The 55,521-nt window shown below is 70.4% G+C and carries 59 protein-coding genes and 1 tRNA gene (2 of these 60 only partly in view); 29 read left to right on the forward strand and 31 right to left on the reverse strand.

Going from position 1 to position 55,521, the window contains the following annotated elements; translation table 11 throughout:
• The 20 genes from K8612_RS32510 to K8612_RS32605 all read right to left on the reverse strand — a co-directional run.
• A protein-coding gene (locus K8612_RS32510) for a chemotaxis protein CheW (RefSeq protein ID WP_223743834.1) crosses the window boundary here: on the reverse strand, positions 1–146 show its 5' end (the start). The gene continues 382 nt to the left of window position 1, outside the view; 146 of the gene's 528 nt are visible here — the first part of the coding sequence; the start codon lies at positions 144–146; its stop codon lies beyond the left edge, outside the window.
• Positions 143–706, reverse strand: coding sequence for a chemotaxis protein CheW (locus K8612_RS32515; protein WP_223765087.1), 564 nt, complete (start codon positions 704–706; stop codon positions 143–145). The genes K8612_RS32510 and K8612_RS32515 overlap by 4 nt, the downstream gene beginning before the upstream one ends.
• A 34-nt stretch (positions 707–740) precedes the next feature.
• The gene (locus K8612_RS32520; protein ID WP_223765088.1) at positions 741–2,972 is read right to left on the reverse strand and encodes a chemotaxis protein CheA; all 2,232 of its coding nucleotides are present in this window, start codon (positions 2,970–2,972) and stop codon (positions 741–743) included.
• Positions 2,969–3,343, reverse strand: coding sequence for a response regulator (locus tag K8612_RS32525; protein WP_120618951.1), 375 nt, complete (start codon positions 3,341–3,343; stop codon positions 2,969–2,971). The genes K8612_RS32520 and K8612_RS32525 overlap by 4 nt, the downstream gene beginning before the upstream one ends.
• A 54-nt stretch (positions 3,344–3,397) precedes the next feature.
• Positions 3,398–3,889, reverse strand: coding sequence for a M17 family peptidase N-terminal domain-containing protein (locus tag K8612_RS32530; protein ID WP_223743832.1), 492 nt, complete (start codon positions 3,887–3,889; stop codon positions 3,398–3,400).
• A complete protein-coding gene (gene nusB, locus K8612_RS32535) occupies positions 3,886–4,311 on the reverse strand; it encodes a transcription antitermination factor NusB (protein ID WP_223743831.1) in 426 nt (141 codons plus the stop codon). Before nusB ends, K8612_RS32530 begins: the two co-directional genes overlap by 4 nt.
• A gap of 5 nt (positions 4,312–4,316) precedes the next feature.
• Entirely contained in the window at positions 4,317–4,817 is a 501-nt protein-coding gene (ribE, locus tag K8612_RS32540) for a 6,7-dimethyl-8-ribityllumazine synthase (RefSeq protein ID WP_223765089.1), read from the reverse strand.
• Between the two features lie 27 nt (positions 4,818–4,844).
• Positions 4,845–5,510, reverse strand: a complete 666-nt coding sequence (locus K8612_RS32545) for a riboflavin synthase (RefSeq protein WP_223765090.1) — start codon at positions 5,508–5,510, stop codon at positions 4,845–4,847.
• A gap of 40 nt (positions 5,511–5,550) precedes the next feature.
• Complete coding sequence (ribD, locus tag K8612_RS32550; protein ID WP_223743828.1) at positions 5,551–6,714, reverse strand: bifunctional diaminohydroxyphosphoribosylaminopyrimidine deaminase/5-amino-6-(5-phosphoribosylamino)uracil reductase RibD; 1,164 nt, start codon at positions 6,712–6,714, stop codon at positions 5,551–5,553.
• A gap of 10 nt (positions 6,715–6,724) precedes the next feature.
• Positions 6,725–7,228: a transcriptional regulator NrdR gene (gene nrdR / locus K8612_RS32555; protein WP_014395456.1), complete on the reverse strand. Its 504-nt coding sequence runs from the start codon at positions 7,226–7,228 to the stop codon at positions 6,725–6,727.
• 9 nt (positions 7,229–7,237) lie between these two features.
• Positions 7,238–8,494, reverse strand: a complete 1,257-nt coding sequence (glyA, locus tag K8612_RS32560; protein WP_223743827.1) for a serine hydroxymethyltransferase — start codon at positions 8,492–8,494, stop codon at positions 7,238–7,240.
• Between the two features lie 60 nt (positions 8,495–8,554).
• The gene (rpiB, locus tag K8612_RS32565; protein ID WP_223743826.1) at positions 8,555–9,001 is read right to left on the reverse strand and encodes a ribose 5-phosphate isomerase B; all 447 of its coding nucleotides are present in this window, start codon (positions 8,999–9,001) and stop codon (positions 8,555–8,557) included.
• A 103-nt stretch (positions 9,002–9,104) separates the two neighbouring features.
• Positions 9,105–10,361 carry a beta-ketoacyl-ACP synthase II gene (gene fabF, locus K8612_RS32570; protein ID WP_223765091.1) on the reverse strand — a complete coding sequence of 419 codons (1,257 nt, stop codon included), beginning with the start codon at positions 10,359–10,361 and terminating at the stop codon, positions 9,105–9,107.
• An 85-nt stretch (positions 10,362–10,446) separates the two neighbouring features.
• Positions 10,447–10,695 carry an acyl carrier protein gene (acpP, locus tag K8612_RS32575; RefSeq protein WP_014395452.1) on the reverse strand — a complete coding sequence of 83 codons (249 nt, stop codon included), beginning with the start codon at positions 10,693–10,695 and terminating at the stop codon, positions 10,447–10,449.
• Between the two features lie 106 nt (positions 10,696–10,801).
• Positions 10,802–11,551: a 3-oxoacyl-[acyl-carrier-protein] reductase gene (fabG, locus tag K8612_RS32580; protein ID WP_223743824.1), complete on the reverse strand. Its 750-nt coding sequence runs from the start codon at positions 11,549–11,551 to the stop codon at positions 10,802–10,804.
• A complete protein-coding gene (gene fabD, locus K8612_RS32585) occupies positions 11,548–12,486 on the reverse strand; it encodes an ACP S-malonyltransferase (RefSeq protein WP_223743823.1) in 939 nt (312 codons plus the stop codon). The genes fabG and fabD overlap by 4 nt, the downstream gene beginning before the upstream one ends.
• Positions 12,487–12,514: 28 nt before the next feature.
• On the reverse strand, positions 12,515–13,516 hold the full coding sequence (locus K8612_RS32590) for a beta-ketoacyl-ACP synthase III (protein WP_223743822.1): 1,002 nt from the start codon (positions 13,514–13,516) through the stop codon (positions 12,515–12,517).
• A gap of 44 nt (positions 13,517–13,560) precedes the next feature.
• Positions 13,561–14,622: a phosphate acyltransferase PlsX gene (plsX, locus tag K8612_RS32595; protein WP_223743821.1), complete on the reverse strand. Its 1,062-nt coding sequence runs from the start codon at positions 14,620–14,622 to the stop codon at positions 13,561–13,563.
• A gap of 20 nt (positions 14,623–14,642) precedes the next feature.
• On the reverse strand, positions 14,643–14,831 hold the full coding sequence (gene rpmF / locus K8612_RS32600) for a 50S ribosomal protein L32 (RefSeq protein ID WP_014395447.1): 189 nt from the start codon (positions 14,829–14,831) through the stop codon (positions 14,643–14,645).
• Positions 14,832–14,889: 58 nt separating this feature from the next.
• On the reverse strand, positions 14,890–15,486 hold the full coding sequence (locus K8612_RS32605) for a DUF177 domain-containing protein (protein WP_223765092.1): 597 nt from the start codon (positions 15,484–15,486) through the stop codon (positions 14,890–14,892).
• Between the two features lie 128 nt (positions 15,487–15,614).
• On the opposite strand from K8612_RS32605, the gene K8612_RS32610 reads away from it, so the two are divergent.
• From K8612_RS32610 to K8612_RS32655, 10 genes are all read left to right on the forward strand, one after another.
• Positions 15,615–16,544 carry a hypothetical protein gene (locus K8612_RS32610; protein WP_223765093.1) on the forward strand — a complete coding sequence of 310 codons (930 nt, stop codon included), beginning with the start codon at positions 15,615–15,617 and terminating at the stop codon, positions 16,542–16,544.
• Positions 16,541–17,029, forward strand: coding sequence for a hypothetical protein (locus tag K8612_RS32615; protein ID WP_223743818.1), 489 nt, complete (start codon positions 16,541–16,543; stop codon positions 17,027–17,029). The genes K8612_RS32610 and K8612_RS32615 overlap by 4 nt, the downstream gene beginning before the upstream one ends.
• A gap of 132 nt (positions 17,030–17,161) precedes the next feature.
• On the forward strand, positions 17,162–17,842 hold the full coding sequence (locus tag K8612_RS32620) for a winged helix-turn-helix domain-containing protein (protein ID WP_223743817.1): 681 nt from the start codon (positions 17,162–17,164) through the stop codon (positions 17,840–17,842).
• 7 nt (positions 17,843–17,849) lie between these two features.
• Positions 17,850–19,211, forward strand: a complete 1,362-nt coding sequence (locus K8612_RS32625) for a cell wall metabolism sensor histidine kinase WalK (protein ID WP_223743816.1) — start codon at positions 17,850–17,852, stop codon at positions 19,209–19,211.
• Between the two features lie 13 nt (positions 19,212–19,224).
• Positions 19,225–20,175: a metallophosphoesterase gene (locus tag K8612_RS32630; RefSeq protein ID WP_223743815.1), complete on the forward strand. Its 951-nt coding sequence runs from the start codon at positions 19,225–19,227 to the stop codon at positions 20,173–20,175.
• Positions 20,176–20,361: 186 nt separating this feature from the next.
• Positions 20,362–21,936, forward strand: a complete 1,575-nt coding sequence (locus K8612_RS32635; protein ID WP_223765094.1) for a S1C family serine protease — start codon at positions 20,362–20,364, stop codon at positions 21,934–21,936.
• A 170-nt stretch (positions 21,937–22,106) separates the two neighbouring features.
• The gene (locus K8612_RS32640; RefSeq protein WP_223765095.1) at positions 22,107–23,873 is read left to right on the forward strand and encodes a chloride channel protein; all 1,767 of its coding nucleotides are present in this window, start codon (positions 22,107–22,109) and stop codon (positions 23,871–23,873) included.
• Complete coding sequence (locus K8612_RS32645; protein ID WP_223765096.1) at positions 23,874–24,131, forward strand: hypothetical protein; 258 nt, start codon at positions 23,874–23,876, stop codon at positions 24,129–24,131.
• A 96-nt stretch (positions 24,132–24,227) separates the two neighbouring features.
• Positions 24,228–25,091, forward strand: a complete 864-nt coding sequence (locus K8612_RS32650; protein ID WP_223743811.1) for a sulfite exporter TauE/SafE family protein — start codon at positions 24,228–24,230, stop codon at positions 25,089–25,091.
• The gene (locus K8612_RS32655) at positions 25,088–25,537 is read left to right on the forward strand and encodes a DUF1634 domain-containing protein (protein ID WP_223765097.1); all 450 of its coding nucleotides are present in this window, start codon (positions 25,088–25,090) and stop codon (positions 25,535–25,537) included. The genes K8612_RS32650 and K8612_RS32655 overlap by 4 nt, the downstream gene beginning before the upstream one ends.
• A 24-nt stretch (positions 25,538–25,561) precedes the next feature.
• Here the strand turns inward: K8612_RS32655 and K8612_RS32660 are convergent, their stop codons facing one another.
• From K8612_RS32660 to K8612_RS32700, 9 genes are all read right to left on the reverse strand, one after another.
• A complete protein-coding gene (locus tag K8612_RS32660) occupies positions 25,562–26,821 on the reverse strand; it encodes an MFS transporter (RefSeq protein ID WP_223743809.1) in 1,260 nt (419 codons plus the stop codon).
• A 32-nt stretch (positions 26,822–26,853) separates the two neighbouring features.
• Positions 26,854–27,069, reverse strand: a complete 216-nt coding sequence (locus K8612_RS32665; RefSeq protein ID WP_223765098.1) for a hypothetical protein — start codon at positions 27,067–27,069, stop codon at positions 26,854–26,856.
• An 18-nt stretch (positions 27,070–27,087) separates the two neighbouring features.
• Entirely contained in the window at positions 27,088–28,038 is a 951-nt protein-coding gene (locus K8612_RS32670; protein ID WP_223765099.1) for a diiron oxygenase, read from the reverse strand.
• A gap of 25 nt (positions 28,039–28,063) precedes the next feature.
• Positions 28,064–29,353: a diaminobutyrate--2-oxoglutarate transaminase gene (gene ectB, locus K8612_RS32675; RefSeq protein WP_223765100.1), complete on the reverse strand. Its 1,290-nt coding sequence runs from the start codon at positions 29,351–29,353 to the stop codon at positions 28,064–28,066.
• A 44-nt stretch (positions 29,354–29,397) separates the two neighbouring features.
• Complete coding sequence (locus K8612_RS32680; RefSeq protein ID WP_223765101.1) at positions 29,398–30,408, reverse strand: 3-methyl-2-oxobutanoate hydroxymethyltransferase; 1,011 nt, start codon at positions 30,406–30,408, stop codon at positions 29,398–29,400.
• Positions 30,409–30,421: 13 nt separating this feature from the next.
• Positions 30,422–31,588 (reverse strand): pyridoxal phosphate-dependent aminotransferase, encoded by a 1,167-nt coding sequence (locus K8612_RS32685; protein WP_223765102.1) that lies wholly within the window; start codon positions 31,586–31,588, stop codon positions 30,422–30,424.
• Between the two features lie 47 nt (positions 31,589–31,635).
• The gene (locus tag K8612_RS32690; RefSeq protein ID WP_223765103.1) at positions 31,636–32,799 is read right to left on the reverse strand and encodes a fatty acid desaturase; all 1,164 of its coding nucleotides are present in this window, start codon (positions 32,797–32,799) and stop codon (positions 31,636–31,638) included.
• 185 nt (positions 32,800–32,984) lie between these two features.
• Positions 32,985–33,659, reverse strand: a complete 675-nt coding sequence (gene maiA, locus K8612_RS32695) for a maleylacetoacetate isomerase (protein WP_223765104.1) — start codon at positions 33,657–33,659, stop codon at positions 32,985–32,987.
• Entirely contained in the window at positions 33,656–34,903 is a 1,248-nt protein-coding gene (locus K8612_RS32700; RefSeq protein WP_223765105.1) for an acetyl-CoA carboxylase biotin carboxylase subunit family protein, read from the reverse strand. Before K8612_RS32700 ends, maiA begins: the two co-directional genes overlap by 4 nt.
• 252 nt (positions 34,904–35,155) lie before the next feature.
• Here K8612_RS32700 and K8612_RS32705 point away from each other — a divergent pair, with 252 nt between their 5' ends.
• The 17 genes from K8612_RS32705 (at position 35,156) to K8612_RS32785 (ending at position 52,654) form a co-directional block, all read left to right on the forward strand.
• The gene (locus K8612_RS32705) at positions 35,156–35,635 is read left to right on the forward strand and encodes a histidine phosphatase family protein (protein ID WP_223743800.1); all 480 of its coding nucleotides are present in this window, start codon (positions 35,156–35,158) and stop codon (positions 35,633–35,635) included.
• A 142-nt stretch (positions 35,636–35,777) separates the two neighbouring features.
• The gene (locus K8612_RS32710; RefSeq protein WP_223765106.1) at positions 35,778–36,248 is read left to right on the forward strand and encodes a hypothetical protein; all 471 of its coding nucleotides are present in this window, start codon (positions 35,778–35,780) and stop codon (positions 36,246–36,248) included.
• 340 nt (positions 36,249–36,588) lie between these two features.
• Positions 36,589–37,278, forward strand: coding sequence for a response regulator (locus tag K8612_RS32715; RefSeq protein ID WP_223743880.1), 690 nt, complete (start codon positions 36,589–36,591; stop codon positions 37,276–37,278).
• A gap of 109 nt (positions 37,279–37,387) precedes the next feature.
• Complete coding sequence (locus tag K8612_RS32720) at positions 37,388–38,212, forward strand: phosphate ABC transporter substrate-binding protein (protein WP_223743798.1); 825 nt, start codon at positions 37,388–37,390, stop codon at positions 38,210–38,212.
• Between the two features lie 58 nt (positions 38,213–38,270).
• Complete coding sequence (pstC, locus tag K8612_RS32725; RefSeq protein ID WP_223743797.1) at positions 38,271–39,266, forward strand: phosphate ABC transporter permease subunit PstC; 996 nt, start codon at positions 38,271–38,273, stop codon at positions 39,264–39,266.
• Positions 39,263–40,174 carry a phosphate ABC transporter permease PstA gene (gene pstA, locus K8612_RS32730; protein WP_223765107.1) on the forward strand — a complete coding sequence of 304 codons (912 nt, stop codon included), beginning with the start codon at positions 39,263–39,265 and terminating at the stop codon, positions 40,172–40,174. Before pstC ends, pstA begins: the two co-directional genes overlap by 4 nt.
• Positions 40,175–40,220: 46 nt before the next feature.
• Positions 40,221–40,964, forward strand: a complete 744-nt coding sequence (gene pstB, locus K8612_RS32735) for a phosphate ABC transporter ATP-binding protein PstB (protein ID WP_223743879.1) — start codon at positions 40,221–40,223, stop codon at positions 40,962–40,964.
• A 26-nt stretch (positions 40,965–40,990) separates the two neighbouring features.
• Positions 40,991–41,674 (forward strand): phosphate signaling complex protein PhoU, encoded by a 684-nt coding sequence (gene phoU / locus K8612_RS32740; protein ID WP_223743795.1) that lies wholly within the window; start codon positions 40,991–40,993, stop codon positions 41,672–41,674.
• An 87-nt stretch (positions 41,675–41,761) separates the two neighbouring features.
• Positions 41,762–42,949 carry a ceramide glucosyltransferase gene (locus K8612_RS32745; protein WP_223743794.1) on the forward strand — a complete coding sequence of 396 codons (1,188 nt, stop codon included), beginning with the start codon at positions 41,762–41,764 and terminating at the stop codon, positions 42,947–42,949.
• A 79-nt stretch (positions 42,950–43,028) separates the two neighbouring features.
• Positions 43,029–43,862, forward strand: a complete 834-nt coding sequence (locus K8612_RS32750; protein WP_223765116.1) for a metallophosphoesterase — start codon at positions 43,029–43,031, stop codon at positions 43,860–43,862.
• Positions 43,863–43,912: 50 nt separating this feature from the next.
• Complete coding sequence (locus K8612_RS32755) at positions 43,913–44,341, forward strand: response regulator (RefSeq protein WP_373692153.1); 429 nt, start codon at positions 43,913–43,915, stop codon at positions 44,339–44,341.
• Positions 44,342–44,425: 84 nt separating this feature from the next.
• Positions 44,426–45,709: a hemolysin family protein gene (locus K8612_RS32760; RefSeq protein ID WP_223743878.1), complete on the forward strand. Its 1,284-nt coding sequence runs from the start codon at positions 44,426–44,428 to the stop codon at positions 45,707–45,709.
• Between the two features lie 121 nt (positions 45,710–45,830).
• Positions 45,831–46,928 carry a glycosyltransferase family 4 protein gene (locus K8612_RS32765; protein ID WP_223743791.1) on the forward strand — a complete coding sequence of 366 codons (1,098 nt, stop codon included), beginning with the start codon at positions 45,831–45,833 and terminating at the stop codon, positions 46,926–46,928.
• Between the two features lie 378 nt (positions 46,929–47,306).
• A complete protein-coding gene (locus tag K8612_RS32770) occupies positions 47,307–48,026 on the forward strand; it encodes a succinate dehydrogenase cytochrome b subunit (protein WP_223765109.1) in 720 nt (239 codons plus the stop codon).
• Positions 48,027–48,028: 2 nt separating this feature from the next.
• A complete protein-coding gene (locus tag K8612_RS32775) occupies positions 48,029–49,942 on the forward strand; it encodes a fumarate reductase/succinate dehydrogenase flavoprotein subunit (RefSeq protein WP_223765110.1) in 1,914 nt (637 codons plus the stop codon).
• 145 nt (positions 49,943–50,087) lie between these two features.
• Positions 50,088–50,879 (forward strand): succinate dehydrogenase/fumarate reductase iron-sulfur subunit, encoded by a 792-nt coding sequence (locus tag K8612_RS32780; RefSeq protein WP_223765111.1) that lies wholly within the window; start codon positions 50,088–50,090, stop codon positions 50,877–50,879.
• 56 nt (positions 50,880–50,935) lie between these two features.
• Entirely contained in the window at positions 50,936–52,654 is a 1,719-nt protein-coding gene (locus K8612_RS32785; protein ID WP_223765112.1) for a molybdopterin-dependent oxidoreductase, read from the forward strand.
• Between the two features lie 121 nt (positions 52,655–52,775).
• Here the strand turns inward: K8612_RS32785 and K8612_RS32790 are convergent.
• A tRNA-Arg gene (locus K8612_RS32790) sits at positions 52,776–52,849 on the reverse strand.
• Positions 52,850–53,041: 192 nt separating this feature from the next.
• Here K8612_RS32790 and K8612_RS32795 point away from each other — a divergent pair.
• Positions 53,042–53,578 (forward strand): hypothetical protein, encoded by a 537-nt coding sequence (locus K8612_RS32795; RefSeq protein ID WP_223743790.1) that lies wholly within the window; start codon positions 53,042–53,044, stop codon positions 53,576–53,578.
• Positions 53,579–53,590: 12 nt separating this feature from the next.
• Here the strand turns inward: K8612_RS32795 and K8612_RS32800 are convergent, their stop codons facing one another.
• Positions 53,591–54,754, reverse strand: coding sequence for a hypothetical protein (locus K8612_RS32800; protein ID WP_223765113.1), 1,164 nt, complete (start codon positions 54,752–54,754; stop codon positions 53,591–53,593).
• 209 nt (positions 54,755–54,963) lie between these two features.
• On the opposite strand from K8612_RS32800, the gene K8612_RS32805 reads away from it, so the two are divergent.
• Positions 54,964–55,521, forward strand: partial view of a mechanosensitive ion channel family protein gene (locus K8612_RS32805; RefSeq protein ID WP_223743788.1) — the 5' portion only. It continues 273 nt past the right edge of the window; only the first 558 of its 831 coding nucleotides appear in the window; the start codon lies at positions 54,964–54,966; its stop codon lies off the right edge, out of view.

Genomic DNA, 55,521 nt, shown 5'->3' on the forward strand with positions numbered 1-55,521 from the left:
ATCTCCTCCACGCGCATGATGTCCAGGACGTACTCCTCGTTGCCCACGAAGAAGGCGCACAACTGCACCTCCGCCTCGGCCGCGGGCGTCTCGGAGGTCCGCTCGCCGCGCGGGCGGCGGACCAGCAGGTTCACGGAGTCCGTCATGGGGCGAGCGCCTGCTCCGGATCCAACAGGATGTAGAGCTGCGAGCCCTTGCGCCCCAGCCCCGCCACGCAGTCCCGGTCTCCGCGCAGCCCCGCGGGAGACAGCTCCACCATGGACGGCTTGAGCCGCACCACCCCCGCCACCGAGTCCACCCACACGCCCGCGGGCCCGTCCGCCGTCTTGAGCACCAGGATGCGCGCGGCCCGGGGCGGCAGGCCCGCGTCCGGCCCCGCCACCACCGGCGGCGCGTCCGCCAGCCGCAGCCGCAGCTTCACGTCGTAGACGGGCAGCAGCTCCCCGCGCAGGTTCATCACGCCCAGGAGCTGCGGCTCCGCGCGCGGAATCTCCGTGAGCAGCGGCACCTTGCAGATCTCCCTCACCGCGAGGATGGGCACCGCGTAGCACTCCGCCTCCAGGCGGAAGGCCAGGTACTCGACGGGCTCCTCCTCCGGGATCGGCTGCGCCAGGTCGTCGCTGCCCGCGGCGAAGTCCAGCAGGCCGCCGACGTCCTCGTCCGGGCGGTAGAAGAACGCGTCGAGCAGGGCTTCGAAACGGGACACGCCCGGGAGGATAGCAGCCCCCGGCAGGGACGCCTCAAGCGCGGCGGCGCTCGTGCGCGATGCCCTCTTCCAGGAGTTCCGCGACATCCAGCACCAGGACGGTGCGGCGGTTGCCCAGGTCGGTGGCGCCGGAGATGCCCTTCACGCGGCTCAGCCGGCCACCCAGGGGCTTGGTGACGATGTCCTGCTGGCCGAACAGCTCGTCCACCGCGATGCCCAGCCGCTGCTGCGCCAGGCCCACCACGACGACGAAGTGGCGGTTCACCTCGCGCTCCGGCAGGTGGAACAGGCGCCCCAGCCGCAGGAAGGGCAGCGTCTGGCCGCGCAGGTCCAACACCTCGCGCCGCTCCACGGTGCGGATGTCGCGCGGCTGCACGGAGAGGATTTCGAGCACGCTGTTGAGCGGCACCGCGTAGGTACGGCCGCTGACGCCCACCACCAGCGCGCGCACGATGGCCAGCGTCACCGGCAGCGTCAGGTGGAAGGCCGTGCCCTTCCCGCGCTCACTCCACACGTCGATGATGCCGGAGAGGTTGCCCAGGTTGTTCTTCACCACGTCCAGGCCCACGCCTCTTCCAGAGAGCGAGCTGACGCTGGAGCGGGTGGAGAAGCCCGGCAGGAAGATGAGGTTGAGCAGCTCGCGCCGCGTCATCTCACTGACCTGCGACGAGGTGACGAGCCCGCGCGACAGCGCCACCTCGCGCACGCGCACCTCGTCGATGCCCGAGCCGTCATCGGACACGCTGATGACGACGTGGTTGCCCTTCTGCTCCGCGCGCAGCCGCACCGTCGCGCGCCGGGGCTTGCCCGCGGACAGCCGCGACTCCGGGCCCTCCGCGCCGTGGTCGATGGCGTTGCGGATGAGGTGCATCAGCGGGTCGCTGAGCTCCTCCACGATGAGCTTGTCCAGCTCCACCTCGCCGCCGGAGCTGACGAAGTCGATCTCCTTGCCGGCCTCGCGGGCAATCTTCCGCACCAGCCGCGCCAGCTTGTCGAAGACCTGGCCCACCGGGACCATGCGCGCTTCGAGCAGCCCCTCCTGGAGCGCCTCCAGCTTGCGCTCCAACTGGCGCGTCTCCCGCGACAGCTCCTGACCGAAGAGCTTGGACAGCGCGACGGTGCCGTCCTGCCGGGACGTCTCCGCCAGTCGCTGGAGGTTGGCCTTGATGAGCAGGAGCTCGCCCACCATGTTGATGAGCCCGTCCAGCCGCCCGATGTCCACGCGCACCGTCTGCGTGAGCGAGCGCATGGACGTCTCTTCCGCCTTGGGACGGCCCGCGGGGATGGGCGCGGACGCGGCGGCCTGGAGCCCCACCACCGTGGCCGGAGGCGCCACCGCCCGCATGCGCTGCGCGCCCGGCCCCGGATGCGCGGGCACGGTCGCGAGGCTCGTGGTCTCCACCTCCGCCTCGGCGTCCTCGTCGGCCCCGTCGTCGTCCACGTCCGGAAGCAGGACCTCGGCGTCCTCGCGCGGCCGGGGCACGCCGGACGCGGGCCCCGCCGACCCCGCTTCCGGCGGCCGGACGGACAGCGGCGCCAGCTCCGCGGGCGAGCCCCTCAGGCCGTCCTCCAGCGCCCGGGCGTCCACCTTCGCGCCGAAGATGAGGTCGAACGCGATGCCGTTGGCGCCGCCCGGCCGCGACGAGGGCAGCGTGCTGATGACCTCACCCAGGGGCTTGAGGCGCGCGTTCAGGTCCGCCAGCCCCTGGTCGAAGTCCGTGAGGTCGAACGCCGCGCGCACCCGCCACAGGGCCACGCCGCGCCGCACGTTCTCGCGCAGCCGGTGCTCCTCGTACTCGGTGAAGACGGCGCGCACCGTCGCGTCCAGCTCCAGCCGCTCCAGCGGATCCTCTTCCACGGCGGGCGGGGGCGAGCCCAGCCGCGCCATGCGGTCCTCCATGTCGCGGGTGCGCTGGGAGAGCTCGGGCCCCTCCTCGCTCCGGGACGCCTCCCCGAGCAGCGCCTGGAACGTGTCCAGCGCGTCCACCAGCGTGTCCAGGACCCCGTCGTCCAGCGTCAGCCGGCCCAGCCGCAGCCGGTCCAGCAGGTCCTCCGCCGCGTGCGCCAGGTGGCTGATGCGCTCCTGGCCGAAGAGGCCCGACAGGCCTTTGAGCGAGTGCGCCGCGCGGAAGATGCCGTTGATGTGCTCGGGATCCGCCTCCTGGCCGCGCGCCTCGTCCAGGGCCAGCAGGTCGCGGCCCAGCGCATCCAGGATTTCGGTGGCCTCGGCGACGAACTCCGCCAGCGCCTTGCCTCCGGGCGTCACAGCGGCTTCAGGAAGCGCCGCAGGAGCGCCTCCAGGTCCTCCGGCTGGAACGGCTTCACCAGGTAGCCGGCGGCGCCCAGCGCCATGCCCCGCGAGCGGTCCTGCTCACGCCCCTCGGTGGTGACGATGATGAGCGGCACGTCCCGGTAGTTGGGGTTCTTCTTGACGAAGTTGATGAGCTCCAGCCCGTTGATGTCGGGCATGTTGATGTCGGTGATGATGAGGTCGAAGCGCTGGCGCGGCAGCAGCTTCAGCGCCTCGAAGCCGCTGGCCGTGGTGACGGCCTCCACGCCCTCCACGGCCTCCACGGTCGCGGCGATGTGCTCGCGCGACACCTTGGAGTCCTCGACGATCAACACCTTGAACTTCATCGCGCGCGCCTCAAGGGCCGGATGCTAGCAGAACCCCCGCCTGGCCGCTGTGCGTCAGCCCTTCCGGGATGACAGCGACCCGACAAGGCCCTTGTCCGCGAGGAGGGACACCCGTCCCCCCTTGAACGCGGGCAGGAACTGCCGCTGGTACGCCTCCGCGCGGGCGGAGTCGCTCAGGGAAGCCCCCTGGGGGACCTCCAAGGCCACCGACTCCACCTTCGCGCGGCTCAGCACCTTGGCCGCGCCCGCCAGCGCCTCGCCCAGCGCGGACGCGTCCAGGCGCTTCCGGGAGCCCAGCCCCACCACGAAGATGCGCGGCACGGACAGCTTCCCGTCCGACGGCAACAGGAGCCAGTCGTCCTTCACGCCGGTGAAGAACCCACCCTGGAGCACGCGCGACAAGGCGCCGCACAGCCGCCAGTCCACGTAGCCGGCGGAGGACGGCAGGGGGCGGTCGTCCTCGGCCACGAACAGGCAGAGGGCGTCCACCCCGTTCAGCGCGTCCAGGCCCTCCAGGCCCACGTCCAGGGTCTGCGTCTGGCTCACGGCTTCCCGAGCGCCACCGCGACGCGGTCCAGCAGGCCGTTGACGAAGGCGCTCGACTCCTCGGTGCCGAAGTTCTTCCCCAGCTCCACGGCCTCGTTGATGGTCACCTTGCGGGGGATGTCCGGGCGGTACTTCAACTCGAAGATGCCCAGCCGCAGGACGTTGCGGTCGATGCGGGACATGCGGTCCAGGCGCCAGTTGTGGCTGTGGCGCTCGATGAGCCCGTCAATCTCCTCGCGGTGGGCCTCCACGCCCTCCACGAGCTCCTTGGCGAACTTCACCGCGTCCGGCTCCGGGTTGCCGTCCTCCGCGGAGGCGGCCCACGCGGAGTCCAGGGCCTCCCGCGTGGTGGCGCCCTGGTCCATCTCCAACTTGTAGAGCGCCTGCAGCGCCCGCTCTCGTGCCGTTCTGCGCGCGCCCATCGCGGTTAGCCCTTTCGCTCCGCGCCGGACATGCGCGCGAAGAGGTTGACCATTTCGATGCAGGCCAGCGCGGCCTCCGCGCCCTTGTTGCCCGCCTTCACGCCCGCCCGGTCGATGGCCTGCTCCACGGTATCGCACGTGAGCACGCCGAACGTCACCGACGCCGGCTTCGGGCCGGCGGCCGCGCTGAACGCCACCGAACCAATGCCCTTGGCGCACTCGCCCGCCACGTAGTCGAAGTGGGGGGTGCCGCCGCGAATCACGGCGCCCAGGACGATGATGCCCGCGTACTGGCCCCCCTCCGACACGCGGCGGGTGAGGCCGGGCAGCTCATAGGTGCCGGGGCAGCGGTACACGTCGATGGCGTCGTCCTTCACGCCATGGCGCACCAGGGTGTCCACGGCGCCCTTCAAGAGCTCCTCCGTGATGAAGCTGTTGAACCGGGACACGCAGATGGCGAACCGGCCCTGGGGGGGGAGGAAATCCCCTTCGAAATAGCGAGGCATGGCGCGCTCCTTACACCACCCGAGCCCCTACCCGCGAGGGCTGAAACCCGCCGCCCGCACCACCGCCTCCGTCAGCCCCGCACCCGGGGTGGCGGCCTCCGGGGCGCCCCGGAGGGCGTACAGCCGGGCCACGTACTTGCCAATGAGGTCGCCCTCCAGGTTCACCTTCGCCCCCGGGCCCTTGCCGTGCAGGGTGGTGCGCTGTTGGGTTTCCGGAATCAACTGCACCCGGAAGGTGCCGGCGTCCACCGCGTTCACCGTGAGGCTGATGCCGTCGATGGTGACGGAGCCCTTTTCAATGAAGCAGGGCGCCAGCTCCGGGGGCAGCCGGAACACCATCACCCACGAGCCCCCTTCCGCGAACGTCTCCAGCACTTCACTGACGGCGTCCACGTGGCCCGACACCAGGTGGCCGCCCAGCCGGTCCCCCAGGGCGAGCGCCCGCTCCAGGTTCACCCGGTCGCCCGCCCTGCGGTCCCCCAGGGTGGTGCGCCGCAGCGTCTCCGGGGCCGCCTGCACGCGGAAGGTGTCCCCCCCCTTCTCCACGACGGTGAGGCAGGCGCCGTCCACGGCGATGGATTCCCCCAGGGCGAAGGCCTCCGCGCCCAGCGAGGTGCGAATCCAGTAGTCGGTCATCGCGCCAGAGGCGACGCGGGTGATGGTGCCAGTGTCCTGGATGAGGCCGGTGAACATGGCCGGAACCTTAACGGATGCCCTGCCCGGGCGCTGGCCTTCAGAGCAGGGCTCGCAGGAGGACGTCGTCCCCCACCTTCTCCATCGTCAGGTCCTTCACGGCCAGGGCCTGGGCCATGTCCTTCACGCCCAGCTCCCCCGTCCACGTCAGGCCCCCGGCCCCCACCAGCTTGGGAGCGAGGAACAGGGCGAGCGCATCCGCCAGGTGCTCGCGGAGCAGCGTGCCGTACAGGCCCGCGCCGCCCTCCACGAGCACGTGGTTGAGCCCCTCCTTCTTCACGCGCTTGAGCACGGCCTTCAGGTCCACGCGGTCCTGCTTCGCGCGCACGTTCCACACCTCCACGCCCTGGGCCAGGAAGCGCCGGGCGCGCCGGCCCTCCGGATCCTCCAGCGTGGCGATGACGGTGCGCGCGGGGCTGCGCTGCGTGAAGACGGTGTGGCCCGGGGACAGCTTGAGGTGCGAGTCCACCACCACGCGCACCGGGTCCTTGCCCCCGCCGCCGGGCAGCCGCGTGGTGAGCCGCGGGTCATCCATGCGCACGGTGTTGGCGCCCACGAGGATGGCGTCCACCTGGTCGCGCAGCCGGTGCACCCACGCGCGTGAAGCCTCGCCCGTCACCCACTTCGAGTCACCGGAGGGCGCGGCGATCTTCCCGTCCAGCGTCACCGCGGCCTTGAGCGTCACCCACGGCAGGCCCGTGCGCATCATCTTGAAGAAGGGCCGGTTGAGCGCGTCCGCCTCGTCCTTGAGGACGTGCGTCACCACCGACACGCCGCCGCGCTTGAGCCGGTTGAGCCCCTTGCCGCTGACCAGCGGGTTGGGGTCGGACGACGCGCTGAACACGCGCCGCACGCCGGCCTCCAGCACCGCCAGGCTGCACGGCGGGGTGCGCCCGTAGTGGTCGCACGGCTCCAGCGTCGTGTAGAGGTCCGCGCCGCGCGCCTTGGAGCCCGCGGCCTCCAGCGCGACGACCTCCGCGTGCGCCGTGCCGGCCTTCTTGTGGTGGCCGCGCGCGATGATGCGCCCGCCCTTCACCAGCACCGCGCCCACGACGGGGTTGGGGCTGGTGCGGCCCAGGCCCTTGGCGGCCTCCTCCAGGGCGATGCGCATGAAGAACTCGGCCACCGCGTGGTCGAAGTCCGCCGCGCGCTTGGAGCGGGGCGTCTTCACCGCCTGCAACCGTGACCGCGTGAGCAAGCGCATACCGCCCTTCCTAACCGTCCTTGGGCGGAGTCACAGGCGGCTTCGCCTTGCGCTCACGCTCCTGGTCCTCGAGCAGGTCCTTCAGCTCGTGCATGAACTCGGAGATGTCCCGGAAGCTGCGGTACACGGACGCGAAGCGCACGTAGGCCACCTCGTCCAGTTGCTGTAACCGCCGCATCACGTGCTCGCCAATGGATGAGGAGGGGACCTCCTTCTCCCCCATCCCCTGGAGCAGCCGCTCGATGTCCTCCACCGTCGCCTCCAACTGCGCGGCGGACACCGGGCGCTTCTCACACGCCTTCTTCAGGCCGTTGAGCATCTTCTCGCGGTCGAAGGCCTCGCGGCGCCCGTCCTTCTTCACGATGAGCGGGTAGAGCTCCTCCACCCGCTCGTACGTGGTGAAGCGGCGCTTGCAGGCCAGGCACTCGCGGCGCCGCCGGATGACGGAGCCCTCGTGCGACTCTCGCGAGTCGATGACCTTGTTCTCCGGGTCCTGACAGAAGGGGCAGCGCACGGGCTTCGGTTACTTCAGCCGCGAGGCGTACAGCGGGAAGCCCTGCGCCAGCTCCTTCACCTGCCCCTTCACCCGCGCCAGCGCCGCGTCGTCCTGCGCGGCGTCCAGCGCCTGGCCGATGAGCCGGCCCACCACCGCCATCTCCGCCTCGCGCATGCCGCGCGTGGTGATGGCCGGGGTGCCCACCCGGACGCCGGAGGTCGTCGTGGGCTTCTCCGGGTCGAAGGGGATCATGTTCTTGTTGACGGTGATGCCCGCCTTGCCCAGCACGTCCTCGGCCACCTTGCCGGTGAGCTTCTTGGCGCGCAGGTCCACCAGCATCAGGTGGTTGTCCGTGCCGCCCGAGCACAGCCGCAGGCCCGCGGACTTCAGCGCCTCCGCCAGCGCCTGCGCGTTGGCCACAATCTGCTTCTGGTACGTCTTGAACTCCGGCGACAGCGCCTCCTTGAAGGCCACCGCCTTGCCCGCGATGGCGTGCATCAGCGGGCCGCCCTGGATGCCGGGGAAGATCTGGCTGTTGATGGTCTTCGCGTAGGCCTCACGCGACAGCACCATGCCGCCACGCGGGCCGCGCAGCGTCTTGTGCGTGGTGGTGGTGACGATCTCCGCGAAGGGCACGGGAGACGGGTGCACGCCCGCGGCCACCAGGCCCGCGATGTGGGCCATGTCCACCAGCATGGCGGCGCCCACCTTGTCGGCGATCTCCCGGAACTTCGCGAAGTCGAGCGTGCGCGGGTACGCGCTCGCGCCCACCACCAGCACCTTGGGCTTGTGCTCCAGGGCCAGGGACTCCACCTGCGCGAAGTCGATGGTCTCCGTGTCGCGGGATAGGCCGTAGTGGACGACCTTGTAGAGCTTGCCGGAGAAGTTGAACGCCGCGCCGTGGGTGAGGTGGCCGCCGGAGTTGAGGTCCAGGGACAGCATGGTGTCGCCCGGCTTCATCAGGGCCATGAAGGCGCCCATGTTCGCCTGGCTGCCGGAGTGCGCCTGCACGTTCACCGCGTCCGCGCCGAACAGCTCCTTCGCGCGCGCGATGGCCAGGTTCTCCGCCACGTCCACCACCTCGCAGCCGCCGTAGTAGCGCTTGCCGGGGTAGCCTTCCGCGTACTTGTTGGTGAGCACGGAGCCCACCGCCTCCATCACCGCCGGGGAGACGAAGTTCTCCGAGGCGATGAGCTCCAGCCCCTCCTCCTGACGCTCCGTCTCGTGCCGGAGCACCTGGGCGATTTCAGGATCCACCTGGGACAGCGTGCGGGTGTTCTCCATGGGGGTTGCCTCCTGGCGTACGAAACGAAGGGGACTGCTTCAAGGGACGCCTGCCAGGCCTCAGCGCTGCTGGGCCTCGACGTCGCGAATCTTCTGGACGCGCTTCTCGTGGCGGCCGCCCTCGAAGGCGGTGGAGAGGAAGGCCTCCAGGATGCCGCGCGCCACGCCCGCGCCCACCACGCGCTGGCCCAGGCACAACACATTGGCGTCGTTGTGCGCGCGGGTCATCCGCGCCTCGAACTCGGTGGTGCAGAGGGCCGCCCGGATGCCCCGGTGCTTGTTGGCCACGATGCTCATTCCAATGCCGGTGCCGCACACCAGCACGCCCAGCGTGCCCTCCTCCGCCACCACCTGGCGCGCCACCAGGGAGGCGAAGTCCGGGTAGTCCACGGACTCGCGCGTCTGGGGGCCCAGGTCCTGGAAGTCGGTGCCGCGCTCCTTCAGGAGCGCCACCAGCTCCTGGCGCAGCTCGATGCCCGCATGGTCGGAGGCGAGGATGACTTTCACGGCCGGACTCCGTGGAGCGGGGCCCGCGCCGTGAGGGCGGGGCCAGGAAGGAGGGCCCCTGCCCGCCGCTCCCGTCATGGGAAGCAGCGGGCCGGAAGGGCGGTCAGCTAAAGCGCTTGAACACCAGCACCGCGTTGGTGCCGCCGAAGCCGAACGAGTTGCTCATCACCGCGTCGACGCGGGCGTCGCGCGCCGTGTTGGGCACGTAGTCCAGGTCGCAGTCCGGGTCCGGCGACGTCATGTTGATGGTGGGCGGCAGCACGTTCTTGGTGAGCACCTGCACGCTCACCACCGCCTCCGCGCCACCCGCCGCGCCGAGCATGTGGCCCGTCATGGACTTGGTGGACGACACCGCCAGCTTGCGCGCGTGGTCGCCGAACACGGCCTTCAGGGCCTTGGTCTCGTTGGCGTCGTTGAACGGCGTGGACGTGCCGTGGGCGTTGACGTAGCCCACCTCGTCCGGCCGCATGCCCGCGGACGCCAGCGCCAGGCGCATGCAGCGCGCCGCGCCCTCGCCCTCCGGGGCCGGCTGGGTGACGTGGTACGCGTCCGAGTTGGCGCCGTACCCCACCACCTCCGCCAGGATGTTGGCGCCGCGCTTCTTCGCGGCCTCCATCTCCTCCAGGACGACGATGCCCGCGCCCTCGCCCATCACGAAGCCGTCGCGCTCCTTGTCGAAGGGACGGCTGGCGCGCGCCGGGTCGTCGTTGCGCGTGGACAGGGCCTTCATCACGGAGAAGCCGCCCATGCCCAGGGGCGTGATGGCCGCCTCCGCGCCACCCGCGATGGCCGCGTCCGTCTCACCCAGGCGGATGGACTTCCAGGCCTCGCCGATGGCGTGCGCGCTGGTGGCGCACGCGGACACCGGGGCCCAGTTGGGGCCCTTGCAGTTGTAGCGCATGGAGATGAGCCCAGGCGCCATGTTGACGATCATCTGGATGATGAAGAAGGGCGACAGCCGGTCGAACCCCTTCTCCAGCCCCTTGCGGTGCTGCTCCTCCAGGGAGGAGATGCCGCCGATGCCGGAGCCCACGATGACACCCACGCGCTCCGGGCTGTAGCCATGGGGCGCGTCCGGGCCGATGGGCAGGCCCGACTCCTTCACCGCCATGTCGGCCGCGGCCATCGCGTACTGGGCGAACAGGTCCATCCGGCGCACCTCGCGCCTGTCGATGAACTGCTCGGGCTGGAAGTCCTTCACCTCGCCCGCGATGCGCGCGTCGAGCTTCCCCAGGTCGAAACGGGTGATCGTGCTGATACCGGATTGACCGGCCAGCATCGCCTGCCAGTTCTTCTCGGTGCCGGTGCCCAGCGCAGAAATGATGCCGGTGCCGGTGATGACGACTCGACGGTTGGACACTGTTCTTCTCCGCTGACCGCGATGGGGCGCGGAAGCGCCGGTGAGGACGCTCCCCAGGCCCCGGACTTCCGGGTGTCGCGACTGCCTACTTCTTGTGGGTCTTCACGTAGTTCACGGCGTCGCCGACGGTCTTGATGTTCTCCGCCTCGTCGTCCGGGATCTCGACCTCGAACTCCTCTTCCATCGCCATGACCAGCTCGACGATGTCGAGGCTGTCCGCGCCCAGGTCTTCGATGAAGGACGACTCGGGCTTGATCTCATCCTCACCCACACCGAGCTGGTCGGCGATGATGGACTTGATCTTGGTTTCCACGTCGGTTGCGGTGGTGGACATACGTGCAGAACCCTCCAGCTCCAGATGGGGCCCGCCGTTTTGAGTCGCGGGCCGTCTTCAAGGCGGGCGCGGTATATCCCACGCCCGGCGGCAATCCAACCTTGGCTTACATGTACATGCCGCCGTTGACCTTCAGGACCTCGCCGGTGATGTAGGACGCCGCATCACTCGCGAGGAACACCACGGCCCCGGCGACCTCCTCCGGGTTGCCCAGGCGGCCCAGCGCGATGCCGCCCACCATCTTCTGCCGCAGCTCGTCGTCCAGGTGGGAGGTCATGTCCGTCCCGATGAACCCGGGGGACACGGCGTTGACGCGGATGCTCCGGGTGGCCAGCTCCTTGGCCACGGACTTGGTCAGGCCGATGAGCCCCGCCTTGGCCGCCGAGTAGGCCGCCTGCCCCGGGTTGCCCATCTCCCCCACGACCGAGGTGATGTTGATGATGGCGCCGGAGCGCTGCTTCATCATGGGGCGGCTGGCGGCGCGGATGAGCGCGAAGGCGCCCCGGAGGTTGGTGTCCAACTGCCGGTCCCAGTCCTCGTCCTTGACGCGCATCACCAGGCCGTCAATGGCCATGCCCGCGTTGTTCACCAGGACGTCCAGCCGGCCGTGCGCCTTGACGACGCCGTCGATGGCGCCCGCGCACGCGGCGGTGTCCGCCAGGTCGAAGCGCACGGCCTCCGCCTTCGCGCCCGCCTGCTGGAGGAGGCCCACCGTCTCCTGCGCGGCGGCCTCGTTGCCCACGTAGCTGATGACCACGGTGGACGCGCCCGCCTTCGCGAAGGCCTGCGCGCACGCCCGGCCGATGCCGCGCGAGCCGCCCGTCACCAGCACCACCTTGTCCTTGAAGCCGCTCATGCTGCCCCCAGCGCGGCGAGCACCTTCTCCAGGGTCGCGGCGTTCTCGACGTTGAACGATTCGATGTCCTTGGTGATGCGCTTGATGAGCCCGCCCAGCACCTTGCCCGGCCCCAGCTCCACCACGTGCGTGACGCCGTTCGCCTTCAGCGACTCCACGCACTCAATCCAGCGCACCGGCGCGCTCACCTGCTCCAGCAGCAGCGGCACCACGCGGGAGGCATCCGCGTTGGGCCTGGCCTCCACGTTGCTCACCACCGGCACGGACGGTGCCTGGATGCGCACGCCCGCCAGCACCTCCGCCAGGCGCGGCTTCACGGGGTCCATCAGCGCGCAGTGGAACGGGGCGGAGACGGGCAGCGGCATCACGCGCTTGGCCCCGGCCTCTTTGCACTTCGCGCCCGCGCGCTCCACCGCGGCCGCGTGGCCCGCGATGACCGTCTGCTCGGGCGAGTTGTAGTTGGCCGGGGAGACGACCTGCCCTTCCGCCGCGGCGTCGCAGGCGGCCTTCACCGCGTCCGGGGTGAGGCCCAGGATGACGGCCATGCCGCCCGTGCCCACGGGCACCGCCTCCTGCATGAAGGTGCCGCGCGCGCGCACCGCCCGCGCCGCGTCCTGGAGGTCCATCGCGCCCGCGGCCACCAGCGCGGAGTACTCGCCCAGCGAGTGGCCCGCGACGAACGCGGGGGCAGGTCCCCGCTTCTGGAACACCGCGTGCACCGCGGCCGACACCGTGAGGATGGCCGGCTGGGTGTTGGCGGTGAGCTTCAGCGCCTCTTCCGGGCCCTCGAAGCAGGTGGTGGAGAGCTTCTCGTGCAGCGCGTCGTCCACGGCGTCGAAGACGGCCCGCGCTTCAGGGAACTGCTCGTAGAGGTCCTTGCCCATCCCCACGGCCTGACTGCCCTGCCCGGGAAACACGAACGCGACCTTCGCCATGTTGCGGTCCTTCCTTGTGTCGTCCTGCCTACCAGCGCACCACCGCGCTGCCCCACGCCATCCCCGCGCCAATGGCCATCATCGCGATGACGTCGCCGCGCTTGAGGCGGCCGGCGCGCTGCGCCTCATCCAGGGACATGGGCAGCGAGGCGGACGACGTGTTGCCGTACTTGTGCAGGTTGAGCCAGCATTTTTCCTTGGGAATCTCCAGCCGCTCCATCACGGCTTCCAGGATTCGCAGGTTCGCCTGATGGGCGATGACGTGGTCCACCTGCGTCGTGGACATCCCGTGGGCCCCCAGGGACGCCTGGGTGGATTCCACCAATGCGCGCACCGCGAAGCGGAAGACTTCCTTCCCGTTCATCTTGAGCTTGTGAAGATTTGCATCCACGTTGTCCGCTGTGACGGGGGTGCGGGAGCCCCCGGCGGGGATGCAGAGCAGGTTCGCGAGGTCGCCGTCGGTGCGCAGGTGGGTGGAGAGGATGCCGCGCGGCGCCATGGCGTCGTCCTCCGTTTCCGGGGCCGCCGCCAGCACCAGGGCGCCCGCGCCGTCCCCGAAGAGGACGCAGGTGTTGCGGTCCGTCCAGTCCACCGCGCGGGTGAGCAGGTCCGCGCCCACGACGAGCGCGCGCTTGACCTGCCCCGAGCGCACGAACTGGTCCGCCACGCTCAGCGCGTACAGCCCTCCGGCGCACGCGGCGGACACGTCGAAGGCGAAGGCGCGCTTCGCCCCCAGCTTCGCCTGCACCAGCGCGGCGCAGGACGGCATGGGCATGTCCGCGGTGACGGTGCCCACGACGATGAGGTCCAGGTCGCCGGGGGCCACGCCCGCCATCTCCAGCGCGTGGCGGGAGGCGCTCACCGCCAGGTCGCTCGTCGCCTCGTCGGGGGCGGCCTGCCTGCGCTCCTGGATGCCGGTGCGCTCGCGGATCCACGCGTCGCTCGTGTCCACCAGGCGCTCCAGGTCCTGGTTGGTCAGGACCCGCGCGGGGGCATAGGAACCGGTTCCGATGATGTGCGTGCGTGCCACGGGGCCTCCGGAGTCGTCGGAGTCCAACGCGTGGCCGGCGCGCTCTAATCGGCCCCTTCGTCCCCGTCCGCCTTCCTTCCCCGCTGGTGGGGAGGAAGCCAGGCGGCGGCGTTGGCAATGCAGCGCGTCAGTTCCTCCTGCACGCCCGCGCGCACATGCTGCAGCGCGGTGACGAGCGCGTTGTGGATGGCGCGGGGGGAGGAGCGGCCGTGCGCGACGATGCCCACTCCCTGGAGGCCCAGGAGCGGAGCGCCGCCGTACTCGGCGTAGTCCATGACGCGGCGCAGCCCCAGCAGGGTGGGCTTGAGCAACAGCGCGCCCAGCTTCTCCGGCAGGCCGCCGCGCTTCTCGATGGCGGAGCGCAACAGGCCGGTGATGCCCATGCCCACGCCCTCGGACGTCTTGAGGACGATGTTGCCGGTGAAGCCGTCCGTCACGACGACCTCCACGTCGCCGGAGAACAGGTCCTTGCCCTCCACGTAGCCCACGAACTCCAGGTCCGAGCGGCGCAGCAGCGCGCTCGCGTCCCGCGTGAGCTGCGTGCCCTTGGAGTCCTCCTCGCCGTTGGAGAGCACCGCCACCCGGGGGCGCTTCACGCCCAGGCGCGTGCGCGAGTAGGCCTCGCCGAGCACGGCGAACTGGGCCAGGTGCGAGGGGCGGCAGTCCACGTTGGCGCCCGCGTCCAAAAGCAGGCAGCGGCCTTCGCCCTTCAGGGCCGGGAACAGGGCCGCGATGGCCGGACGCTCCACGCCGGGGATGCGGCCGAGCGTCAACATGCCACCGGCCATCACCGCGCCGGAGTTGCCCGCCGACACGAGGGCGGACGCCTCCCCTTGCCGGACGAGCTCGAAGCCCACCCGGAGCGAGGAGTCCCGCTTGCGCCGGAACGCGGCGGTCGCGGGGTCGTCCATCTCCACCACTTCGGACGCGTGGTGGAGCTGGATGTTGGGAGGCGCGCCGGCGCGCTCCAGGACAGGGCGTACACGCGTGGCGTCCCCGACCAGCACGAGTTCGTGCCCGGGATACGCTCGCGCGAACAGCACGCCCCCGTCCACGACGGCGTCGGGGGCGTGGTCGCCACCCATCGCGTCGAGGACGAGCCGCACCGGCAGCCTTCCGCTTTCAACTACTCCGCGGCGGTCGCGATGACCTCACGGCCACCGTAGTTGCCACAGGCCGCGCAGGCGCGGTGCGGCATCACGGGCTCCTTGCACTTGGAGCACTTGATGACCTGCACGGGGGTCCGCAGGTTGTTGTTGCCGGCCCGACGACGGTCCCGGCGCATCTTCGACGTCCGCTTCTTGGGAACTCCCACGGCTCACCTCGGCATCGGACCCGTCCCCCCTCGCGACCTGCGAGGGGCATAGGGACCGTCAGTTCAGCTTGATGTTCTTCAGCGGCGACAGTCGAGGGTCCACGACCTTCGGCTCGCAGCCGCACTTCTTCTCATTGAGGTTCTGGCCGCACTGCGAGCAGAGCCCCTGGCAGTCTTCCCGACAGACCGCGCTCATCGGGAGCGCGAGCAATACCTGCTCCCGGACGATCGGATCCAGATCGATCGTCTTGCCATCGAAAACCTGCTCGTCCGTGTCGTCCAGTTCGAAGGTGCCCGCGGATTCACCCTGGGTGCGTTCCTTCTTCTCCATGGACTTCTCGTCGTCCTTGAAGTCGTCGCCCCGGGCCAGGGACTCCGGCACCAGGTTGATGGTGAAGGACACGGGCAGGTCCAGCTTCACGTCCGTGAGGCAGCGCTTGCAGGGCGCGCCCACGTGGACGGTGAAGTCGCCCTTCAGCAGCACGCCGCCGCTGACCTTGCGCAGGTTGGCGTGGAGCGTGGACGGAGCGGTCGCCTGAAAGCCGGTGTCCTCGCCGGACCCCGGGCCTTCCAGGGCCTCCTTGAGGAGCCCGGGAGCGATGGGCTCGTCGAGCGTCAGCCCCGCTTCTTTGATTTGTTCAATCTTTACGACCATCTACAAGGCTTCCCGGCAAAAGGGCGCGCAACATAGAGGGACTCCCCCCTTCAGTCAACACGCCGGGTTGGACTCGCGAGCCGAGCCGCGTGGATCCCCTCAACACCGCTCTGCTAGCTTTCCATCTGATGCGCACCCCCGCCCGAGGTTGGCGGGGCGCACTCTGCGTCTGGGGGCTCGGGCTGACGCTCGTCCTGCCGGCGCAGGCCCGTGTGCCCCCTCCCCCGTCTCCCCTCCTCTTCCAACTGGGCCCCACGAGCCCCGCCATCGACGCCGCGAGGGAGCTGCTGGAGGCCGGCCGCTTCCAGGAGGCCCTGGGCGTGGTGCAGGGCGGGCTGGACGCGCCCGACGTCACGGACGACGAGCTGGTGGAGCTCTACCGCCTGCAGGGGCTCACGGCCCTCTACCTGGGCGACGAGGCCCTGGCGCGCGGGGCGTACGAGAAGCTGCTCCAGGCCCGGCCGGACTTCGAGCTGCCCCGCTCCGCGCCGCCGAAGGTCCGCGGCCTCTTCGCGAAGCTGAAGGAGGACCTGCGCCACCGCCGCGTCCACCCCGTCACCCTGGAGGTGGACCCCATCCCGGACCCGGCGCCGGGCGAGCGCGTGGAGGTGGACGCCATCCTGAGGGACATGGCCCTGGGGGCGCGGGCCCGGATGTTCTACCGGCGCGCCGGGGCGCAGGGCTTCTCGTCGGTGGACTTCGCGCGCGACCGCGCCCGGCCCGAGCACTACACCGCCGTGCTGCCCGCGTACGAGCTGCCGGTGGAGTCCACGCCTTATGAAGTGGAGTACTACTTCGAGGTCGTGGACGCGGCCCAGCGGCGCCTGGCCGGGCGCGGGGACCCGTTCCACCCGCTCCTCTTCCAGGTGGCGCCCCGCACCGCGCCCGCCACGGCCCTGACGGAAGGCGCGGGCCGCCCCTGGTACAAGAGCCCCTGGCTGTGGGTGGCCGTGGGCGCGGTGGCCATTGGCGGCACGGCCGGCGTGGTGGCCCTGTCCTCGTCGGAGGAGCGCGGCCGCGTGCCCATCACCATCCGCGTGGAGGACGCCGCGCCATGAGACGCCCCACCCTGCTGATGCTGGCGCTGCTCTCCGGCTGCGGCCCGGACGCCGCGCCGGAGGCCCTGCCGCTGGGCCTGGACCTCACCCTGAGCCGCGCCGTCGCCAGCCAGGTGGGCGCCTACCAGGTGGCGGTGCTGAAGGACGGCACGAAGCGCAACTGCACGGAGCTGCAGCGCACCTGCCTGTCCTCCCAGGTGTCCTCCAGCGACCTGCTGGAGTTGAAGGACGCGGACGGGCACACGGGGCGCACGCTGCGCTTCGCCTCGGCCCCGGGCGGCTCGGCCATGGGGCTCTCGGTGGACGTGCCCGTGGGCCGCGACTACGCGCTCGTCATCGAGGCGCTGACGGCCGACACGCCCACGCGCTTCCTGGGCAGCTCCTGCAACTACCTGCGCGTGGTGAACTCCGGCACCAACGCGACCCTGGTGGCGGCCCCCATCGAGCTGACCGCGCAGCCCTGCGACCCGGTGTTTCCGCGCTGACGCCCGTGCGCCGGCCCCCTGGTGGGGAGGCGGACGGACATGCCGCATGGATGTCACATGGATGTCCCGGGCGGGCCGGAACGAATCTGTTACGGGACGCCACGCATTCCATCCCTTCGCGGGAGCACCTTCATGGCGCGCATCCTCATCATCGAGGACGAGCAGGACCTGGCCGGACTCGTCGACTACAACCTCCGCGCGGCGGGCTTCGAAACGGACACGGCGAACACCGGCGCGGGGGGCCTCGCCCGGGCGCGCGCCCACCCTCCGGACCTGGTGCTGCTGGACCTGATGCTGCCGGACGTGGCGGGCGGTGAAGTCCTGCGCATGCTCAAGAGCGACCCGGAGCTGAAGAAGGCCGCGGTCGTCATCGTCAGCGCCAAGGGCCAGGAGGCCGACCGCATCCAGGGCCTGGAGCTGGGCGCGGACGACTACGTGGTGAAGCCCTTCTCCGTGCGCGAGCTGCTCCTGCGCGTGAAGGCCGTGCTGCGCCGCGCGGACGCGGAGGAGGGGCCCGCCGCGGTGCTGGCCGCGGGCGACATCAGCCTGGACACGTCGCGCCACCAGGTGCGCGTGAAGGGCGAGGAGGTCATCCTCACCGCGCTGGAGTTCCGCCTGCTGCGCACGCTGCTGGAGCGGAGCGACCGCGTGCAGACGCGCGAGGTGCTCCTGTCCGACGTCTGGGGCATCCAGGCCGAAATCCACACGCGCACCGTGGACACGCACATCAAGCGCCTGCGCGAGAAGCTGGGCCCCGCGGGCGACATCATCGAGACCGTGCGCGGCGTGGGCTACAAGCTCAGCCCTCCGTGAGGCCGCCATGCCCCTGCGCTTCACGCTCCTGGCCCTGCTCGTTCCTCCCCTGCTGGTCGCGACGCTGCTCGTGCTCTTCGGGCACCCGGCGGGCGCGCTCGCCGCGGGGCTCGTCACGCTGGCGGGCTCCGCGCTCGCTCTGGGGACGAGCCGCGTGGCCATGGAGCGCCAGCTCCGCGCGCTGACCCAGAAGACGCAGTCGCTGGCGGCGGGCGTGGACGTGGCGCCGCCCGCGGGCCTGGAGCGCACGGACGACCTGGCGCAGTTGGAAGACGCCATCGACACGCTGGACGACAAGCTGTCCATGCGCGCCGCCGCGCTCAACCAGGAGGCGCGCATCCTCACCGCCGTGCTGGACGGCATGGCGGAGGGGCTCTGGGTGACGGACGCGGAGGGCACCGTGGTGCGCCACAACGACGCGCTCGCGGAGATGCTCCGGCCCGCCCACGGCGCCATCGTGGGCCAGCGTCCGCTGGCGCTCATCCGCAACGAGGCCCTCAACGACGCGGTGGCTCGCGCCTGCCACGAAGGCGCCTCCACGCGCCTGGAGCTGACGCTCGAGGGGCTGTACTCGCGCACCCTGGCCGTGCGCGTGACGCCCGTGGGGCGCGACCTGCCCGGCAGCGCCGCCGTCTTCCACGACGTCACGGAGCTGCGCCGGCTGGAGAAGGTGCGCAAGGACTTCGTGGCCAACGTCTCCCACGAGCTGCGCACGCCCATCACCGCCATCCGCGGCTACGCGGAGACGCTCCAGGGCGGCGCGCTCCAGGACACCCAGGTGGCGCCGAAGATGGTGGAGATCATCCACCGCCAGTCCGAGCGCCTCTCCGAGCTGGTGGAGGACCTGCTGGAGCTCTCCCGCCTGGAGGCGCGCGAGATGACCTTCCAGCGCACGGAGGTGCCCCTGGCCCTGGCCGTCTCCCGCGCCGCGGAGGGCGTGCGCCCCAAGGCCGAGGGCAAGAACCAGCAAATCGGGTTGCACGTACCGCCGGAGCTGGTGGCGCTGGGCGACGGGCGAGCCATCGAGCAGGTGCTCCTCAACCTGCTCGACAACGCGGTGAAGTACACGCCCGCGGGCGGCCGGGTGGACGTGGACGGAGCGTACGAGGGCGGCCGGTGTGTCGTGCGCGTGCGCGACACAGGCGTGGGAATCGAGCCCAAGCACCTTTCCCGGATTTTCGAGCGATTCTACCGGGTGGACAAGGGCCGCAGCCGGGACATGGGGGGGACGGGGCTGGGCCTTTCCATCGTGAAGCATCTGATGGGCGCGATGGACGGCGAGGTGAAGGTGGAGAGCCAGCCGAACGTGGGCAGTACCTTCGTCATTTTTCTACCCTCGGCGGCTGGCCCGACGGCGGCGACGGGCTAGGATGGGGGCGGCCATGCGGGTCGCCATCCTCGCGGACATTCACGGGAACCTTCCGGCCTGCGAGGCCGTGCTGGACGACATCACCAAATCGGTGGCGCCGGATTACATCGTCGCGGCCGGAGACCTGGCCCTGCGCGGCGCGCACCCGCGCGAGACGGTGGAGCTGCTCTTCAGCAAGTGCCACGCCCTCATCATGGGCAACACGGACGCGTACCTGGCCGGCAACTACCTGGGCGGTGCGTACCGCGAGCGCGACCACTGGAAGACGGAGCTGCTGCGCTGGACGCGCGACCAGTTGGGCGACGCGCTGCTCCAGCAGTTGGGACAGATGCCCTTCTCCCTGCGCTACACGCCGCGCAAGGGGCAGGACCTGTTCATCTGCCACGCGAACCCGCGCAACCTGGAGGAGTCGCTGGACCCCACGCTGGACGACCACGCCGTGCGCCGCTTCTTCACGCACCTGGACGCGGCCGCGTGCGCCTTCGGGCACCTGCACTTCCCCTACCGCCGGCGCGTGGGCCGGATGCTCATCGCGGACGTGGCCAGCGCCGGCATTCCGCGCGACGGCGACCTGCGCCCCGCCTACGGCGTCTTCACCTTCACGCCCAAGGGCTGGCGCGTGCAGATCCGCCGCGTGCGCTACCCGGTGCGCAAGGCCACCCAGGCCCTCACCGCGCGCCGCGTGCCCGGCGGGCCGCTGCTCATCCACAAGCTCGTGGAGGCGCGGTACCGCCACCACAACGCCCTGATGGAGGCCGCGCGGCGGCACTCGGGGCTGCCGCCTCCGGGGCCCGTGCTGCGTCCGCCGCCGGGGACCGGGGGCGCGCGCCCCACGCTCGCCGCGCCCTTCGAGAACAGCCCTCCGCCCGAGGTCGATCCGTCCACGCTGCCCCTGGACCTGGACGGCACGGTGACGGGCGCCTCGCCGCTGCCGCCCGACGCGCTCAACGACCTGGACGGGTGAGGCCCGCGCCCACCGGGTGCGTACGCGTGGGGCCTGCGCGTCCGGGAATGGACACGCGCTCCGTCACTTCTGACGGACAGCGGGCTTTTCGCACCGCGATATCCGCCTGGCCTCCCGCGCGCACAGGTGCACGAGGGCGGGCCGGGCCTTAGCAACAACCTCAGCGGCGACAACGCGGGAGGGGCCATGGTCGGGTGGATGGTCGGACTGTCGGTGGTGGCGGTGTCCCTGGCCGTCTCCGGAACAGAGGCTCCCTCCGAGACTCCGCCGCCCGCGCCGTACTGCGAGGGCGAGTACGCGGACAGCTACGCCGCGCTGTCCCGCAAGGCGCGGGCCTTCGAGCAGGCGATGCGGAAGAAGTACACGTACTGCGTGCGTAGCACCGCCGTGTACGAGTGCCTGTCCTACGGCGCGGAGGGCAACGTGCGCCGCACGCGCACGCCGGTGTCCGCGCACGGCACCGCGTTCGCGTACAAGCAGCAGGCCGGGGAGACGCTGCTGCTCACCAACGAGCACGTCGTGGAGTGGCCGGACGTCACCAGCGACGCGCACCCGGTGGACGGCGTGCCTTCCGGCTGCAAGCGCGTGAAGGACGGCCTGAGCATCGTGGAGAACGAGGCGGACAAGTACGACCGCGATGACATCCCGCTGTCCAAGGCGGTGGTGGATCCGCAGTTGGACCTGGCCGTCATCAGGTCCAAGGAGCCCCTGACGGTGATGCCGTGGAAGGTGGGCAGGAGCGCCGCCGTGCGCGAGCGCGACGTGGTGGACGTGCGCGGCTTCCCGCTGGGCGTCTTCAACGCCACCAACATGGGCAAGGTCATCTCCGCCTACGACCGCGACGAGTACAAGGAGTGGTACCACGACGACTTCGTCATCGACGCGCTCCTGTCCCAGGGCAACTCGGGGTCGCCCGTGCTCGCCATCTCCTGCAAGACGGGTGAGTTCGAGCTGGTGGGCGTCTACCACGCGGGCTACTCGCGAGGCAGCGCGCTCAACGTGGTGGTGGGAATCGACCAGGCGCGCGACCTGATGAACAACCTGCGCCGCACGCCCAGGCGCGCCATGGAGGGCACGACGCCGCTGGACGCACTGGCCCGCGCCCGCGTGGCGAAGCGCGCGGAGGTGTCCGCCACGCCCTTCTTCCCCTTCGGCTCGCGCACCGCGGCGGTGTTCCCACGCGCGGACGGGACCCTGCTCTTCGCGCTGTATGAACAGGACTTCCCGCGCCGCGTGCACCCGCTGCTCGTGATGGAGGACCTGCCCGTGGCGTCCGCGGACGAGGGCTTCGGGAAGGTGGGGCGCGTCTGGTTCGGAGGCGAGCGGGGCCTGCTGGAGCGGCCTCGCGCGGAGCAGGACGCGGAGCTGCAACAGCAGCTCTCCCGGTTGCTGGATGCGCTGCGCCGGGACGCGACGCTCGCGTTCTCGTACCAGGACTCGCTGCCGGGCTCGGACGAGTCCCGGCAGACCTTCGACACGTCGGCCCGGCTGGGAAAGACGCTGGAGCGCACCATCGTCGCGCACCGCGAGCTGAGCAACGCCGCCGCGGAGCTGGCGGACCGCTTCGCGCCGGACATCACCGAGCCCGCGACGCGGACGGAGTCCGTGCTGAAGAGCCCTCCGCCGCCCGGAATCCACCTGGGCCGCGCGGATGAGCCGGCGGGACAGCCCCCTGTCGTCGCGCCGCCCCGTGACACCGGAGCGCGCCAGCCCGCGAAGAGCACGCAGGGCAAGGGGGCCAGGACGCCCTCGGGCGGGTAGTCCGTTCGAAACGCGCCAGTCCCCGAAGAGCCCGCGGGCCCAACGGACAGGAGTCTGGCAAGCAGGCAGTCCGTCCGGAGGGCGGGCAGCCGGACGGGCGTCGCCGGAATTCGCCGTGCGGTCCCGGGAAGGGCCTTCCCGCCTCCGTACATTGGACAGGTGTGGAGGCCATGCCCGAACCCGCATCCGGCGCCGTACATCCCGACCTGAGGACGGGGGAACCCTCGCCCTGGCTGCGGCGGATCCTCCGGGGCATGCTGGGCCAGGAGCGGCGCTTCTGGGTGCTGGTGGTGGGCGTGGGCCTCATCTCCGGCCTGGGCGCGGTGGCGCTGCTCGCCGTGCTGCGCTTCACCCAGCACCTGTTCTGGCAGAGCACCACGGAGCACTTCCTGGAGGGCGCGCTCGCGTCGCCGGGCTGGCGCCGGTTCCTGGTGCCGGTGCTGGGCGGCGCGCTGGTGACGCTGGTGTCCCTGGTGGTGGGCCAGCCCCTGCGAGGCCACGGCACCGCGGGCATCATCGAATCCATCTGGGTGAAGTCCGGCCGGCTGCCCTTCCCTCGCGCGCTCTTGCGCGGCTTCGTGTCCATCATCGCGGTGGCCCTGGGCGCGCCGCTGGGCCGCGAGGGCGCGCTCCTCCAGACGGGCGCGGCGAGCGGATCCGCGCTGTCCGGGTGGCTGAAGCTGGGGCCGGGCCAGGCGCGCTTGCTGGTGGCGTGCGGCGCCTCGGCGGGCATCGCGTCCGCGTACAACGTCCCCATCGGCGCGGCCCTCTTCGGCCTGGAGGTGCTGCTGGGCAGCTTCGCGCTGGAGCTCTTCGGCCCCATCGTCGTGTCGTGCGTGGTGGCGACGCTCGTGTCGCGCACCCTCATCGCGGACCACCCCAGCTACGTCATCCCCCACTACGCCCTCACCCACCCGCGGGAGCTGGTGCTGGCGCTGCTGCTGGGCGTGCTCGTGGGCGGGGCCTCCGCGCTCTACGTGCGCGGCATCAACTTCACGTCGGACCTGCTGGACAGGCTGCCCTCGTGGCTCACCCCGTTCATGCCGCTGGTCGCGATGACCGTGGTGGGCGCCACCGCCGTCGCGTGGCCGTACCTCATGGGCAACGGCTACGACTCCGTGAACATGGCGTTGCACGGGACGCTGCCCCTCACGCTGCTGCTCATCCTGCCCCTGGCGAAGCTGGCGGTGACGTCGCTGTGCGCGGGCGCGGGGGTGCCGGGCGGGCTCTTCACCCCGTCCCTCTTCTTCGGCGCGCTGTTGGGCGGCGCGTTCGGGATGCTGGTGGAGCGGGCGCTCCCGGGGGGCGCGGCGCCCAGCGGGGCCTACGCGCTGCTCGGCATGGGCGCGGTGCTCGCGGGCACCACGCATGCGTCCGTGTCCGCGGTGCTGATGATCTTCGAGATGACCGGCGACTACGACCTCATCCTCCCGCTGATGCTCGCCGCGGTGGTGGCCGCCGTCGTCAGCCGCCGGCTGGAGCCGGAGTCGCTCTACACGTCCGTGCTCGCGAAGCGCGACGTTCGCGTGCCCGCCACCGTGCCGCACTGGCTGCGGGAGGAGGGCGTGCGCTCGCTCCTGTCAGCGGCCACGCAGCGGGTGCCGCCCTCCGCGCCCTTCGACGAAGTGGTGGTGCTGCTGCTGGAGCAGCCCGCGGGCGCGGACCTCTACGTCACCGACGCGGAGGGGCGCCTCCTGGGCGTCATCACCCTGGACGCGCTCAAGGGACACCTGCCGGACCACTCGCTGCTCCAGGCCACCGTGGCCGCGGACGTGATGGACACCGGCGTGAAGCCTATCACCCCGGACCTGTCCCTGGCGGAGGTGGCCGCGAGGTTCGGCCACACGGAGCTGGACCGGTTGCCCGTGGTGGACGGGAGCCGGCGCCTGCTGGGTTCGCTCTCCAAGGGCGACCTGCTCAAGCGGGGGCGCTTCTAGATGGAGCTGGAGCCCCGCACACGCGCGTGGAGCATCGTCGCGATGAGCCTGCTGTGCATCGTGCTCGCGTGGGTGCTGCTGCGCACGCCCCCCCGCCCCGGGCAGCACCGTCCCGAAATCCAGGAACCCACGGAAGAGCCCACCCATGGCAACCCCTACCGGGGTTGGCCGTTGTTCCAGGGTTGGCCCGTGCCGCAGCCCCCGGACACACCTCCTGCGCACGACACGCAGCCCTCCGACGCGTCCCGCCAACGTTGAGGGTCCACCGTCCCCTTGCCCTGGGGGGACGGTCCAGGGCGGGCGACCAGGCGGTCTCCGCGTGAAGCGCTTGCATGCGGGAGGGCCAGGAGGAAGATGGCCGTCGCCTTGGACGCCACTCCGTTCAACTTCGTCGCCATCGTGCTGTGTGTCTCCGTTGGAGCGGGCCTGCTGGGTTCGCTGCTGGGCCTGGGCGGTGGCCTCATCCTCATCCCCGTCCTCACGCTCGTGCTGAAGGTGGACATCCGCTACGCGGTGGGGGCCTCCATCGTGTCCGTCATCGCCACGTCCAGCGGCGCGGCGGCGGCGTACGTGCGTGACGGCCTGGCCAACATGCGCGTGGCCATGTTCCTGGAGCTGGCCACCGTGGCGGGCGCCGTCACGGGCGCGATGCTCGCGGGCATGGTGGGTGGCCGCGCGCTGTACTTCCTCTTCGGCGCGGTGATGGCCTATTCGGCGCTCGCGATGCTGCGCAAGCTGCGCGAGGACGGCGGCCCGCGCCAGGAGCCGCCGCCGGATGCCGTCGCGGACCGGCTGGGGCTGCACGGCAGCTACTACGACGTGTCCACCGGCGGCGAGGTGGCGTACCGCGTGCACCGGCCGCTCGTGGGCCTGGGGCTCATGTACATCGCGGGCACGGTGAGCGGCCTGTTGGGCATTGGCTCCGGCGCGCTGAAGGTGCCGGCCATGGACCTGGCCATGGGGCTGCCCATCAAGGTCTCCACCGCCACCAGCAACTTCATGATTGGCGTCACGGCGGCGGCCAGCGCGGGCATCTACTTCGCGCGCGGGGACATCGACCCGTTCATCGCCGGCCCCGTCTGCGTGGGCGTCACGCTGGGCGCGTTCGCGGGCTCGCGCTTCCTCACCAAGCTCAAGAGCGGCTCCCTGCGCATGCTCTTCGTGGCCGTGCTGCTGTGGGTGTCGTACGAGATGCTGTCCAAGGGGATCCACGGATGACCGAGCCCGCCGAACCTCCGTCTCCACCCGAGACGACCACCAGCGCCGCCGTCGCGCGGGACGAGGTGGTGCCGCTCACGCCGGAGCTGCTCATCAGCCAGCTCCTGCGCGGGGGCGTGCTGCTCAGCCTGTCGCTCGTCACCTGCGGCATGGTGATGACGTTCTTCCGCCACCCGGACTACTTCTCCTCGCCGGACGCGCTCCAGCGCCTCACCGCTCCCGACTCCGTGCCGCACCGGCTGCCGGACGTCTTCGAGGGCGTCATGGCCGTGCGCGGCCAGTCCTTCGTGATGGCGGGGCTCCTGGTGATGATCACCGTGCCCGTGCTGCGCGTGGCCCTGTCCCTGGGCATCTTCCGCGCGCAGAAGGACCGCGCCTTCGCCGCCATCACCACCGGCGTGCTCGCGCTGCTCCTGCTCGCCTTCCTCCTGGGCGGTGTGGAGTAGTCCACTCAGCAGTCCACCCGTTCGTCACTCCAGGCGTGCCGCCAGCCCGGGCGTCCCGGCGTGGAGCGCTTCAATGCGGCGCCTGCGTGCGCCAGCGATGAGCAGGTGCCAGCCAGCGGCGGCGAGCCCCAAAAGGAGGCAGCCGCCCCAGAGCACCCGGGAGCCCCCGTGCTGCAGCACCCACCCACCGAGCGCGGGGGCCACGAACGCGGCGAGTCCTCCCAGCATGTGGAAGGCCCCCTGGTAGCTCCCGCGCAGTTCGGGGGGCGACAGGTCCGACACCACGGAGGGCTTCAGGGGCGCCTGGACGATCTCCCCCAGGGTCCAGATGCCCACGGCGAGCGCGGCCAGCAGCGCGCCCTCCGTCACCGCGTGGAGCCCGAAGCCGATGCCGGTGAGGACGGCCGCCCCCGCGAGCGCGCTGGAGCGGCGCATCCGCCCGACGACGCGGCTGGCGAACGGCTGCACCAGCATGATGAGCAGGCCGTTGACCGCGAGCACCCCACCGAAGACCGCCGGGGACATGCCGCGAGCGGCCAGGTCCAGCGAGAGCGTGGCCTGGCCCTGGTAGAAGATGATGGCCAGGACCAGGACAGGCAGGCTGAAGGCGAGGAACACCGGGTCCCGGAACGGCTCCGCGGAGGACGGCCTCGCGCCCGGCGGCGGGCGTGAGCCCCGCGTCTCCGGCACCTTCCACCACACGAGCAGGCCGTAGAGGAACGTGGTGAGCGCGTCGGCCAGGAAGAGGATGCGGAAGCTGGACCGGGCCGCGAGCCCCGCCAGCGGGACGCCGATGGCGAAGCCCAGGTTCACCGCCCAGTAGAGCAGCCCGAAGGCTCGCGTCCGCTCCGGAGCCGGCACCAGATCCGTGACGGCCGCGGAGACGACGGGCCGGTACAGCTCCCCGAGGAACCCGGCCACCAGGGCCGCCACGGAGATCTCCGCGGGCGTCCGCGAGAAGCCGAGCAACACCATCCCGGCCGCGCCCGACCACAGCCCGCCGACGAGCGTGGTGCGCCGCCCCAGCCGATCCGCGAGCGCTCCGCCCACCAGTCCGGCCGCCACCGCCCCCACGCCATGGAGGGAGGCGACGAGCCCGGCCTGCGCCACCGACAGGCCACACTCCCGCGTGAGGTAGAAGGTCAGGAAGGGCACCACGAAGCCGCCCAGCCGGTTCACCAGCGTGCCCGCCCAGAGATACCAGTACGCCGCCGGGAGCCCTCCCGCGGTGGCATGGAGCTGCTCGGACAGGCGGGCCCGGAGGCCCTGGGGAGTGCCGTTCATGGTTCAAGCCTCGAGGGACGTGCGTGCCGCCGCTACTTCTTCGCCTCCCCCATGAGGGGGCCGAAGGTGTAGCCCTGACAGATGGCCGCGGTGCGGCGGACCTGGGGGTGCGGGTGCTCCAGCAGGCGCTGGACGTGCGCCTCCAGTCCCGGCAGCGCGGCATGGTTGAGCGTCAGGCTCACGAGCGCGTCGCACACGACCTGGACGTCCTCGGAGCGGAGCTGGGATTCGATGTCGGCGGGGGTCATGGGTGTCATCCTCGTGGCTCAGGCGAACTCGAAGTCCATGCGCTCGAGGATGCCCAGCTCGCTCGCCAGGTGCTTGAGGCCCGAGTAGTCCCGGACGAGCACGCGCGAGCCCGTCCGCCCCTCCAGGTCCCCGATGATCTCGTCCACGTGCTCGAAGCCGAGGTGCTCCAGGATGGCGCGCCACGTCTTGTAGTCGCTCGACGCGATGCCGCGCAGCGCCTCCGGCAGGGCCCGGATGAAGCACTCGCGCATCGCGTCGTTCATGTGGACGTAGACGGACTTGGCGATCTCCGCGAGGACCAGCGCGTGGGAGAACTCGTCGCGGTTGTGCAGCTCCGTCGTCATGCGGTTGATGGGCTGGATGGACTGATCCCTGGACAGCAGGTTCAGGTAGGCGTTGATGCTGATCTCCGTCACCACCGCGTAGGCGAGCGTGAGCAGGTCCTGCTCCCAGGCATCCGCCGCGCGCGCCCGGGCGGCCTGGAGCATGCGGCACGCGAGGGAGTCCGGGAGCAGGGACTCGTTGAAGACGAGCCCGCGCTTGCGCTCGGTGACGAGCGTGGCGCTCAGGTGCATGAACGTGTGGTAGTTCTCGTCGACCAGCGCCTGCACCACCGTCCGCTTGATGCCCGGATGGTTCGTCCCGGGGAAGCGCGCATGCAGGAGGAGCTCGAACGCCGGGTTGGCGATCTTCTCCTCGTTCATGATGGTGTTGCGGTTGTAGGCCATCCACGCCCAGGAGAGCAGGGCCTGCTTGCGCTCCTCGGGCGCCTCGGCGAAGCGCGGGTGGTCCCGGAACGGCACGAGGGCGATGGGGTAGTCCGGCAGCTCCGGCTGGAAGAGTCCCTCCAGGTCCAGCTCCGGCTTCTTCACCGTCGCGCGCCGCGGCCAGGTGGAGGCGATCTTGTCGAGGATGGCCAGCTCGACGGCCGCGTCCCGGGTCGAGGTGGGGGTGGGCGTGGGGTTCATGTTCAGGGTCTCCTGGTGTCCGGGTTCAAGCCGTTGCATGGGCCGCCTGGATGGCGTCCGCCAGCAGGTCCAGGCCCTTCTGGAGGGCCTCGATGTCGATGGTCAGCGGGGGCATGACCTTGAGCACGTGGCCATGGGCCCCGGAGGTCTCCGCGATGAGTCCCCGCTGGAAGGCCGCCTGGGACACCCGGCCCGCGACGCCCGGGTCCGCCCAGGTCAGCCCGCGCAGCAGGCCCCGTCCGCGCGGGGTGCAACCCCTCGCCCCCTCCTGGCGCGCGATGCCGCGGAGGCGCTCGTCCACGAGCGCGCACCGCACCTGGAGCTCCTTCTCGAAGAGGGGATCCGCCCAGAAGGAGAGCGCGGCCCGGGCGGCGACGAAGGCCAGGTTGTTGCCGCGGAAGGTGCCGCTGTGCTCCCCGGGCTGCTGCACGTCCAGCTCCGGCTTCACCAGCACCAGCGCCATGGGCAGGCCCAGGCCGCCAATGGACTTGGAGAGGGTGACGACGTCGGGCACGAGCCCCGCGTCCTCGAAGCTGAAGAAGGTGCCCGTGCGCCCGCAGCCCGCCTGGATGTCGTCGACGATGAGCAGGATGCCCTTGCGCCGGGCCAGGGCCTGGAGCCGCTGGAGCCAGCCCCTGCTCGCGGCGATGACGCCGCCCTCCCCCTGCACCGTCTCCAGGATGAAGGCCGCCGGAAGCTCCACGCCGCTGCCCGGATCCTCCAGCAGCGCCTCGACGTACTCGAGCGTGTCCCGGCCCTCACCGAAGTACCCGTCGAACGGCATCCGCGTGACATGCGCGAGGGGAAGGCCCGCGCCCGCACGCTTCATCGCCGTGCCCGTCGCCGCGAGCGCCCCGAGCGACATCCCGTGGAAGCCATTGGTGAACGCGATGACCGACGCGCGCCCCGTGGCCTTGCGGACGATCTTCAGGGCCCCCTCCACGGCGTTGCTCCCCGTGGGGCCGGTGAACTGGATGCGGTAGTCCAGCTCCCGGGGCTTGAGGATGACGTCCACCAGGGCCTGCATGAAGTCGCGCTTGGCCTGCGTGTGCAGGTCCATCGAGTGGGTGATGCCGTCCTGCTCGAGGTACTCGATGACCTGACGCTTGATGACCGGGTGGTTGTGTCCGTAGTTGAGGGCACCCGCGCCGGAGAGGAAGTCGGTGTACTCCCGCCCCTCCTCGTCCCAGAGGCGGTGCCCCAGCGCGCGGCTGAAGACCGCCGGGAACTTCCGGCAGTAGGTGCGGACCGCCGACTCGTGCTCGTCGAAGATGGCGCGGGGACTTGCGTGAAGGGTCGCGGCAGGCTTCTGCATGGTTTCACCCCAGGGGGATTCAGCGATTGCGGGTTGGCGGTGGTTCAGGGCGTCGCGGCCCAGGGGTCGATGGAGCGCAGCTCCTCCTGCTCGCCCGGGCTCAGCCTGGACGGCGGGGAGAGCGGGAAGTCGCCCGCGAGCGTCAGCCGCAGCATCTCCGCCACCTTCCGCGCGATGACCTCCTGCGTGTAGACGCCGGGGAAGGCGGAGACCGGGTGCTCGGCGGTGGGCGGGAAGTACTTGCCCTTGAAGGAAGGCAGGAAGACGGAGTCCCAGACGTTGATGGACTGGCCGCCGCAAGGCGCCTTGCCGCTGAAGATGCTGTAGACGGGGAGCGCCTGGGGCGAGGGCCGGCACAGCGCCTGGTTGACGGGCTCGCCCACCATCTCCAGCACCAGGCCGCACGCGCCCAGGTCCCGCACCCGCCGGCTGCCCGCGAAGATCTCCCGGGCCTCGGCGAGCGTGTCGCCGTAGCGCCGGGTGACGCCTCCCTGCGGGGTGTAGCCCAGGTGGGCGATGACGGCGAAGCCCTCCTGGCACAGCGCCTCCAGGACGGCGAGGGACGCGTCGGAGGTGACCTCCACCTTCAGCACCTCCGCGCCCGCCTCCACCATCACCTCCGCGCTCCGCAGCGCCACCGCCGGCGTCGAGGCCGCGCCGTCCGGCATGTCGCCCAGGAGGAACGGGCGGCGGTAGGCGGGGAACGCGCGGGTCATCGCCCCGCGCACCTCCTGGAGGAGCGTGAGCATCTGATCCATGCCCCACACCTGCTCCTCCACCGTCGCCAGCCGGGTGCTGGGGCGGCCCAGGTGCGTCATGAAGTACGAGTCGCCCACCATCAGGCACTCGAGGCGGCAGTTGCGCATCAGGTCCAGGGACTCCATGGCCCGGCCCAGCGCCTCGACCTCATAGCCCCGGTACAGGTTCACCTTCAGGCCCAGGGCCTGGCGGGCGGCCCGCTCCCGGGCCTGCCCCACGACGAACTCCCAGAGGCTCATCGGAGCCGGCTGGCGGACCTTGCGTGCGACCGCGTGTGCTTCGTGCGTGCGAGACATGCGCTCTCCCCCCTCAGGGTGCGTGGGTGTAGACGGCGTTCAGGCGTTGAATGGCGATGCGGAGGTCCTCGTGGCCGACCGCCGTGAAGCACAGCCGCGCGAACGGGCGGCAGTGCTGGCCGAAGGCGATGCCCGGCGCGACGGAGACGCCGGCCTGGATGGCGCGGGCGAAGAACTCGCTTTCGCTCCCGTGCTTCCATTGGGAGAGGTCCAGGAAGGTGTAGAAGCCCCCCTCCACCCGGGTGCAGGGCACCTTCAGCTCCCGCATCGTGATGTCGCGGGCCTCGCGGGCCCGGGCGCGGTGCCCCTCCAGGACGTCCGGGGGCGTGCCCAGCGCCTGGAAGGCCCCGTACTGGGAGGCGCTCGCCAGCGAGTAGAGCGAGTACAGCCCCCACTTCTTCATCCGGAGCGCCATGGCCTCCGGGGCGACCACGAAGCCCACGCGGTAGCCCGGCATCGCGTACGTCTTGCTGAAGGAATGGACGGAGAACGTGCGGTCCGCCGCGTCCGGGAGCTGGGAGATGTCCAGGAAGCCCGGCTCCGTGAAGTCATAGAGCGCGTAGGCGTTGTCGGAGATGAGCCACAGCTCGTGGCGCCGCGCGAACCGCGCCAGCCGCTCCTGGGCCTCCCGGTCGAGCGAGAAGCCCGTGGGGTTGTTCGGGGTGTTGAAGTAGATGGCGCGCGTCCTCGGCGTCACCGCCGCCTCGAGCGCCGCGACGAAGTCGAAGTGCCGATCCCGGCTCAGCTCCAGGAAGACGGGGACCTCCACGGGACGGCCGCCCGCCGCGCGCACCAGGCCCGTCACGAACAGCCACTGCGGCGACATGATGAGGACCTCGTCGCCTGGCTGGAGCATGGCCCGGAGCGCGGACCCGATGCCGTGCGTCGCCCCGCAGGTGATGACGACGTGCTCTTCGCGGACCTGCTGGCGCGACTGCTCCCGCAGGTGCTCCACGATCCTCCGCCGCAGCATGGGGATGCCGCCCGGCGGCGCGTGCTCGTGGGCGCGTAGCGCGAAGTCCGAGTGCTGCCAGTCGTGCATGCGGGCACAGGGCGCGAAGGTGCTCTTGCCCTGGTGCAGGCGCAGGAAGTGCGGGTGCTTCAGCTCCGCGATGCGCTTCTCGATGTCGTCGAAGACGGAGAGCGGGATGTCGTCCAGGGCGGGGTTGTGCGGGGTCATGGGAACTCCGGGAGAGGACAGGGGGCGGTCGTGCACGGGCATGGGCATCACTCCCTCGCGTGGGCCTGGGCGGACGTCACCCGGGGGGCCTCGACGGCGAGCTCACGGGCCCAGCCAGCGAGCTCCGGGTCATCCGTCGCGGTCAGCCGGTCCCGCAGCTCCGACAGGGCCGAGGGGCGCTCCGTCGAGGACCAGAAGAGGCCATGGCTGAGATGGCGGGCGTAGCGGGGGTCCTTCTTCTTCAGCGCCAGGTCCACCGCCCGGACATAGTTCCACCGCAGATGCGGGTAGATGGAGTGGGCCAGGTGGTAGTGGTCCGTGGCGGGGAAGATGGCGTGCCTCACCAGCCAGCCGAGCGGCCCCGAGTAGTCCGTGGGGCGCCCGTTGATGCACTCGCGCGCCACCCGGTCCTCTTCGTCGCAGTGGACGTACCAGCGATGCTCGGCCAGGACGGAGATCCACGAGTACAGCGGGTAGGCCGTGACGAGCGGCAGGAGGAAGCCCAGCAGGAGCCCCTTCGGCCCGAAGGCCCAGGTGAACCCCGCCACCACTCCAGCGACGACCAGCACCCGCACGGCGAGGTTGGACACCCGCTGGTTGCGCAGGCTGTTGATGGCCATGGCACGGAAGGTCTCCGCGAACCCCGCGGCCGTGAGCGGGTGGAGGAGCTTCCAGTGGAACTGCGCCCGCGTCAGTCCGGGGACGAACCCCACGGAGATGAACCGGGTGACGTTCGGATCCCGGCCCGGCTCGTTCGCGTGATGGTGGTGATCCAGGACATGGTAGGTGTAGCGGTGGTGCATGTCTGGTTTGAAGCAGGGGTACTGGAAGAAGACGTTGGAGAGCGCCCACTGCCATGGCCGTGACTTGCAGAGGCCCGAGTGGGTCGCGGTATGGGCCGCCTCCTGGAGCGCCCGGAACCGGGTCCCCACGAACAGCACGAGCAGCACATAGAGCGCGGGGTGCGCGAAGTGCGCGGCGGCGAGGTTGGCCGCGAGGATGTCGCACCACGACCAGAGGAACGGGAAGAGCGCGAAGAGGGCGTCGAACCGCTGGTAGTACCGCTCGCCCTTCCGGGCGGTCCCCTCGAGCTTGAGCAGGCGGAGGATGCGCTGGGAGTCGCGGTAGTAGAGGGCGTCCGCGGCGCGGAGCGCCAGCGCGACCGCGAGGAAGGACAAGGCGTGCACGGGCGCCGTCGAAAGGTCTGGCATCGGCGTTCTCCTGGGCGTTCCTGGGCAGGGCCGGGCCAGGGGGCGTCGCGCGGAAGGGCGCGGCCCGCTGGGTTTCCGGCAAAGGGGAGTCCATTCGCGGCCCCTGGGGGGACGCGTGGGTGGGAGGAAGGCGGTGGGAAGGGACCTGGGGCGGCCGTTATCGCGGACGCCGCCCGGCGCGCGGGTCAGTACTCCTCGTTCGGGGCGTACTCACTGACGTCGGGTTGCAGGTGCGGCTGGGCGGCGATGAACGCCGGCAATGTCATACAGTGGTCGTGGATGCGCTTCAGCGTGGGGTAGGCATCCAGGGGGAGCTTGAAGCGCTCGGCGTTGTAGACCTGCGGCACCAGGCACAGGTCCGCCAGGGTGGGCGTGTCCCCGTGGCAGCACTTCCCCCGGTGCGGGCTGCGCTCCAACATGCGCTCCAGCGCCTCGAAGCCGGTGACGGCCCAGTGGCGGTACCACTCCATCTTCTCTTCCTGCGAGTGGCCCAGGGGCTGCGTGAGGTACTTCCTCACGCGCATGATGTTCAGCGGGTGGACGTCACAAGCGACGTACAGCGCGAGGCTCCGGACGCAGGCGCGGGCGGCGGGCTCCCGGGGCAGCAGCGGCGGCTCCGGGTGCCGCTCCTCCAGGTACTCGATGATGGCCAGGGACTGGCTGATGGGGACCTCTCCCTCCACGAGCAGCGGCACCAGGCCCTGGGGGTTGAGCGCGAGGTAGCGCTCCGTGAACTCGGGCTCCCCCTTCCTCAGGCCGCGAACGCCCTGGTACTGGTACGCGAGGCCCTTGAGGTTCAGCGCGATGCGGACCCGGTAGGAGGCCGTCGAGCGGTAGTAGCTGTAGAGCTTCAGACTCATGGTTGCTCCTTCCTCCAGGTGGTGTGGCCCTCGAACCAGGTGGCGGCCTCGCGGATCCGCGACTGGAGCTGCTCCTCGGACTCGCCCTTCAGGATGAACCCCGCCAGGTAGTCTCCGGACTTGTAGCCCCCGTGGTGCGTCTGTCCGGGCTTCCCGTTGAGGCGCAGTTGGTGGACGCCGGGAGGCGGCGTGCCCTCGGGGAGCCCGGTGAGGAGGCCGTCCCGGGGGTAGACGACGCACCAGCCCGACATCCGTCCGTCGGCGCCGGGGCTGCGGGCCGGCGGGACGTCCACCGGCAGCCCGCATTGCGCGTTGAACCAGTTCCGGTCCAGGTTGAACCCACGGCCCAGCTCGAAGGTCGTGTTGAAGCGGCAGCCCGCCGTGCGGCTGGCGATTTCACAGAGCACCAGCCGGTCATCCGGGGTGTGCCAGACCTCCGCATGGAAGGTCATATGTGGGGGAGTCGGCAGGGCCCGCAGGGCCTGCCGGGTGAACCGGTTGAGGCGCTCGCGCAGGGGATGGGCCTCCCGGAGGAGGTACCCCCCGAGGAACTCGTCCCGCTGAAACGAAAGGCAATCATTGACATACGTCGAGGGGTGGATCTCCACGACCTCCGAATGGGCCATCAACCCATCCACGTGGTACATCGTGCCCTCGACGAACTTCTCCACCGCCATGTCCGGCGCAATGCCTCTCACCAGCAGGGCCTCCAGCGCCGCCTCGTCACGGATGACCCGCGTGTCCAGGGAGCCGGAGCCCAGCACCGGCTTGATGACGACCGGGAGGCCGTGGGCCTCGACGAACTCGAGCAGATCACAGGCGGTGGTGACGCGCGCGGCCACCGCGACCGGGACGCCCCCCTCCCGGAGGCGGGCCTTCATCAGCAGCTTGTCCCGAAAGACAAGCGCGCTCTGGAAGCCCTGCCCCGGAAGGCCCAGCGCATCCCGGAGCCTGCCCGCGCGGAGGATGTCCACCTCGCCCTTGGCGAACAGGGCGCAAAAGCCAATCTCTTTCGCCAGGCGGAGGGCCGTCTGCTCGACCTGGCCATTGGTCCGGTAGTTGGGAAAGGACCACACGCGGGGAAGGTGGCGGTAGCCCGGGGCCTTCTCCTCGGAACACAGGAGGGTGAGCTGGAGATCCGTCCCCGCGGCCCACTCGTCGTAGGGCGTGTCCTCATGGTCCGTGTTGACCAGGACCAGGACCTGTCGTGTCGGATGGGGAGCCGGCGCGCCTTCGAGGTTCATTGTCTCTCTAAACAAGCAAAATTGGACATCCAAATCTAATACGGCATCCGCCAATTTCCTGGCAGTTCCATGGCGGTGCCGCGTGTGCCTTTTTGGGTAGCGGCAATTTTCCTCTGGCGGATGAACTACCGCCCCCCGGGCCGCCGGTGTGGATACGCGGCGGAAACGAGAACCCGGTCGTGCGTGCTCCACACGGCAGTCCACCCGTTCGTCACATCCCCGCGGGCGCGAAACGCACTACAACGCCCGCCCATGGCCGAACGCGACCTGCCCCTCCTCCTCGTGCGCCACGCCGTGGCCGAGGACTCCCACGCCCTGGGCGACGAGGCCCGTGCCCTCACACCCCAGGGCCGCGCCGCCTTCCGTCAGCACGCGAAGAAGCTCACGCGCCTCACGCCGCTCATGGGCATCATCACCAGCCCCCTGGTGCGCGCGGTGCAGACTGCGGAGCTGCTCGCGGACGCGCTCGGCCTGTCCCATGTGGAGGTCCACCCCGCGCTCGTCCCCATGAAGGGCGCGGCCCGCCACGTGCTCAAGCTGGCGCGCGACGTGGGCCCGGGCTGGGCGCTGGTGGGACACAACCCCTCGCTGGAGCGCGCCGCCGCGCTCGCGCTGGGCCATGCCCTGCCGGACAAGCTCCGCAAGGGCTGCGCGGTCGCGCTGCGGCCCGAGGGGCGCGTGTTCACCCTGCAATGGATGGCGGCGCCGGGGCGCTCCCTGCGGCGCCCGTGAGCCGCCCTCGCGGGCGATGAGGCGCGCGCGAAGAGAGGCCTGTCCCGGAAAGATGCGGCCCTCCCCTCCCGGAGGCTTGCGTAACCCCCCCGTCACATGCAGGGATCAGCCTTGCCCCAGGCTGTTCGTGCATTCGTGACCCATGCGTCCCCTCCAGGCCACAGCCCTCGCGGTTCCCGGCGCCGGACACGGCCTGGAGCATGCGCGCGCGTCGGTCGTGGCGCGCGTGAGCCACCTGCTGAAGCTGAAGCTGATCGCGCTGGTCCTCATCGGGCTCGGGGTCCTGCCCGGGGTGATGGCGCCCTCGAAGCCCTTCACGCCCATCGTCCCGATGAGCGAGGGCCAGGGCCCCCAGAGCCCCTCCGAGGAAGACCACCCCCGAGCCGACGTCGGCATCAAGGTCTTCGCGGAGAAGCACCGCCGCTCGGGCGGCCTGTTCGTCGAACCGGTCCCCGCGGAATGCGGCCTGGCCGCGTTCCTCGCCTCGCTGCGGCCCGCGCTGCGCGGCGTGGCCCTCGTGGCCCCGCCTGACGCGCTGGATGCGCCGGACATCGCGCTGCGCCGCAGACAACTGCCGCGCCGCGCGGCCCTGGACGAAGAAGCCGCCGTCTGACGTTCGCGGTCCCCCGCCGGTCGCGCGGCCGTCCGCACCGCACCGTCGCCTTCACGGGCTTCATGGCCCCTGATGCGCGCGGCGTGGACGCCGCCACGCGGGGCGCACCCAACACACGCAATGGCGACGGTCACGGCGCGGAGGCGCCAGGCCGTACGCCGAGGATGGCCTCGCGCAACCCGGGCGAGGACAAGCGGCGCGGACGGCCCCGTCCCCCTTCTCCCCGGGGCCCGTCCGCGCCCGTCGTTTTTCCCGCGCACCGTCCCGTGACGGACGTGACGCACTTGTTGCCGGCGCGTCACGTAGGCGCGAAGCGATGCGCGCACAGTACGTGCCCGCCATGTCCCACGTACTCATCGTCGACGACGAGCGCGACCTCGCGGAGCTCATCGACTTCAACCTGCGCGGCGCGGGCTTCACCACGCGCGTGGCCTTCACCGGGGAGGCGGCGCTCACCGCCGCGCGCGAGCAGTCCCCGGACGTGGTGCTGCTGGACCTGATGCTGCCGGACCTGTCCGGCATCGAGGTCTGCCGCCACCTGCGCGCCAACCCCCGCCTGCGCGACGTGCTCATCGTCATGCTCACCGCGAAGAGCGAGGAGGCGGACCGCATCCGCGGCTTCGAGGTCGGCGCGGACGACTATGTCGTCAAGCCCTTCTCCGTGCGCGAGCTGGTGCTGCGGCTCAAGGCCATCCTCCGGCGCACGTCCTCGCCCCAGGAGGGCACCCCGCCCCTGGCGCTGGGCCCCCTGCGCCTGGACGTCACCCAGCACCGCTTCTTCGTGGAGGAGAAGGAGACGCCCCTCACCGCGCTGGAGTTCCGCCTGCTGGAGTACCTCATGGCCCGGCTGGGCCGGGTGCAGACCCGCGAGCAACTGCTGGAGCAGGTCTGGGGCCTGTCCAGCGCGCTGGAGACGCGCACCATCGACACGCACGTGATGCGCCTGCGCGACAAGCTGGGCCCTGCCCGCGCCCTCCTGGAGACGGTGCGCGGGGTGGGCTACCGCATCGTGGACCCGGCGGCCGGGTAGCCAGGCGCCCGCTTCCGTTACCCATTTGTCACGCAAGGGCCGTCAAACGGCCACATCTGCTCCATAGATCGTCACGCGACCTCGACTCCCGTCGGGGAGGAGACACCTCATGAAGAAGACTCTGCTCTCAAGCTTCGTCGCCTTCGGGCTCGCCGTCCTCCCGCTGACCGCCCAGGCAGGCACGGTGACGGTGAAGGGCTCGGACACCATGGTCATCCTCGCCCAGCGCTGGGCGGAGGCGTTCATGAAGAAGAACCCCGCCACGAAGATTCAAGTGACGGGCGGCGGCTCCGGCACGGGCCTGGCGGCCCTGCAGAACGGCACCACCGACATCGCCATGTCCAGCCGGGAGATCAAGGAGGCGGAGGCCGCGAAGATCCGCGCCCGCAACAACGCCCCGCCCACCGCGCTGTCCGTGGCCAAGGACGGCGTCACCTTCTACGTCAACGAGACGAACAAGGTGGACGCGCTCTCGGCGGAGCAGCTCAAGTCCATCTACCTGGGCGACACGACGAACTGGAAGGACGTGGGCGGGCAGGACGCCCCCATCGTCCCGTACTCGCGTGAGAACTCCTCCGGCACCTACGTCTTCGTGAAGGACCACGTGCTGGGCGGCGAGGACTTCGCCCCGGAGGCGCAGACGCTCCCCGGCACGGCCGCGGTGGTCAACGCGGTGGCCAAGGAGAAGAACGGCATCGGCTACGGCGGCGCCGCGTACGGCAAGGGCATCAAGGAGCTGAAGGTGAAGAAGGGCAACGAGTCCTTCGCCCCCAGCGCGGAGAACGTGAAGAGCGGCAAGTACCCCCTGTCGCGCGACCTGTTCTTCTACCTGGGCAAGCCGCCCGCGGGCGAGGTGAAGGCCTTCATCGACTTCGCGCTGTCCGCCGAGGGTCAGGCCATCGTCACCCAGGTCGGCTACTTCCCTGTGAAGTAGTTGGCGTCACGCGATTGTCACCCGGCGCGGGGTTCCCATGTTGGATAGACAGGCCGTCATGCAGGAGCAGGACCTCGCGCCCCCGGTGGCGCTGCCCACGCTGTCGCCCGCGGCACGCCGGCGCCAGGTGAAGGAGAAGGCCATCGCCGCGTTGATCACCGCGGTGGCCTTCACGGGCATCGCCGCCCTGGTGCTCATCCTCGTCTTCGTGGCGAAGGAGGCCCTGACGCTCGTCACCGACGCGGCGGCGCGCGAGGAGGCCAGCTTCTCCAAGATGTTCCTCCCGCAGATGGTGCGGAAGGGAAGGCCCCTGGGCTACGTGTGGCAGCCGGTGTCCGGCGTCCCCAAGGTCAGCATGATCCCGCTCTTCATCGGCACGCTGAAGACGACGGCCGTGTCCATGCTGGTGGCCGTGCCCCTGGGCATCTTCGGCGCGCTGTTCGCCGCGGAGTTCGCCCCGCGCCGCCTGCGTGAAATCCTCAAGCCCACCATCGAGCTGCTCGCCGGCATCCCGTCCGTGGTGCTGGGCTTCTTCGCGCTGATGGTGATGGCCTCCTTCCTCCAGGAGACGTTCGGCTTCACGTCCCGGCTCAACGCGGTGGTGGCGGGCCTGGGCCTGGCGCTGGCCATCGTGCCGGTCATCTTCACGGTGACGGAGGACGCGCTCACCGCCGTGCCGCGCAGCTACCGGGAGGCGTCCCTGGCGCTGGGGGCCACCCCCTGGGAGACGGCGTGGAAGGTGGTGCTCCCGGCGGCGGCCCCCGGCATCCTCGCCGCGTGCGTGCTGGGCTTCGGGCGCGCCATCGGTGAGACGATGATCGTCCTCATGGCCTCCGGCAACGCCGCCATCGTGTCCTGGAACCTGGGCGACTCCGTCCGGTCGCTGTCCGCCACCATCGCCGCGGAGATGGGCGAGGTGGTGGTGGGCAGCCCGCACTACGCGCTGCTCTTCTTCATCGGCGTGGAGCTGTTCCTCTTCACCTTCGTGCTCAACCTGCTCGCGGGGATGTGGACGAAGAAGGTCATCCAGCGGCTCAAGGGAGGTGCGGGGTGAAGCACGCCACACGCAAGGTCGTGGGCCTGTCGCTCATGTCCCTCACGGGGCTGGCCTCGTTCGTCATGGTGGCCATGCTGGCCCTCATCCTCCTGGACGTCGTCCAGGGCGGCTGGAGCCACGTGTCCTGGCGGTTCCTCACGCAGGCGCCCACGGACGGGATGATGGGCGGCGGCATCTTCCCCGCCCTCTTCGGCACCGCGGCGCTCACGCTGCTGATGACCCTGGCGGTGATGCCGGTGGGCGTCCTCACGGCGGTGTACCTGCACGAGTACGCGCCGCCCTCCAGCCTCCTGGCCCGCGCGGTGCGCGTGGCGGTGGCGAACCTGGCGGGCGTGCCGTCCATCGTGTTCGGCCTCTTCGGCCTGGGCTTCTTCATCCTCTTCGTGGGCAAGGGCCTGGACCGCGCGCTGGGCTACGAGGAGCTGCACTGGGCCCAGCCGGGCATCCTCTGGGCGTCGCTCACGCTGGCGGTGCTCACCCTGCCCGTCGTCATCGTGTCCACGGAAGAAGCGCTGCGCGCCGTGCCGCAGGAGCAGCGCACCGCGAGCCTCGCGCTGGGGGCCACCCAGTCGCAGACGCTGGCGCGGGTGGTGCTGCCGGGCGCGCTGCCGGGCATCCTCACCGGCGCGGTGCTGGCCGTCTCCCGAGGCGCGGGAGAGGTGGCCCCCATCCTCTTCACCGGCGCGGCGTACTTCCTGCCGGACCTGCCCACGAGCCTGAACTCGCAGTTCATGCACCTGGGCTACCACACCTATGTGCTGGCCACGCAGTCGCCGGACGTGGAGGCCACCCGTCCGCTGCTCTATGCGACGGTGCTGGTGCTGCTGCTGCTCACCTTCGCCCTGAACCTGGTCGCGGTCCTCATCCGCACGCGCACGCGCCGCAAGGCCGCGGCCGGACACTGACGCTCTTCATCCCATGCCCCTCTCCTCCGCCACGCCGCGCAACAAGATGGAAGCCCGCGAGCTCACCCTGCGCTACGGCAGCAAGGTGGCCATCAAGCAGGTGAGCCTGGCCATCCCCGAGCACAAGGTGACGGCGCTCATCGGCCCGTCCGGCTGCGGCAAGTCCACCTTCCTGCGCTCGCTCAACCGGATGAACGACCTCATCCCGGGCGCGAACCACGACGGCAGCGTGTTCCTGGACGGCCGCAGCATCCACGACCGCGCCCTGGACGTGGTGGACCTGCGCCGGCGCGTGGGCATGGTGTTCCAGAAGTCCAACCCCTTCCCCAAGTCCATCTTCGAGAACGTCGCCTACGGCCTGCGCGTGGGCGGCCTCAAGGACAAGGCGAAGCTCGCCGCCCGGGTGGAGAAGTCCCTGCGCGGCGCGGCGCTGTGGGACGAGGTGAAGGACCGGCTGGACGAGAGCGCCCTGGGCCTGTCCGGCGGCCAGCAGCAGCGCCTGTGCATCGCGCGGGCGCTCGCGGTGGAGCCGGAGGTGCTGCTGATGGACGAGCCCGCGTCCGCGCTGGATCCCATCGCCACGGCGAAGATCGAGGAGCTCATCCACGAGCTCAAGGCCACGTACACCATCGCCATCGTGACCCACAACATGCAGCAGGCCGCGCGCGTGAGCGACCGGACGGCTTTCTTCTACATGGGCGAATTGGTGGAGTGCGGCCCCACGGAGCAGATCTTCACCAACCCCCACGAGAAGCGCACGGAGGACTACGTCACCGGGAAGTTCGGCTGAACGCCCGCGCGACGGAACAGGACGACATGGCGGCCACGCACACCGACAAGGCATTCGAGCAGGACCTGCGCAACCTGCGCGAGAAGCTGCTCGCCATGGGGGCCAAGGTGGAGGCCCTCATCTCGCAGAGCACCCGCGCCCTCACCGACCGCGACTCGGCGCTGGCGGAGCAGGTGGTGGGCGCCGACCGCGAGGTGAACCGGCTGGAGGTCGACATCGACGACCTGTGCCGCCGCATCCTCGCCCTGCGCCAGCCGGCCGCGTCCGACCTGCGCCTCATCACCACGGCGCTGAAGATCGTCACCGACCTGGAGCGCATTGGCGACCTGGCGGTGAACATCGCCGAGCGCGCCATGGACCTGAACCAGGTGCCGCCGCTGGCGCCGTACGTGGACACGCCGAAGCTGGCGGAGCTGGCGCAGCAGCAGGTGAAGAAGGCCCTGGACGCGTTCGTGTCCGGGGACGCGGCCAAGGCGGAGGACGTCCTCAAGGGGGATGACCTGCTGGATGCCCTCTTCCTGAAGATCTTCAACGAGCTCTTGGCCTACATGATGGAGGACTCGCGCAACATCCGCCGGGCCACGGCGCTGATGTTCATCGCGAAGCACCTGGAGCGCATTGGCGACCACGCGCTCAACGTGGCGGAGATGGTCATCTACATGGTGCGCGGCAAGGACGTGCGCCACCCGCGCAGCCGCGACCTGGAGTAGGCGGCTTCACCGGGGTGTCACGGCGAGTTGGCCGTCCCGCCGCCCCGCCGCCCCGGTCCCGCCTTGTGGGGCTTCTAGGGTGGCGACATGCTCATCGCCTCCAGCCTCCTCCTGGCCGCGTCCGCAGTGGGCCTCGTCGCCCTCCTCCTCCAGGCGCTGTTCGTGCGCCGCCACCGCCGCGCCGTCCCCCGGGCCCCCACGCACCAGCCCGGCCTGTCCATCCTCAAGCCGCTGTGCGGCGTGGATGACGACCTGGAGGCGAACCTCGCCCGGTTCGCCCAACTGCCCTACCCCCACTATGAAGTGCTGCTGGGCGTGAAGGACGCGCGCGACCCGGCCTACCCGGTGGCGCGGGCCGCGCAGGCGAAGTGGCCCCACGTCATGCGCGTGGTGCTCCAGGAGGGCGAGCCCGGCCTCAACCCCAAGGTGAACCAGTTGGTGACGCTGTCGTCCGAGGCCCGGTTCGACCTCTGGGTGGTGAGCGACAGCAACACCCGCGTGGGGGACGGCTACCTGGAGGAGATCGCCGCCGCCTTCGAGGACCCCACGGTGGGCTGCGTGACGCACCCGGTGGCGGGGCTGGGAGAGCGGAGCTTCGGTTCGCTCCTGGACAACCTGCACCTGTCCTCCAGCGCGGCGGCGGGGATGATCGCCGCGAAGCACGCGGCGGACCGGGACATCGTGGTGGGCAAGTCCATGGCGCTGCGCCGCGAGGACGTGGAGGCGCTGGGCGGCTTCTTCTCCGTGAAGGACGTGCTGGCGGAGGACTACGTCATCGGCCAGTGGGTGACGCGCAAGCTGGGCAAGCGCGTGGTGCTGGCGCACGCCCCTGTCTTCAACGTGTCCCTGCGCAAGAGCGTGGACGCCTTCTTCCAGCGCTACCTGCGCTGGAGCGTCATTCACCGCACAGCGGTATCGCCCTCGACGTACGCGGCGCAGGCGCTCCTCAACCCGGTTCCACTCGCGGTGCTGGGCGCGGTGTTCCACCCGTCCGCCCTCACGGGCCTGGCGGCGCTGGCGGTGGCGCTGGGCAAGGTCTGGGTGGACGTGGCGGTGTTCCGCGCGCTGCGGCCCCAGCCGGTTCCCCTGCGCGCCGCGCCCGCGGTGCTGGTGAAGGACGCGCTGCTCTTCGCCGCGTGGTGGCACGGAGCGTTCCGGCGCACGGTGGACTGGCGCGGCACCCGTTTGCGCGTGGTGTCAGGCACGCGCCTGGTGCCGATGCGCGCCCGTGGCACTCGCGCGGCGGAGTGGATCCCCAGCAACGGGGTGGGGTGAACGACGCTGGCCCAACTTTTGACGAACCTTCGTACAGCAACCCTCGCCGCTCGAAGAGTCGATGCCTATCTCCTTCAGCATGCCCTCCCTGAAGCTGGCGCATCTTTCAGATCTTCACCTGGACATGAGCCGCGAGAGCGACGCCTCCGCGTCCTCCTTGGTGAAGGCCCTGGCGGCGCAGGAGGTGGATCACGTGGTGGTGACGGGAGACCTCACGCACCGCGGCTCCCACGCCGAGTTCCAGCGCTTCCGTGAACACTTCTCTCCCTGGATGGAGACCGGACGCCTCACCTTCATCCCCGGCAACCATGACCGGCCCGGCGAGGATGTGGGCAGCGGCTTCATGGAGGGTCGCAAGGTCCACACGGTGGAGAAGGCGGGCCTCTTCCTGGTCTGCGTGGACTCCACCGGTGAGCACAACCGCAACTATTTCCACAGCCACGGCGAGCTGACGGAGGGCGTCGTGGACGAGGTGGACCGCGCGCTGGGCGCGGCGCCGAAGGACGCGCTGGTCGCGGTGCTGCTGCACCACCACGTGATGCCGCTACCGCTGGAGAGCTTCCCGGAGTGGATCGCCACGAAGTTCGGGCTGCCCCACGCGTCGGAGCTGGCGTTGGGAAGCCGACTGCTGGAGCGCGTGGGCGGCCGGGCCGACCTGGTGCTGCACGGCCACCGGCACATCCCCAACGAGACGGACCTGGGCACCCCGGGCGAGCGCGCCCTGCGCGTCTACAACTCGGGCAGCAGCACGGACCTGGGCCGCTTCCGCGTCTTCAGTCACATGGCCGGCCGGCTGGTGGGCGAGCCCGCGTGGTGTCAGGCGTCGGAGCCGGCGAAGCCGCGCACGGCGGTCCACAACGTCCGCCCCGCCCTCCAGTACCTGGTGGGCCAGTTGGGCATGGCGCTGTTCTAGGGCCTGGCCGGCCGCCTGCTGGAGGCTGTCCCCCACTTCACGTGCCGCGAATGCCAGCGGGTCCCCGGAAGGTTCTCCCCAGGTCAGGAGGATGCTTGGGGCGACTCGCGCTGGATGATGGGGCTCGGAAGGTCCTGGTCGTGGATGACGACGCGGACTGGAGGGAGTTCCTCCGGGTGAGCCTGGAGGACCTCGGCTATGAGACGACCGAGGCGGCGGACGGACAGGAGGCGCTCGACTCGCTCAAGCGGGGCGAGCGCTTCGGGGTCATGCTGCTGGACCTGAACATGCCGGGGATGAGCGGCCTGGAGGTGGTGGAGAAGCTGCCTCGCGCGGCCACCAACCCGCGCATCGTCTTCCTCACCTCCGCCGCGGCGCAGGATGTGGGTAGCGCACTCATGTCGGGTCCCCACTACTACCTGCCCAAGGGTGCGAGTCGCGACCAATTGTCGCTCCTCCTGCAATCGCTGGGGGTGTAGGACGGGAGGGGTCACCCGCCGCTCTGGGGCGGGGTGGGTCCAGCCGGGAGGTCCGCCATCGTCACGGAGCTCGTCATCATCCTCTTGCTGGTCCTGGCCAACGGCGTCTTCGCCGGCGCCGAGCTGGGCCTGTTGTCCGTGCGCAAGACGCGGCTGAAGGAGCTCCTGGAGCAGGGCAGCAAGTCCGCGAAGGCGGTGGCGGCGCTGCGGGATGATCCGGAGCGGCTGCTCGCCACGGTGCAGATTGGCATCACGGTGATTGGCTCCACGGCGGCGGCCTTCGGCGGCGCGAGCATCGCGCAGCGGCTGGCGGGGGTGCTGGCCGGCCTGGGCGTGCCGGAGGCCACGGCGAGCCAGGTGGCGTTCGCGGCGGTGGTCGCGCTGGTGTCCTACCTGTCGCTGGTGCTGGGGGAGCTGGTGCCCAAGTCCCTGGCGCTGCGCTACTCCGAGCAGTACGCGCTGACGCTGGGCCGGCCGCTCAAGGCGTTGGCGTGGGTGATGCGGCCCCTGGTGTGGTTTCTCACCGCGAGCTCCAACGTGGTGCTGAAGCTCTTCGGGGACCGGACGAACTTCTCCGAGTCGCGCCTGTCCCCGGACGAGCTGCTCCAGTTGGTGGAGGAGGCGTCGAAGCAGGGCACGTTGGATCCGCGCGCGGGGGAGATCGCGTCACGCGCCTTCGAGCTGGGGGAGCTGACGCTGGGCGAGGTGATGGTGACGCGCGAGCACATCGTCGCGTTGCGCCGGCACGCGGGCAACGAGGAGATCCGCCAGGTGCTGCTGGAGCACGGGCACTCGCGGATGCCGGTGTACGAGGGCACCATCGACAACGTGGTGGGCTACATCGTGGCCAAGGACCTGCTGGGCGTGGCCTGGGAGGGGCACCTCATCGTCCTGGAGGACGTGCTGCGCCCGCCGCTGTTCCTGGTGGAGTCCATGCGCGCCATCGCGGCGATGAAGGAGCTGCAGCGCCGGCGGATGCAGTTGGCCGTGGTGGTGGACGAGCACGGCGGCGTGGTGGGGCTGGTGACGGTGGAGGACCTGGTGGAGGAGCTGGTGGGAGACATCCTCAGCGAGTCCGAGACGCCGGAGGTGCTGGTGCGGCGCGAGGGCCCCACCGTCGCGGTGGTGCAGGGCGAGGCGAGCCTGCGCGAGGTGAACCGCGCGCTGGGGCTGGAGCTCGAGGAGAGCGAGGACTACTCCACCGTCGCGGGCCTGTGCATCGCGCTCGCGGGAGGCGCCATCCCCGAGCAGGGCGCGAAGCTGTCCATGCCGGATGGCACGGTGCTGGAGGTGCTGGAGGCGTCACCGCGCCGCGTGCGCGAGGTGCGCTTCCACCTGCCGGAGCAGCCCGTGCAGCCGGAGGCGTGACGCCGGGACGACCTCCTCCGTGGGAATCCACACGCGTACCCCGCCAGGCTGTTGGTGATGACGCACCGGGTCGTTATAACCCCGGATGGGACACCCCGGCCCCGGGAGGATCGCGCAGCGGATGTCGTCATCACCCCCACGTATCGCCTTCGCCATCGAGACGACGCTCGGCAACGCAGTGTTCCTGGACAACCTCCAGCGCGCGATGGCGCGGCGCAACGACATCGTCCCGGTGTGGCTGCCCATCGACGAGCACGCGGATGACGTCTGGGAGCAGTTGCCGCTGGTGCGCTCGCGGCTGTCGGTGCGCGGAGGGCTTCGGGCGAGGAGCGCGCTGAACCGGGCCTCCACGCGGGAGCCGGTGCGGGCCGCGGTGGTGCACACGCAGCGGCTGGCGCACCTGGCGCACGACTTCATGCGCCGCGTGCCGAGCGTCATCTCCACGGACGCCACGCCGAGCGGGCTGGAGGACTACCTGCGCTACTACGGCCTGCGCACGCAGCACGGGGGCTGGGTGGGCCGGGCGAAGAACGCGCTGCACCGGCGCACGTACGCCATCGCGAAGGGGATGCTGTCCTTCTCGCGGTTCACCAAGCGCTCGCTGGTGGAGGAGTACGGCGTGCCCGACGAGAGCGTGCACGTCGTCTGGCCCAGCGTGGACACGGCGCTGTGGCGGCCGGCGCCGGAGAAGAAGCCCCGGGACGGCGTGGTGCGGCTGCTCTTCGTGGGCGGCGACCTGGGGCGCAAGGGCGGCAAGCTGCTCTTGCGCTGGGCGCGGGAGACGCGGCGCAAGGGCTGGCACCTGGACCTGGTGACGTCCACGCCCTTCGAGGCGCCACCGGGCGTGCGCGTCCACGTGGGCGTGCAGCCGAACTCACCGGAGCTGATCGGCCTGGCGCAGGCGGCGGACCTCTTCGTGCTGCCGACGATGGCGGACATGTCGTCCTGGGCCATCGCGGAGGCGAAGGCCGCGGGCCTGGCGGTGGTGTCGACGCCCGCGGGCGGCGTGGGTGAGCTGGTGCGCGACGGCGTGGACGGGCGCATCGTGCCGGTGGGCGACTACGCGGCGCTGGCGCACACGCTGGACGCGCTGGTGCAGCAGCCGGACACGCTGGAGGCCATGGGCAGCGAGGCGCGCCGCATGGCCGAGGCGCACATGGACCTGGACACCACGTGCTCGCGGATGCTCGCGTTCATCCGCCAGGTGACGGGCGTCTGAGCGGTGGATGCGAACCCTCCGGGTAGCCGGAGCGATCAGGCCTGCCCCTCACCGAGCCGGACCTTGCCCGCCCTCCAGACCGGAGTGCGCGGAGTCCCTCCAGCGGGATGCCTTCTTCCTCGTTGCCAGGTGCTTGGATTCGACAGGCCCCCCCGCCGTACCTGAGCCGTGTGCAGTTCTGGGACTTCGCGGGTCATGGACTTGCACCGGGACGCCCTGGAGCGCAGATGAAGGCGCTGCCATGGCCGCGGAGGCCCTCGAAAGGAGCGCGATGATTTATCTGCGCCAGCCGTTGGAGCTCCCTCCGGGATGTTTGCGTACGTTCTTCTCGTCGCTACTCCGAGATGGGCGACGGCCATCCGCGAAGGGGCGGACGGAATGAGGACGCTCGACGAACTCGCCGAAGGGCCACCCCATGACGCGGCGCCCGCCGCCGACGCCTCGGTGAGCCAGCGCCGCTGGCGGACGACGGTGGGGCTGAAGGTGCTGATGGCCGTGACCGGCGTCGTGCTCGTCACGTTTCTCGTCCTCCATCTGCTCGGCAATCTGCTCGTCTACCAAGGCCCCACGGCGCTCAATTCATATTCTGCGTTCCTCGTCCGCGAACCCCTTCTCCTGTGGGTGGCCCGCGCGGTGCTTCTCCTCTCCGCGGTGCTCCACGTCGGCGCCGCCGTGCTGCTCTGGGCGCGAGACCGGCGCGCGCGTCCGGTGCGCTACCGCCGCGTGGCCCGGCGCTCCGCCACGGTAGCGTCTCGCACGATGCGGCTCACCGGCCTCGGGCTCGGCGGATTCATCGTGTTCCACATCCTGCACCTGACCGCCGGAATCATCGAGCCCGTGCCATTCAACGAACACGACGTGTATCGCAACGTGGTCGGGGGATTCAGCGTGGGCTGGGTCGCGGCGGCGTATCTCGGCGCCATGGGGCTCGTCGGGTTGCACGTCTGGCACGGAGCATGGGCGTCCTTGCGCAGCCTCGGGGTGTCGAGGCCCTCGCCCCAACCGAAGCATCGGCCAGTCGCGTGGCTCCTGGCCCTGCTTCTCTGGGGTGGCTTCACGAGCATTCCGCTCGCGGTCTGGCTCGGGTGGGTGCGCTAGTCATGGAGCTCAACGCCAAGATCCCGGAAGGACCGCTGCCTGCCAAGTGGGACCAGCGCCTGCGGGAAGGGCACCTCGTCGGGCCGAGCAACCGCCGCAAGTACACCATCCTCGTGGTCGGCTCAGGCCTGGCGGGAGCCTCCGCGGCGGCCTCGCTCGGCGAGCTCGGCTATCGCGTGCACTGCTTCTGCTTCCAGGACTCGCCGCGACGCGCGCACAGCATCGCCGCGCAGGGCGGCATCAACGCCGCGAAGAACTACCGCAACGACGGGGACAGCATCTGGCGGCTCTTCTACGACACGCTCAAGGGCGGCGACTTTCGCTCGCGAGAGGCAAACGTCTACCGGCTCGCCCAGGTCAGCAATCAAATCATCGACCATTGTGTGGCCCAGGGGATTCCGTTCGCCCGTGAGTACGGGGGAACATTGGCGACACGCTCGTTCGGGGGCGCGCTCGTCTCGCGGACCTTCTACGCGCGCGGGCAAACCGGGCAGCAACTCCTCCTTGGCGCGTACCAGGCGCTCGAGCGGCAAGTCCAGTCTGGACAGGTGCGCATGCACGCGAGGACCGAGATGCTCGATCTCGTCGTCGCGGATGGCCGGGCGCGAGGGATCGTCGTGCGCGATCTGCTGACCGGAGCACTTGGCTCGTTCGCCGGCGATGCGGTGATCCTCGCAACCGGAGGTTACGGCAACGTCTACCATCTATCGACGAACGCGCGCGGGTCCAATGCTACCGCGATCTGGCGTGCGCATCGCAGGGGCGCCGGCTTCGCGAATCCGTGCTTCACGCAGATCCACCCTACCTGCATCCCGGCGAGCGGCCCCCACCAGTCGAAGCTGACGCTGATGAGCGAATCGCTCCGCAACGACGGGCGAGTCTGGGTGCCGAAGCGCAAAGGGGACCGGCGCGCTCCGTGCGACATCCCGGACGACGAGCGAGACTATTACCTCGAGCGGCGGTACCCGACTTACGGCAACCTGGCACCTCGGGACATCGCCTCGCGCGCGGCGAAGGAGATCTGCGACGAGGGAATGGGCGTGGGTCCGGGCGGACGTGGCGTCTACCTCGATCTCGACGAGGCGCTGCGCCGTATCGGCAAGAGTGCAATCCGCGAGCGCTACGGAAACCTGCTTGAGATGTACGAGCGGATCACTGGCGAGGATCCATACCGCGTGCCGATGCGAATCTACCCGGCGGTCCACTACACCATGGGCGGCCTCTGGGTGGACTACGATCTGCGGAGCACGCTTGCGGGACTGTACGTTCTTGGCGAGGCCAACTTCTCCGACCACGGGGCAAACCGCCTGGGCGCGAGCGCCCTCATGCAGGGGCTCGCCGATGGATACTTCATCGTTCCGAACACGATCGCCGCCGGGTTGGCGCGCGCCGGGCCATCACCCCTCGACCCGGAGCACCCGGCGTTCCGAGATGCGGAGCGCGGCGCCAGGGCGAAGCTCGATCGCCTCATCGCCTCGCGAGGCACGCGGACCGTGGAGGATCACTTCCGGGAGCTCGGCGCCCTCCTCTGGGAGCACTGTGGCATGGCACGCAGCGAGCGCGGGCTCTCGGCGGCGCTCGAGCGGATCCCCGTGCTGCGGAGCGAGTTCGAACGCGATCTCCGGCTACCCGATACCGGGGCAACACTGAACGAGTCGCTGGAGCGCGCCGGGCACCTCGCTGACTACTACGAGCTCGCGGAGCTGATGTGCCGCGACGCGCTCGAGCGAGACGAATCCTGCGGCGCGCATTTCCGGGAGGAGCACCAGACACCCGACGGCGAGGCGCGACGCGACGACCAACACTTCGCCCACGTCGCGGTGTGGGAGCACCAGGACGGGGGCAGGCCACCGCTCCTCCACAAGGAGCCGCTCTCGTTCGAGGCGGTCCCCCCCTCCACCAGGACCTACAAGTGAGAACGGGCCCCAAGCGGTGGGTGGGGAGCCTGAAGACAGGCAAAGGGCCGCGTGGATTGCGGAAACGGAGCGTTCGCTTCCGCCTGCTCATGGGGCGCCAGGCGCGCTGCGACGCGACACGCTTTTCGGGAGAAAGGGGCTCGACGTGAACTTCGTTTTACAGCTCTGGAGGCAGAAGAACCCTCGTGCCGAGGGGGCCTTCAGCCGTTACGAGGTCGGGGGGATCACGCCCGACATGTCCTTTCTGGAGATGCTCGACACCCTGAACGAGCAGCTCGCGTCCAAAGGAGAAGCGCCAGTCGCCTTCGAGAGCGACTGCCGCGAGGGGATCTGCGGCTCGTGCGGCGTCATGATCAACGGCGCGGCGCACGGCCCCATCGGGGGTACGACGGTCTGTCAGCTCTACATGCGTCACTTCTCCGATGGTGAGGAGCTCGTGATCGAGCCGTGGCGAGCGCGGGCGTTCCCGGTGCTCAGGGACCTGATCGTGGACCGGAGCGCCTTCGATCGGATCATCTCCGCCGGCGGCTTCATCTCGGTTCCGACCGGGGCGGCCCCCGAGGCAAGCAGCGCGCTGGTCCCGAAACAAGGCGCTGACGCAGCGATGGACTCCGCGGCCTGCATCGGCTGTGGGGCTTGCGTCGCGGCCTGCCCCAATGCATCGGCGGCACTCTTTGTCGGGGCCAAGCTCTCTCATCTGGGCCTCTTGCCGCAGGGGCAGCCGGAGCGCGCGCGCCGGGCGCTCGCCATGGTGGCGCGGATGGACGACGAGGGCTTCGGCAACTGCAGTTGGCACGGGGAGTGCCAGGCGGCGTGCCCCAAATCCATCAGCATCGACACCATTGCGCGCACGAGCCGTGACTGGAGCCGGGCGAAGCTGGCCGCCGGGCGGCGGTCCACGCCCGACCGCACCAACGACTCCGTGAGCGAACCGTAATGGTGAAACGGTGCAGCGCTTCCGGCGCTTCGAAAGAGGGGGTTACACCCGACGCCGTGCGCGACTTTCGAACGCGGCTCACCGCGGGAGAAGAGGTCGTCGATCCCGAGACCTGGGCGGGCTCTCTCCCCGCCGCCTTCGGGATCGCGCCACGGGTACGGATTGGCGCGAACCGCTGGTTCAACCTGCTCTGGATGATCCCGCTCGGCTTCGTGGCCTTGATCGCGGCGATCTCCGTGGCGAAGGAGCTCCGCACGATGCCGGAGGTCCAGCAGTTCATCCTCCGACACCCGGGGACCGGCTTCGCCACCCGCTTCGCCACCGCGATGCCGGTCTGGCTGCGCGTTCAGCACTTCTTGAACTTGTTCTTCCTGCTCTTCATCATCCGGTCTGGGCTGCAGATCCTGGCCGACCATCCCCGGCTGTATTGGACGCGGCACTCGACGCCCGGGCGAGAGTGGCTCCGCATGCAGAAGAAGGTGCCTGACGTCCCGCTCTGGACCGCCAAACAGGACTCCATCACCCTGCCGAAACACCTCGGGCTGCCGGGCATCCGCCATTCTATTGGGCTGGCACGCTGGTGGCACCTCGGCGTCGACATGCTCTGGCTCGCCAACGGGATCGTCTTCTACGTCCTCTTGTTTTCGACGGGAGAATGGCGTCGGCTCGTCCCGACGAACTGGCAGGTCTTCCCCGATGCCGCGTCGGTCCTCCTCCAGTACCTGTCCCTCGATTGGCCTGTCGACAACGGCTGGGCCGCATACAACGGGCTGCAGGCCATCGCCTATTTCATCACCGTCTTCGTGGCCGCGCCGCTCGCCCTCGTGACCGGGCTGGGCATGTCACCCGCGCTCTCCACCCGGTTCAGGCGCGTCAGCAAGCGGCTCAGCATCCAGATGGCTCGCTCGCTGCACTTCCTCGTCCTCTGCTGGTTCCTCCTCTTCATCGTCGTTCACGTCACCCTGGTCTTCACGACCGGCGCGCTGCGGAACTTGAACCACATCTACGCGGGGGTCGACAGCGGCGACTGGGTCGGGTTCGGAATGTTCGCGGCGTCGATGGTGGTGGTCACGGTCGCTTGGGTCGCCGCGACCCCCGTGACCCTGCGACATCCGCGCTGGGTGCAGCGGCTCGGCTTCGCCCTGATCGGCCCGGTGCAGCGACTGTTCGAGCATGCGGATGCGAAACCCGGCGAATACTCGGAGAGCGATATCTCCCCGTACTTCTGGCACAACGGCAAGTATCCCGAGTCGGCCGAGTACCGGGCACTCTTCAATGGCCAGTTCGCGAGCTATCGGCTCCGGGTCGGCGGACTCGTCGAGAAGCCGGTCGAGTTGAGTCTGGCCGAGCTGCGCGCCCTGCCGTACCACGAGCAGATCACCCAACACTTCTGCATCCAGGGATGGTCGGGCGTCGCCAGATGGGGTGGCGTCTCGATGCAGACCGTCCTCGACCTGGTCAAGCCCAAGCCGGAAGCGAAGTGGGTGGTGTTCTATTCGCTCGGCGACGGTCCGGACCAGGGCCTCTACTACGACGCGCACCCCATCAAGCAGATGAGCTACCACCTGACGATGCTGGCCTACGACATGAACGGCCAACCACTGTCTTACGGTCACGGGGCGCCGCTTCGCCTTCGCAACGAGGTCCAGCTCGGCTTCAAGCAGGTGAAGTGGATCGCCGGCATCGAGTTCGTAGCCGACTACTCCGAGGTCGGCGGCGGGCAGGGCGGCTACAACGAAGACCACGAGTTCTTCGGGTATCGGCAGTCGATCTGACAAGCCGGGCCCCCCGCTGCTACCCGTGCGACGGTCCGAACACCGCAAGACCCGGCCGGAAACGACGAAGGGCCCGGGATTATTGGGAAAAATCCCCAACAATCCCGGGCCCTTGTCTCTGCGCGCGATGCAGGATTCGAACCTGCGGCCTTTGGCTCCGGAGGCCAACGCTCTATCCAGCTGAGCTAATCGCGCAGAACCGCTTTCCGGTGTGGGAGGAGTAACCGAAGTCCCCAGACGACGCAAGCACGCAATCCTGACCTGCCGTGGACTAGACCCGGGGACATGAACCGCGCTCCCCTGCTATCCGCCTGTCTCCTCGCCGCCTGCCTGGCCTGCACGGAGTCACCCCGGACGCCCGCGGCGTCCCCCGCCCCGAGCCCGACCATGCCCACCCCGCCCAAGCCCGCCCCTCCCCCTGCCCCGCCTGCCTCCAAGCCGAGCGCCCCGGCCGCGGCGGCGTGCTCGGCGAGCCGGCTGAGCCCCATCCCCAAGCCCACCGCCACGCCCCTGCCCCCGGCCGTGGCGTCCATGCGCGAGCGCATCATCAAGGCCGCCGTGGCGTGCGACTACGCGGGGCTCCAGAAGCTGGGCGACGAGAAGGGCAAGAGCGTGCGCTTCTCCTACGACCCCGACCAGGACATGGCCACCACCTGGCGCATCCAGGAGGAGTGGAAGGACAGCCCGCAGCCAGTGCTGGCGCGGCTGGTCCACGTCCTCAACCTCCCCTTCTACCAGGAGGGCAACCTCTACTGGTGGCCCACCGCCTTCCGCGAGGGCGCCACCGACGCGGACTTCGCCCTGCTCAAGGGCATCTATCCGGACGAGATGATCGCCGACATGCGCAAGGAGAAGAGCTACATCGGCATGCGCGTGGGCATCTCCGTGGACGGCGACTGGCAGGCCGCCATCCAGGGCGACTGACTTCGCCCCCGGTCAGTCGCCGGTGACGAAGCGAGCGACAGCCTCCTGGACCTCCGCGTCGCCCATCATCGCGACGTGGTCCGCCCGCGTCTCCAGCCGGTCCACGTGGAGCGGCTGCGGCGGCAGGGCCCGCGCCGTCAGAACCGAACCGTCTCCGTCCGCGAGCACCGGATCCTCGAACGTGGGCTTCCCGCCGATGATCCGGAACGACTTGATCAACGGGTGCCCCACGCCCACCACCGCCAGCGTGCGGAAGGGCGGCGGAGGCCCGTCGTTCTCGGAGAGGGCCCGCGCCAGCTCCGAGCGCGCCGCCAGCATGCGCTCCAGCCACTGGCGATACGCGGGCAGCGGTTGCACCGCCGGGTCCTGGAACACGCCCCACCCGCCTTCGACCCACGCGTCCGGGCGGTAGGCATCGAACGTCACCGGCTGGCCGCTCGCGTCCACGAAGAAGTCGCTCTGCGCGGGCAGGAGATGGAACGCGGACGCGAAGGTGAAGAGCGCCTCCGGTGACAGGAGCGCCCGGTTGCGCCCCACCGGCGTGCCCAGGGTGAAGTCGTCGAACATGCCCGGCGCGCCCCGGAACGGCGTGCCCAGGAACACCACGCGCTTCACGTGGCGGGCGCCCGCCCACGTGGGCTCGCCCGTGTCGTCGCCAGTGCCGTAGCGCAGGCAGTGCAGCGTGACGAGCCCGCCCATGCTGTGCGCCACCAGGTTCACCTTCACCCGGCCGCCCCGCGCCTCCGCGAGCGAGTCCAGCAGCGCGCACAGCCGCTTCGCCGTCACGCGGTTGTCCTGCCGCCAGTCGTAGTCGAAGACGACGAAGCCCGGCAGCCGCTCGCGCCCGAACTCCAGGAAGCCCTTGTAGACGTCGTAGCGCGCCACCCACGGCAGCACCGTGAAGCGCGTCACCGGCCCGTCCGCTTCGAGCGGCCCGAAGCCCGGCGCCGCCCGCTGTCCGGGAAACGGCAGCGCCAGCGAACGCTCACCGCGCGTCAGCACGTCGCCCACGGACACCCAGGCCCGCTCGCGCTCGCCCTCCGCCGTCGCGAGGAACGACCCGCGGTACCCATGGATGAAGACCGTCACCTCCTCGCCCGTGGGCGGCGGCAACGCGACGCGGGACGCCGTGCAGGCGCTCAGCAATACCAGGGACGCAATCGGGAAGAGGCGCATGCGCCGCACCGTCCACTTCGCGGGCCCTCCACGCAAGGCCTCCGGCATCACCGGCCCGCACTCCGCCTCCCGGGCGCGCCGGGACCCGGCCGGGTCAGAACCGCCCTCCAGGACAGGTGTGGATTCAAGGCAACCCGGCTTGCATGCGAGGGCCGGACCCGTGCAAAAGGCACGGCCCACGCCCGGTGCGGGTCAAGGGGGTTCAAGCCATGGATGAAGTCGTCGTTCAATTGAAGGCACTTGCCCTGACCGAGGCGCTCCCGCTGCTGCTCAAGGTCATCGGGGCGCTGTTCATCTGGTTCATCGGGCGGACGGTCATCGCCGGCTTCCGCAAGGTGCTGGACATGGCCCTGCAGCGGCGGCAGTTGGACGCCACGCTGATCCGCTACGTCGGCTCGCTGTTCACCGGCACGCTCACGTTGATGCTGATCGTCGGCATCCTGGGGCTGATGGGCGTGGAAACCACGTCCTTCGCCGCGTTGATCGCCGCCGCGGGCATCGCCATCGGCGCGGCCTGGTCCGGGCTGCTGGCCAACTTCGCCGCGGGCGTCTTCCTGCTGGTGCTGCGCCCCTTCCGCGTGGGCGAGGAGATCGAAGCTGGCGGCGTGGTGGGCATCGTCCAGGAGATCGGCCTGTTCGTCACCACGATGGACACGTCGGACAACGTGCGGATCTCCGTGGGCAACAACCAGATGTTCAGCGACAACATCATCAACTACAGCCACCACCCGTACCGCAAGATGACGGTCAAGGTACCGCTGGTGCAC

The organism is Corallococcus sp. AS-1-6 (assembly GCF_020037015.1).
In the GTDB taxonomy this organism is placed as follows: Bacteria; Myxococcota; Myxococcia; order Myxococcales; family Myxococcaceae; genus Corallococcus.

Bases quoted from the DNA above. Each gene is read 5' to 3' on its own strand.
- K8612_RS32645 (WP_223765096.1), top strand. From the start codon at position 23,874: ATGGAGCTGGAGCCCCGCACACGCGCGTGGAGCATCGTCGCGATGAGC.
- K8612_RS32640 (WP_223765095.1), top strand. From the start codon at position 22,107: ATGCCCGAACCCGCATCCGGCGCCGTACATCCCGACCTGAGGACGGGG.
- phoU (WP_223743795.1), top strand. From the start codon at position 40,991: ATGGCGGCCACGCACACCGACAAGGCATTCGAGCAGGACCTGCGCAAC.
- K8612_RS32795 (WP_223743790.1), top strand. From the start codon at position 53,042: ATGCCCACCCCGCCCAAGCCCGCCCCTCCCCCTGCCCCGCCTGCCTCC.
- maiA (WP_223765104.1), bottom strand. From the start codon at position 33,659: ATGAGTCTGAAGCTCTACAGCTACTACCGCTCGACGGCCTCCTACCGG.
- acpP (WP_014395452.1), bottom strand. From the start codon at position 10,695: ATGTCCACCACCGCAACCGACGTGGAAACCAAGATCAAGTCCATCATC.
- K8612_RS32620 (WP_223743817.1), top strand. From the start codon at position 17,162: ATGGCGCGCATCCTCATCATCGAGGACGAGCAGGACCTGGCCGGACTC.
- K8612_RS32800 (WP_223765113.1), bottom strand. From the start codon at position 54,754: ATGCGCCTCTTCCCGATTGCGTCCCTGGTATTGCTGAGCGCCTGCACG.
- pstC (WP_223743797.1), top strand. From the start codon at position 38,271: ATGCAGGAGCAGGACCTCGCGCCCCCGGTGGCGCTGCCCACGCTGTCG.
- K8612_RS32635 (WP_223765094.1), top strand. From the start codon at position 20,362: ATGGTCGGGTGGATGGTCGGACTGTCGGTGGTGGCGGTGTCCCTGGCC.
- ribD (WP_223743828.1), bottom strand. From the start codon at position 6,714: ATGCGCTTGCTCACGCGGTCACGGTTGCAGGCGGTGAAGACGCCCCGC.
- ribE (WP_223765089.1), bottom strand. From the start codon at position 4,817: ATGCCTCGCTATTTCGAAGGGGATTTCCTCCCCCCCCAGGGCCGGTTC.
- K8612_RS32610 (WP_223765093.1), top strand. From the start codon at position 15,615: ATGCGCACCCCCGCCCGAGGTTGGCGGGGCGCACTCTGCGTCTGGGGG.
- K8612_RS32630 (WP_223743815.1), top strand. From the start codon at position 19,225: ATGCGGGTCGCCATCCTCGCGGACATTCACGGGAACCTTCCGGCCTGC.
- pstB (WP_223743879.1), top strand. From the start codon at position 40,221: ATGGAAGCCCGCGAGCTCACCCTGCGCTACGGCAGCAAGGTGGCCATC.
- K8612_RS32700 (WP_223765105.1), bottom strand. From the start codon at position 34,903: ATGAACCTCGAAGGCGCGCCGGCTCCCCATCCGACACGACAGGTCCTG.
- K8612_RS32720 (WP_223743798.1), top strand. From the start codon at position 37,388: ATGAAGAAGACTCTGCTCTCAAGCTTCGTCGCCTTCGGGCTCGCCGTC.
- K8612_RS32525 (WP_120618951.1), bottom strand. From the start codon at position 3,343: ATGAAGTTCAAGGTGTTGATCGTCGAGGACTCCAAGGTGTCGCGCGAG.
- nusB (WP_223743831.1), bottom strand. From the start codon at position 4,311: ATGGGCGCGCGCAGAACGGCACGAGAGCGGGCGCTGCAGGCGCTCTAC.
- fabG (WP_223743824.1), bottom strand. From the start codon at position 11,551: ATGAGCGGCTTCAAGGACAAGGTGGTGCTGGTGACGGGCGGCTCGCGC.
- K8612_RS32655 (WP_223765097.1), top strand. From the start codon at position 25,088: ATGACCGAGCCCGCCGAACCTCCGTCTCCACCCGAGACGACCACCAGC.
- K8612_RS32680 (WP_223765101.1), bottom strand. From the start codon at position 30,408: ATGTCTCGCACGCACGAAGCACACGCGGTCGCACGCAAGGTCCGCCAG.
- glyA (WP_223743827.1), bottom strand. From the start codon at position 8,494: ATGGAGAACACCCGCACGCTGTCCCAGGTGGATCCTGAAATCGCCCAG.
- K8612_RS32705 (WP_223743800.1), top strand. From the start codon at position 35,156: ATGGCCGAACGCGACCTGCCCCTCCTCCTCGTGCGCCACGCCGTGGCC.
- K8612_RS32770 (WP_223765109.1), top strand. From the start codon at position 47,307: ATGAGGACGCTCGACGAACTCGCCGAAGGGCCACCCCATGACGCGGCG.
- fabD (WP_223743823.1), bottom strand. From the start codon at position 12,486: ATGGCGAAGGTCGCGTTCGTGTTTCCCGGGCAGGGCAGTCAGGCCGTG.
- K8612_RS32660 (WP_223743809.1), bottom strand. From the start codon at position 26,821: ATGAACGGCACTCCCCAGGGCCTCCGGGCCCGCCTGTCCGAGCAGCTC.
- K8612_RS32750 (WP_223765116.1), top strand. From the start codon at position 43,029: ATGCCCTCCCTGAAGCTGGCGCATCTTTCAGATCTTCACCTGGACATG.
- K8612_RS32650 (WP_223743811.1), top strand. From the start codon at position 24,228: ATGGCCGTCGCCTTGGACGCCACTCCGTTCAACTTCGTCGCCATCGTG.
- K8612_RS32665 (WP_223765098.1), bottom strand. From the start codon at position 27,069: ATGACCCCCGCCGACATCGAATCCCAGCTCCGCTCCGAGGACGTCCAG.
- K8612_RS32625 (WP_223743816.1), top strand. From the start codon at position 17,850: ATGCCCCTGCGCTTCACGCTCCTGGCCCTGCTCGTTCCTCCCCTGCTG.
- K8612_RS32745 (WP_223743794.1), top strand. From the start codon at position 41,762: ATGCTCATCGCCTCCAGCCTCCTCCTGGCCGCGTCCGCAGTGGGCCTC.
- K8612_RS32755 (WP_373692153.1), top strand. From the start codon at position 43,913: ATGCCAGCGGGTCCCCGGAAGGTTCTCCCCAGGTCAGGAGGATGCTTG.
- K8612_RS32710 (WP_223765106.1), top strand. From the start codon at position 35,778: ATGCGTCCCCTCCAGGCCACAGCCCTCGCGGTTCCCGGCGCCGGACAC.
- K8612_RS32670 (WP_223765099.1), bottom strand. From the start codon at position 28,038: ATGAACCCCACGCCCACCCCCACCTCGACCCGGGACGCGGCCGTCGAG.
- ectB (WP_223765100.1), bottom strand. From the start codon at position 29,353: ATGCAGAAGCCTGCCGCGACCCTTCACGCAAGTCCCCGCGCCATCTTC.
- K8612_RS32775 (WP_223765110.1), top strand. From the start codon at position 48,029: ATGGAGCTCAACGCCAAGATCCCGGAAGGACCGCTGCCTGCCAAGTGG.
- K8612_RS32685 (WP_223765102.1), bottom strand. From the start codon at position 31,588: ATGACCCCGCACAACCCCGCCCTGGACGACATCCCGCTCTCCGTCTTC.
- K8612_RS32715 (WP_223743880.1), top strand. From the start codon at position 36,589: ATGTCCCACGTACTCATCGTCGACGACGAGCGCGACCTCGCGGAGCTC.
- K8612_RS32690 (WP_223765103.1), bottom strand. From the start codon at position 32,799: ATGCCAGACCTTTCGACGGCGCCCGTGCACGCCTTGTCCTTCCTCGCG.
- K8612_RS32605 (WP_223765092.1), bottom strand. From the start codon at position 15,486: ATGGTCGTAAAGATTGAACAAATCAAAGAAGCGGGGCTGACGCTCGAC.
- K8612_RS32615 (WP_223743818.1), top strand. From the start codon at position 16,541: ATGAGACGCCCCACCCTGCTGATGCTGGCGCTGCTCTCCGGCTGCGGC.
- K8612_RS32545 (WP_223765090.1), bottom strand. From the start codon at position 5,510: ATGTTCACCGGCCTCATCCAGGACACTGGCACCATCACCCGCGTCGCC.
- K8612_RS32765 (WP_223743791.1), top strand. From the start codon at position 45,831: ATGTCGTCATCACCCCCACGTATCGCCTTCGCCATCGAGACGACGCTC.